The 57,671-nt window shown below is 53.2% G+C and carries 54 protein-coding genes (1 of these 54 running past the window's edge); 22 read left to right on the top strand and 32 right to left on the bottom strand.

Annotated elements, in window-relative coordinates:
* Window positions 1–15: 15 nt before the first annotated feature.
* From mlaD to mlaF, 3 genes are read right to left on the bottom strand one after another with little or no spacing between them, the layout of a single operon-like run.
* Complete coding sequence (gene mlaD / locus HV243_RS02500) at window positions 16–573, bottom strand: outer membrane lipid asymmetry maintenance protein MlaD (protein WP_016154682.1); 558 nt, start codon at window positions 571–573, stop codon at window positions 16–18.
* Window positions 574–577: 4 nt separating this feature from the next.
* Window positions 578–1,360, bottom strand: coding sequence for a lipid asymmetry maintenance ABC transporter permease subunit MlaE (gene mlaE / locus HV243_RS02495; RefSeq protein ID WP_003025053.1), 783 nt, complete (start codon window positions 1,358–1,360; stop codon window positions 578–580).
* Window positions 1,361–1,367: 7 nt separating this feature from the next.
* Entirely contained in the window at window positions 1,368–2,180 is an 813-nt protein-coding gene (gene mlaF, locus HV243_RS02490) for a phospholipid ABC transporter ATP-binding protein MlaF (RefSeq protein WP_016154683.1), read from the bottom strand.
* Window positions 2,181–2,394: 214 nt separating this feature from the next.
* Here mlaF and HV243_RS02485 point away from each other — a divergent pair, with 214 nt between their 5' ends.
* The 11 genes from HV243_RS02485 to npr all read left to right on the top strand — a co-directional run bounded on the left by HV243_RS02485 (window position 2,395) and on the right by npr (window position 10,314).
* Window positions 2,395–3,372 carry a calcium/sodium antiporter gene (locus tag HV243_RS02485; protein ID WP_016154684.1) on the top strand — a complete coding sequence of 326 codons (978 nt, stop codon included), beginning with the start codon at window positions 2,395–2,397 and terminating at the stop codon, window positions 3,370–3,372.
* Window positions 3,373–3,385: 13 nt separating this feature from the next.
* Window positions 3,386–4,372 (top strand): arabinose-5-phosphate isomerase KdsD, encoded by a 987-nt coding sequence (kdsD, locus tag HV243_RS02480; RefSeq protein ID WP_016154685.1) that lies wholly within the window; start codon window positions 3,386–3,388, stop codon window positions 4,370–4,372.
* A gap of 20 nt (window positions 4,373–4,392) precedes the next feature.
* Window positions 4,393–4,959, top strand: a complete 567-nt coding sequence (kdsC, locus tag HV243_RS02475) for a 3-deoxy-manno-octulosonate-8-phosphatase KdsC (protein ID WP_046276014.1) — start codon at window positions 4,393–4,395, stop codon at window positions 4,957–4,959.
* A complete protein-coding gene (lptC, locus tag HV243_RS02470) occupies window positions 4,956–5,531 on the top strand; it encodes an LPS export ABC transporter periplasmic protein LptC (RefSeq protein ID WP_047358522.1) in 576 nt (191 codons plus the stop codon). Before kdsC ends, lptC begins: the two co-directional genes overlap by 4 nt.
* The gene (gene lptA, locus HV243_RS02465) at window positions 5,500–6,048 is read left to right on the top strand and encodes a lipopolysaccharide ABC transporter substrate-binding protein LptA (protein ID WP_047358523.1); all 549 of its coding nucleotides are present in this window, start codon (window positions 5,500–5,502) and stop codon (window positions 6,046–6,048) included. Before lptC ends, lptA begins: the two co-directional genes overlap by 32 nt.
* A gap of 6 nt (window positions 6,049–6,054) precedes the next feature.
* Window positions 6,055–6,780, top strand: a complete 726-nt coding sequence (gene lptB, locus HV243_RS02460; protein WP_003025073.1) for an LPS export ABC transporter ATP-binding protein — start codon at window positions 6,055–6,057, stop codon at window positions 6,778–6,780.
* A 46-nt stretch (window positions 6,781–6,826) separates the two neighbouring features.
* Window positions 6,827–8,260 (top strand): RNA polymerase factor sigma-54, encoded by a 1,434-nt coding sequence (gene rpoN / locus HV243_RS02455; RefSeq protein WP_016154689.1) that lies wholly within the window; start codon window positions 6,827–6,829, stop codon window positions 8,258–8,260.
* A gap of 22 nt (window positions 8,261–8,282) precedes the next feature.
* Entirely contained in the window at window positions 8,283–8,570 is a 288-nt protein-coding gene (gene hpf / locus HV243_RS02450) for a ribosome hibernation promoting factor (RefSeq protein ID WP_003025078.1), read from the top strand.
* An 83-nt stretch (window positions 8,571–8,653) separates the two neighbouring features.
* Complete coding sequence (gene ptsN, locus HV243_RS02445) at window positions 8,654–9,145, top strand: PTS IIA-like nitrogen regulatory protein PtsN (RefSeq protein WP_016154690.1); 492 nt, start codon at window positions 8,654–8,656, stop codon at window positions 9,143–9,145.
* A gap of 45 nt (window positions 9,146–9,190) precedes the next feature.
* Window positions 9,191–10,045, top strand: a complete 855-nt coding sequence (gene rapZ, locus HV243_RS02440; protein WP_003025085.1) for an RNase adapter RapZ — start codon at window positions 9,191–9,193, stop codon at window positions 10,043–10,045.
* Window positions 10,042–10,314, top strand: a complete 273-nt coding sequence (gene npr / locus HV243_RS02435; RefSeq protein ID WP_181603927.1) for a PTS phosphocarrier protein NPr — start codon at window positions 10,042–10,044, stop codon at window positions 10,312–10,314. Before rapZ ends, npr begins: the two co-directional genes overlap by 4 nt.
* An 86-nt stretch (window positions 10,315–10,400) precedes the next feature.
* Here npr and mtgA read toward each other — a convergent pair whose 3' ends face one another.
* The 4 genes from mtgA to HV243_RS02415 form a co-directional block, all read right to left on the bottom strand.
* Entirely contained in the window at window positions 10,401–11,120 is a 720-nt protein-coding gene (mtgA, locus tag HV243_RS02430) for a monofunctional biosynthetic peptidoglycan transglycosylase (protein ID WP_016157575.1), read from the bottom strand.
* Entirely contained in the window at window positions 11,117–11,770 is a 654-nt protein-coding gene (gene elbB, locus HV243_RS02425; protein WP_047358524.1) for an isoprenoid biosynthesis glyoxalase ElbB, read from the bottom strand. Before elbB ends, mtgA begins: the two co-directional genes overlap by 4 nt.
* 229 nt (window positions 11,771–11,999) lie before the next feature.
* Entirely contained in the window at window positions 12,000–14,336 is a 2,337-nt protein-coding gene (gene arcB, locus HV243_RS02420) for an aerobic respiration two-component sensor histidine kinase ArcB (RefSeq protein ID WP_016154693.1), read from the bottom strand.
* A gap of 167 nt (window positions 14,337–14,503) precedes the next feature.
* Complete coding sequence (locus HV243_RS02415; RefSeq protein ID WP_049040958.1) at window positions 14,504–15,433, bottom strand: TIGR01212 family radical SAM protein; 930 nt, start codon at window positions 15,431–15,433, stop codon at window positions 14,504–14,506.
* 684 nt (window positions 15,434–16,117) lie between these two features.
* Here HV243_RS02415 and gltB point away from each other — a divergent pair.
* The 4 genes from gltB to HV243_RS02395 all read left to right on the top strand — a co-directional run bounded on the left by gltB (window position 16,118) and on the right by HV243_RS02395 (window position 24,714).
* The gene (gene gltB, locus HV243_RS02410; protein ID WP_131351537.1) at window positions 16,118–20,578 is read left to right on the top strand and encodes a glutamate synthase large subunit; all 4,461 of its coding nucleotides are present in this window, start codon (window positions 16,118–16,120) and stop codon (window positions 20,576–20,578) included.
* Window positions 20,579–20,590: 12 nt separating this feature from the next.
* Complete coding sequence (locus tag HV243_RS02405) at window positions 20,591–22,009, top strand: glutamate synthase small subunit (protein WP_016154696.1); 1,419 nt, start codon at window positions 20,591–20,593, stop codon at window positions 22,007–22,009.
* 184 nt (window positions 22,010–22,193) lie between these two features.
* A complete protein-coding gene (gene codB / locus HV243_RS02400) occupies window positions 22,194–23,444 on the top strand; it encodes a cytosine permease (protein WP_016154697.1) in 1,251 nt (416 codons plus the stop codon).
* Window positions 23,434–24,714, top strand: coding sequence for a cytosine deaminase (locus tag HV243_RS02395; RefSeq protein ID WP_053389266.1), 1,281 nt, complete (start codon window positions 23,434–23,436; stop codon window positions 24,712–24,714). Before codB ends, HV243_RS02395 begins: the two co-directional genes overlap by 11 nt.
* A gap of 60 nt (window positions 24,715–24,774) precedes the next feature.
* On the opposite strand, the gene nanQ is transcribed toward HV243_RS02395, so the two are convergent.
* The 6 genes from nanQ to nanR all read right to left on the bottom strand — a co-directional run bounded on the left by nanQ (window position 24,775) and on the right by nanR (window position 30,274).
* Window positions 24,775–25,242 (bottom strand): N-acetylneuraminate anomerase, encoded by a 468-nt coding sequence (gene nanQ / locus HV243_RS02390; RefSeq protein WP_053389265.1) that lies wholly within the window; start codon window positions 25,240–25,242, stop codon window positions 24,775–24,777.
* 2 nt (window positions 25,243–25,244) lie between these two features.
* Window positions 25,245–26,114 (bottom strand): N-acetylmannosamine kinase, encoded by an 870-nt coding sequence (gene nanK, locus HV243_RS02385; protein WP_053389264.1) that lies wholly within the window; start codon window positions 26,112–26,114, stop codon window positions 25,245–25,247.
* Window positions 26,111–26,800, bottom strand: coding sequence for an N-acetylmannosamine-6-phosphate 2-epimerase (locus HV243_RS02380; protein ID WP_019077794.1), 690 nt, complete (start codon window positions 26,798–26,800; stop codon window positions 26,111–26,113). The genes nanK and HV243_RS02380 overlap by 4 nt, the downstream gene beginning before the upstream one ends.
* Window positions 26,801–26,847: 47 nt before the next feature.
* Window positions 26,848–28,338 (bottom strand): sialic acid transporter NanT, encoded by a 1,491-nt coding sequence (gene nanT, locus HV243_RS02375; protein ID WP_016154702.1) that lies wholly within the window; start codon window positions 28,336–28,338, stop codon window positions 26,848–26,850.
* 116 nt (window positions 28,339–28,454) lie between these two features.
* Window positions 28,455–29,348: an N-acetylneuraminate lyase gene (nanA, locus tag HV243_RS02370; protein ID WP_016154703.1), complete on the bottom strand. Its 894-nt coding sequence runs from the start codon at window positions 29,346–29,348 to the stop codon at window positions 28,455–28,457.
* Between the two features lie 134 nt (window positions 29,349–29,482).
* Window positions 29,483–30,274 carry a transcriptional regulator NanR gene (gene nanR, locus HV243_RS02365; protein WP_016154704.1) on the bottom strand — a complete coding sequence of 264 codons (792 nt, stop codon included), beginning with the start codon at window positions 30,272–30,274 and terminating at the stop codon, window positions 29,483–29,485.
* 359 nt (window positions 30,275–30,633) lie between these two features.
* Here nanR and dcuC point away from each other — a divergent pair, with 359 nt between their 5' ends.
* On the top strand, window positions 30,634–32,001 hold the full coding sequence (gene dcuC / locus HV243_RS02360) for an anaerobic C4-dicarboxylate transporter DcuC (protein ID WP_016154705.1): 1,368 nt from the start codon (window positions 30,634–30,636) through the stop codon (window positions 31,999–32,001).
* A gap of 123 nt (window positions 32,002–32,124) precedes the next feature.
* Here dcuC and tnpA read toward each other — a convergent pair whose 3' ends face one another.
* From tnpA to zapE, 6 genes are all read right to left on the bottom strand, one after another.
* On the bottom strand, window positions 32,125–32,583 hold the full coding sequence (gene tnpA, locus HV243_RS02355; RefSeq protein WP_016155868.1) for an IS200/IS605 family transposase: 459 nt from the start codon (window positions 32,581–32,583) through the stop codon (window positions 32,125–32,127).
* 174 nt (window positions 32,584–32,757) lie between these two features.
* Entirely contained in the window at window positions 32,758–33,261 is a 504-nt protein-coding gene (gene sspB, locus HV243_RS02350; RefSeq protein ID WP_016154706.1) for a ClpXP protease specificity-enhancing factor, read from the bottom strand.
* 5 nt (window positions 33,262–33,266) lie between these two features.
* On the bottom strand, window positions 33,267–33,905 hold the full coding sequence (gene sspA / locus HV243_RS02345) for a stringent starvation protein SspA (RefSeq protein WP_003025132.1): 639 nt from the start codon (window positions 33,903–33,905) through the stop codon (window positions 33,267–33,269).
* A 316-nt stretch (window positions 33,906–34,221) separates the two neighbouring features.
* On the bottom strand, window positions 34,222–34,614 hold the full coding sequence (gene rpsI, locus HV243_RS02340) for a 30S ribosomal protein S9 (protein ID WP_003025138.1): 393 nt from the start codon (window positions 34,612–34,614) through the stop codon (window positions 34,222–34,224).
* Window positions 34,615–34,629: 15 nt separating this feature from the next.
* Window positions 34,630–35,058 (bottom strand): 50S ribosomal protein L13, encoded by a 429-nt coding sequence (gene rplM, locus HV243_RS02335; protein WP_003025141.1) that lies wholly within the window; start codon window positions 35,056–35,058, stop codon window positions 34,630–34,632.
* Window positions 35,059–35,276: 218 nt separating this feature from the next.
* A complete protein-coding gene (gene zapE, locus HV243_RS02330; protein WP_053390106.1) occupies window positions 35,277–36,404 on the bottom strand; it encodes a cell division protein ZapE in 1,128 nt (375 codons plus the stop codon).
* Window positions 36,405–36,596: 192 nt separating this feature from the next.
* Here zapE and zapG point away from each other — a divergent pair, with 192 nt between their 5' ends.
* From zapG to degS, 3 genes are all read left to right on the top strand, one after another.
* Complete coding sequence (gene zapG / locus HV243_RS02325) at window positions 36,597–36,995, top strand: Z-ring associated protein ZapG (RefSeq protein WP_003025147.1); 399 nt, start codon at window positions 36,597–36,599, stop codon at window positions 36,993–36,995.
* 168 nt (window positions 36,996–37,163) lie between these two features.
* The gene (degQ, locus tag HV243_RS02320) at window positions 37,164–38,531 is read left to right on the top strand and encodes a serine endoprotease DegQ (RefSeq protein WP_016154708.1); all 1,368 of its coding nucleotides are present in this window, start codon (window positions 37,164–37,166) and stop codon (window positions 38,529–38,531) included.
* Window positions 38,532–38,620: 89 nt separating this feature from the next.
* Window positions 38,621–39,688 carry an outer membrane-stress sensor serine endopeptidase DegS gene (gene degS, locus HV243_RS02315; protein WP_003025154.1) on the top strand — a complete coding sequence of 356 codons (1,068 nt, stop codon included), beginning with the start codon at window positions 38,621–38,623 and terminating at the stop codon, window positions 39,686–39,688.
* A 120-nt stretch (window positions 39,689–39,808) separates the two neighbouring features.
* Here degS and mdh read toward each other — a convergent pair whose 3' ends face one another.
* Window positions 39,809–40,744 (bottom strand): malate dehydrogenase, encoded by a 936-nt coding sequence (mdh, locus tag HV243_RS02310; protein ID WP_008785953.1) that lies wholly within the window; start codon window positions 40,742–40,744, stop codon window positions 39,809–39,811.
* Between the two features lie 436 nt (window positions 40,745–41,180).
* Between mdh and argR the strand changes: the two genes are divergently transcribed.
* Together argR and yhcN are read left to right on the top strand one after the other, a co-directional pair.
* The gene (gene argR, locus HV243_RS02305) at window positions 41,181–41,651 is read left to right on the top strand and encodes a transcriptional regulator ArgR (protein ID WP_003025162.1); all 471 of its coding nucleotides are present in this window, start codon (window positions 41,181–41,183) and stop codon (window positions 41,649–41,651) included.
* A gap of 375 nt (window positions 41,652–42,026) precedes the next feature.
* Window positions 42,027–42,293, top strand: coding sequence for a peroxide/acid stress response protein YhcN (yhcN, locus tag HV243_RS02300; RefSeq protein ID WP_003025165.1), 267 nt, complete (start codon window positions 42,027–42,029; stop codon window positions 42,291–42,293).
* A gap of 56 nt (window positions 42,294–42,349) precedes the next feature.
* Here the strand turns inward: yhcN and HV243_RS02295 are convergent, their stop codons facing one another.
* The 4 genes from HV243_RS02295 to aaeX all read right to left on the bottom strand — a co-directional run bounded on the left by HV243_RS02295 (window position 42,350) and on the right by aaeX (window position 45,864).
* Entirely contained in the window at window positions 42,350–42,628 is a 279-nt protein-coding gene (locus HV243_RS02295) for a barnase inhibitor (protein WP_016154709.1), read from the bottom strand.
* A 119-nt stretch (window positions 42,629–42,747) separates the two neighbouring features.
* The gene (gene aaeB, locus HV243_RS02290) at window positions 42,748–44,715 is read right to left on the bottom strand and encodes a p-hydroxybenzoic acid efflux pump subunit AaeB (protein WP_053390107.1); all 1,968 of its coding nucleotides are present in this window, start codon (window positions 44,713–44,715) and stop codon (window positions 42,748–42,750) included.
* A 5-nt stretch (window positions 44,716–44,720) separates the two neighbouring features.
* Window positions 44,721–45,653, bottom strand: a complete 933-nt coding sequence (gene aaeA, locus HV243_RS02285) for a p-hydroxybenzoic acid efflux pump subunit AaeA (RefSeq protein WP_016154711.1) — start codon at window positions 45,651–45,653, stop codon at window positions 44,721–44,723.
* 7 nt (window positions 45,654–45,660) lie between these two features.
* Window positions 45,661–45,864, bottom strand: a complete 204-nt coding sequence (gene aaeX / locus HV243_RS02280; RefSeq protein ID WP_003025177.1) for a p-hydroxybenzoic acid efflux pump operon protein AaeX — start codon at window positions 45,862–45,864, stop codon at window positions 45,661–45,663.
* A 184-nt stretch (window positions 45,865–46,048) separates the two neighbouring features.
* Here aaeX and aaeR point away from each other — a divergent pair, with 184 nt between their 5' ends.
* Window positions 46,049–46,978: an HTH-type transcriptional activator AaeR gene (gene aaeR / locus HV243_RS02275; protein WP_016157586.1), complete on the top strand. Its 930-nt coding sequence runs from the start codon at window positions 46,049–46,051 to the stop codon at window positions 46,976–46,978.
* A gap of 94 nt (window positions 46,979–47,072) precedes the next feature.
* Here the strand turns inward: aaeR and tldD are convergent, their stop codons facing one another.
* The 8 genes from tldD to csrD all read right to left on the bottom strand — a co-directional run.
* Window positions 47,073–48,518, bottom strand: coding sequence for a metalloprotease TldD (gene tldD / locus HV243_RS02270; RefSeq protein ID WP_016154713.1), 1,446 nt, complete (start codon window positions 48,516–48,518; stop codon window positions 47,073–47,075).
* A gap of 147 nt (window positions 48,519–48,665) precedes the next feature.
* Window positions 48,666–52,466, bottom strand: a complete 3,801-nt coding sequence (gene yhdP / locus HV243_RS02265) for an AsmA2 domain-containing protein YhdP (RefSeq protein WP_053389872.1) — start codon at window positions 52,464–52,466, stop codon at window positions 48,666–48,668.
* 114 nt (window positions 52,467–52,580) lie between these two features.
* A complete protein-coding gene (gene rng / locus HV243_RS02260; RefSeq protein ID WP_003828822.1) occupies window positions 52,581–54,050 on the bottom strand; it encodes a ribonuclease G in 1,470 nt (489 codons plus the stop codon).
* Window positions 54,040–54,633, bottom strand: coding sequence for a nucleoside triphosphate pyrophosphatase (locus HV243_RS02255; protein ID WP_047358540.1), 594 nt, complete (start codon window positions 54,631–54,633; stop codon window positions 54,040–54,042). Before HV243_RS02255 ends, rng begins: the two co-directional genes overlap by 11 nt.
* A 7-nt stretch (window positions 54,634–54,640) precedes the next feature.
* Entirely contained in the window at window positions 54,641–55,129 is a 489-nt protein-coding gene (gene mreD, locus HV243_RS02250; RefSeq protein ID WP_003025196.1) for a rod shape-determining protein MreD, read from the bottom strand.
* The gene (mreC, locus tag HV243_RS02245) at window positions 55,130–56,152 is read right to left on the bottom strand and encodes a rod shape-determining protein MreC (RefSeq protein WP_016154716.1); all 1,023 of its coding nucleotides are present in this window, start codon (window positions 56,150–56,152) and stop codon (window positions 55,130–55,132) included.
* A 64-nt stretch (window positions 56,153–56,216) separates the two neighbouring features.
* Window positions 56,217–57,260, bottom strand: a complete 1,044-nt coding sequence (gene mreB, locus HV243_RS02240; RefSeq protein WP_000913396.1) for a rod shape-determining protein MreB — start codon at window positions 57,258–57,260, stop codon at window positions 56,217–56,219.
* Window positions 57,261–57,566: 306 nt separating this feature from the next.
* On the bottom strand, window positions 57,567–57,671 hold the final stretch of the coding sequence (csrD, locus tag HV243_RS02235; protein ID WP_016154717.1) for an RNase E specificity factor CsrD. Its footprint extends 1,836 nt past the window's final position; the window shows 105 of its 1,941 coding nt (coding positions 1,837–1,941); its start codon lies beyond the right edge, outside the window; the stop codon is at window positions 57,567–57,569.

Raw genomic sequence — 57,671 nt, 5'->3', positions numbered from 1 at the left:
TCGATTCTCCTGAGATTATTTCGTTGCGCCCGCAGGCGTAGTGGCTTCATTATTGCCTTCAGTTGCGGCTGGCGCATCGCCAGAATTCTTATTGTCATCACCTTTACTGTTGCTGTTGTAAAGGAACTGACCAATCATATCTTCCAGCACCATCGCAGATTTCGTGTCCTGAATCGTACCGCCATCTTTGAGGATAGACGTTCCCAGCTCAGGATCTTCAAAACCTACGTTCAATGCCAGATACTGTTCGCCCAACAGACCGGAAGTACGGATGCTCAGAGAACTGGTGTCAGGAATATGGTTAAAACGCGATTCAATTTCCAGCGTCACGCGCGGCAGGTACGTTTTCTGATCTAACGATATGTCCGATACGCGTCCTACCACGACCCCGCCAATCCGCACCGGAGAGCGCTCTCTCAGACCGCCGATATTATCAAAGGTCGCATAAATCGTATAAGTCGGTTCAGTACGCATTGAGGTGACGTTCGCCGCCTTCAGGCAGACAAACAGCGCGGCCAGCAGCGCAACCAGCAGGAATAACCCGACCCAAATTTCATTTTTTTTCGTTTGCATGAACTCAATTCCCAAACATCAGTGCGGTCAGCACAAAATCCAGCCCCAGAACGGCAAGAGAGGCGTGCACTACGGTGCGTGTCGTTGCCCGGCTAATCCCGGCAGAGGTCGGGATAGCATCATAACCATTGAACAATGCAATCCAGGTGACCGTAATGGCAAACACCACGCTCTTAATCAGGCAGTTGACCAGATCCAGACGCCAGTCGACGGCATTTTGCATAGCCGACCAGAAAAAGCCTGCATCAATACCTTTCCAGCTTACGCCAACCAACGACCCACCCCAGATCCCTACCGCGACAAATATAATCGTCAGCAGCGGCAATGAAATGACACCGGCCCAAAAACGCGGGGAGATCACTCGGCGCAGTGGATCGACGGCCATCATTTCCAGGCTGGAAAGCTGCTCGGTCGCCCGCATCAGGCCAATCTCTGCGGTTAAGGCCGATCCGGCCCGCCCGGCAAACAACAGCGCCGCAACCACCGGCCCCAGCTCACGTAGCAATGACAGCGCCACCAGCATACCGAGGCTGGTTTCCGCACTGTAGGTCGTCAGCACCAGGTATCCCTGCAACCCCAGCACCATGCCGATGAACACGCCAGAAACAATAATGATCAGCATCGATAAGACACCGACATTATAGAGCTGGCGTATCAGCAGCGGCGCATGTTTGCGAAACTCCGGCTTGCCGACAACTGCATTGAACAACATTAATCCGGCTCGCCCGAACGTCCTGAGGGTTTTTATTCCCCGATGTCCGAGTGATGCCAGCGCATTTAACAACATGGGTGGCTTAACTCCCTGTTTTGAGTAAATCGATGTGGTAGTCGCCCGCCGGGTAACGGAACGGAACCGGTCCATCGGCAATGCCATCGAGGAACTGACGCACACGCGGATCGGCATTTTCTTGCAGCGCCTGAGCACTACCGTAGGCCACTATTTTTTTGTCCGCCATAATATAGGCGTAATCCGCAATACTCAGCACTTCTGGCACATCATGGGAAACCACCACGCAGGTGACGCCCAGTGCGCTGTTCAGTTCAGAAATCAGCTTCACCAGCACGCCCATGGTGATGGGATCCTGGCCGACGAACGGCTCATCAAACATAATAAGGTCTGGCTCCAGCGCGATAGCACGTGCTAACGCGGCACGACGCGCCATCCCACCGGATAATTCAGAAGGCATTAATTTTGCCGCGCCCCGCAGGCCAACGGCCTCGAGCTTCATCATTACCGTGCTTTTCAGCAGCGGCGCAGGCAGCGTTGTATGCTCGCGCAACGGGTATGCAACGTTGTCAAACACATTCATATCAGTAAACAGCGCACCAGACTGGAATAGCATGCTCATGCGCTTACGCACGGTAAATAAACGCGAACGGGACATGGCCGGGACATTTTCGCCGTCAAACAGGATCTCGCCCTTATCGGGGGAGATTTGTCCGCCGATCAGACGCAACAGCGTCGTTTTGCCGATGCCTGATGGCCCCATGATCGCCGTCACCTTACCACGCGGCACCGTCAGGGAAATATTATCAAAGATGCAGCGGTCGCCTCGGGAAAAGCTGACATCGCGCATATCGATTAGATTCGCCACAGACTGACCCATTGATTCATCCTTTACTATTGCCTCGTTGATCGAAGAGTTTGGCGCTCAATTTAGCCCTGAACCCAACATATTTACAGATTATTACCTGTCCTGGTTAGCGAAAGCTGGCATTTGTTTTACTTTTTAGCCGCATAAAGTCAAAATTAAGAATTCGTGACGGCTTCCAGAAATCCTTCAAGTGGACCGGCGAGTATACCTGAAGAAAGGACTTTAGATGCTTTTAGCGACGGCGCTGTTAATAATTGGTTTACTTCTGGTGGTCTACGGTGCCGACCGACTGGTATTTGCCGCATCCATTTTATGTCGAAACTTCGGTATTCCCCCCATTATCATCGGGATGACCGTGGTCAGCATTGGTACATCGTTACCCGAGATAATTGTCTCCGTTGCCGCATCGATGAACGGGCAGCTTGATTTAGCCGTCGGTACCGCCATCGGCTCTAACATTACCAACATTCTGCTTATTTTAGGCCTGTCGGCGCTGATTCATCCTTTTACCGTGCATTCTGATGTTCTGCGTCGTGAATTACCGCTAATGTTGCTGGTAAGCATCTTAGCCGCATCGGTCCTGTATGACGGGCAATTGAGTCGCAGCGATGGTTTCTTTCTTCTGCTTCTGGCCGTGCTATGGCTGTTATTCATTGTTAAAATCGCCCGTCTGGCTGAGCGACAAGGTAACGACAGCCTGACCCGCGAGCAAATCGCGGAACTGCCGCGCGAAGGCGGGTTACCGGTCGCGTTTTTGTGGTTGGGTATTGCGCTAATTATTATGCCAATGGCAACGCGTATGGTGGTAGATAACGCAACCGTACTGGCGAACTACTTCGCCATGAGCGAACTCACCATCGGGCTGACGGTTGTCGCCATTGGTACCAGCCTGCCGGAGCTGGCAACGGCAATTGCGGGTCTGCGTAAAGGTGAAAACGATATTGCCGTCGGCAACATCATCGGCGCGAACATTTTTAATATTGTTATCGTCCTCGGACTGCCGGCGCTGATTACGCCGGGGGAAGTCAATCCGATGGCCTTCACCCGTGACTATAGCGTCATGCTGCTGGTGAGCGTAATTTTTGCACTACTCTGCTGGCGACGTCCGCGCCAGATTGGTCGCGGCGCGGGTGCGCTGCTGACCGGCGGTTTTATCATATGGCTGGCGATGCTGTATTGGTTATCGCCACTTCTCGTTGGATAACTGGAAACGCATTATGTCGCACTTAGAGTTGCAACCGGGTTTTGACTTTCAGCAAGCAGGCAAGGAAGTCCTGGCAATTGAACGTGAAGGCCTGGCGGAGCTTGATCAGTACATCAACCAAAATTTTACTCTCGCCTGCGAGAAAATATTCAGCTGCCCGGGCAAAGTTGTAGTGATGGGGATGGGGAAATCTGGACATATCGGGCGGAAAATGGCAGCCACATTTGCCAGCACCGGCACCCCCTCATTTTTCGTGCATCCAGGCGAAGCCGCACATGGCGATCTGGGCATGGTCTCGCCGCAGGATGTAGTCATCGCCATCTCTAACTCCGGTGAATCCAATGAGATAGCGGCGTTAATCCCGGTGTTAAAACGTCTTCATGTACCGCTTATCTGCATGACCGGTCGTCCGGAAAGCAGCATGGCGCGTGCGGCAGATGTGCATCTGTGTGTTAAAGTGCCCAAGGAAGCTTGCCCGTTAGGTCTGGCGCCGACCAGCAGCACGACCGCAACGCTGGTGATGGGCGATGCGCTAGCCGTAGCATTATTAAAAGCGCGTGGCTTTACCGCGGAAGATTTTGCGTTATCTCATCCCGGTGGCGCACTAGGCCGTAAGCTTTTACTGCGCGTTAACGATATTATGCATACGGGCGATGAGATCCCGCATGTGACTAAAAGCGCCAGCCTGCGTGACGCCTTACTTGAGATCACGCGTAAAAATCTCGGCATGACCGTCATTTGCGATGATGACATGAAGATTGACGGTATTTTCACCGATGGCGATTTACGTCGCGTCTTCGATATGGGCGTTGATGTTCGCCAGTTAGGCATTGCCGATGTGATGACCCCTGGCGGCATTCGCGTGCGTCCGGGCATTCTTGCCGTCGATGCCCTGAACTTAATGCAGTCCCGCCATATCACCTCGGTTATGGTTGCTGATGGCGACCGGTTACTTGGTGTGTTACATATGCATGATCTGCTGCGTGCAGGTGTAGTGTAAGAAACTCAAGGATAAAGAAAATGAGTAAAGCAGGTGCGTCGCTTGCGACCTGTTATGGACCCGTCAGCACAGACGTTATCACCCGGGCAGAGAACATCCGTTTGCTGATCCTGGATGTGGATGGCGTACTGTCTGATGGTCTGATTTATATGGGCAACAACGGTGAAGAGCTGAAGGCTTTTAACGTCCGCGATGGTTACGGAATTCGCTGTGCGCTCACTTCCGGTATCGAGGTTGCCATTATTACCGGACGAAAGGCTAAACTTGTAGAAGATCGCTGTGCCACATTGGGGATCACGCATTTGTATCAGGGGCAGTCAGACAAACTGGTCGCCTTTAACGATCTCCTTAGCAAACTGGCGATCGCTCCTGAAAATGTTGCGTACGTTGGCGATGATCTGATCGACTGGCCGGTGATGGCACAAGTGGGATTAAGCGTGGCGGTGGCGGATGCTCATCCTTTGCTGATCCCCCGGGCCGATTATGTCACCCGCATCGATGGGGGACGCGGCGCGGTACGTGAAGTCTGCGATTTATTACTCCTGGCGCAGGGCAAACTGGACGAGGCCAAAGGGCAATCGATATGAGCAAAACCAGACGTTGGGTTATCATTCTACTGTCGCTGGCTGTCCTTGTGATGATTGGTATTAATCTGGCAGACAAAGACGACACCGCTGAGGTCGTCGTAAATAACAACGAGCCAACCTATAAGAGCGAACATACTGATACCGTTGTGTATAGTCCCGAAGGCGCACTGAGCTATCACTTGATCGCGCAAAACGTTGAATATTATTCGGAACAAGCGGTTTCGTGGTTTACTCAACCGGTATTAACCACATTTGATAAGGATAAAGTACCGACCTGGACGATCAAGGCTGATAAAGCCAAATTGACCAACGATCGGATGCTATATCTGTACGGCCATGTTGAGGTCAACGCCCTGGTGCCCGACTCTCAACTACGCAGAATGACGACCGATAACGCACAGATTAACCTGGTGACACAAGACGTCACTTCCGATGATCTCGTCACGTTATATGGCACAACATTTAACTCCAGCGGACTGAAGATGCGCGGCAACTTACGCAGCAAGAACGCCGAGCTGATTGAAAAGGTTAGAACCTCATATGAAATCCAAAACAAACAAACTCAGCCTTAATCTTGTGCTTGCCAGCTCACTTCTGGCCGCCAGCATCCCGGCATTCGCCGTCACCGGCGATACCGAGCAGCCGATTCACATTGAGTCGGACCAGCAGTCTCTTGATATGCAAGGCAACGTGGTGACCTTTACTGGCAATGTGATTGTGACTCAGGGCACCATCAAAATTAACGCCGATAAAGTCGTCGTAACCCGCCCTGGCGGTGAAGACGGTAAAGAAGTCATTGATGGCTACGGTAATCCTGCAACCTTTTACCAGATGCAGGACAACGGTAAACCAGTTAAAGGCCACGCCTCACACATGCATTATGAACTGGCGAAAGACTTCGTCGTTCTCACCGGTAAGGCTTACCTGGAACAGCTCGATAGCAACATCACAGGCGATAAGATCACCTATCTGGTGAAAGAGCAGAAAATGCAGGCCTTCAGCGATAAAGGCAAACGCGTCACCACCGTTCTGGTACCGTCGCAGTTGCAGGACAAAAACAAGGCTCCGGCAGAGAAAAAAGGTAACTGATTCGTTATGGCAACATTAACTGCAAAGAACCTTGCAAAAGCCTATAAGGGCCGCCGTGTGGTGGAAGATGTCAGTCTGACCGTCAACTCCGGGGAGATCGTCGGTCTGCTCGGTCCTAACGGTGCGGGCAAGACAACGACCTTTTACATGGTGGTCGGCATTGTCCCACGTGATGCGGGCAACATTATCATTGATGACGAAGACATCAGCCTACTGCCTCTGCATGCGCGCGCGCGTCGCGGCATCGGCTACTTGCCGCAGGAAGCGTCTATTTTCCGTCGCCTGAGCGTGTTTGATAACCTGATGGCGGTGCTGCAAATTCGTGACGATCTTACCAGCGAGCAGCGGGAAGATCGCGCCAACGAGCTGATGGAAGAGTTCCACATCGAACACCTGCGTGACAGCATGGGGCAGTCGCTCTCCGGTGGTGAACGACGCCGCGTGGAGATCGCCCGCGCACTGGCCGCGAATCCGAAATTTATCCTGCTGGATGAACCGTTTGCCGGTGTTGACCCGATTTCCGTTATTGATATCAAACGGATCATCGAACACCTGCGCGACAGCGGGCTTGGGGTGCTGATTACCGACCATAACGTTCGCGAAACGCTGGCAGTGTGTGAGCGCGCCTACATCGTGAGTCAGGGCCACCTGATCGCGCATGGCACGCCAACAGAAATACTGCAGGATGAGCACGTTAAACGCGTATACCTTGGGGAAGACTTCAGACTCTGATAGGGTAGAAGACTTCACGTCACCGCAGGAGAGAACAACTCTGAACATGAAGCAAGGTTTGCAACTCAGGCTTAGCCAACAACTGGCGATGACGCCTCAGCTACAACAGGCTATCCGTCTGTTGCAGCTGTCCACGCTGGAACTTCAGCAAGAACTTCAGCAAGCGCTGGAAAGTAACCCACTGCTCGAGCAAACCGATCTTCACGACGAAATTGATACCCAGGAAAAACAGGACAGCGAATCCCTCGACACCGCAGATGCTCTCGAACAAAAAGAGATGCCAGAGGAGCTGCCGCTTGACGCCAGTTGGGATGAAATTTACACCGCCGGTACACCTTCTGGCACCAGCGGGGATTACATCGACGACGAACTGCCTGTGTATCAGGGGGAGACCACGCAATCACTGCAGGATTACCTGATGTGGCAAGTGGAGCTGACCCCGTTCTCGGATACCGATCGCGCAATTGCGACATCCATTGTTGATGCGGTAGACGAAACCGGTTATCTCACCGTAACCCTGGACGATATTCTCGAAAGCATGGGCGATGACGACGTCGGCATGGACGAAATCGAAGCCGTGCTTAAACGCATTCAGCGTTTTGATCCCGTGGGCGTGGCGGCCAAAGATCTCCGCGACTGCTTATTGATCCAACTTTCCCAGTTTGATAAAGCCACGCCGTGGCTGGAAGAAGCGCGCCTGATCATCAGCGATCACCTCGATCTGTTAGCCAACCATGACTTCCGCACGCTGATGCGCGTAACCCGGCTGAAAGAAGATGTGCTGAAAGAAGCCGTCAATCTTATTCAGTCCCTGGACCCCAGACCTGGGCAGTCTATCCAGACCGGGGAGCCAGAATACGTTATTCCGGATGTACTGGTGCGTAAGCATAACGATCGCTGGGTGGTCGAACTCAACGGCGACAGCATTCCACGGTTGCAGATTAACCAGCACTACGCCGCCATGTGCAACAGCGCGCGCAACGACGCTGACAGCCAGTTTATTCGTAGCAATCTGCAGGATGCAAAGTGGCTGATTAAAAGCCTGGAAAGTCGCAATGATACGCTGCTGCGCGTCAGTCGCTGTATCGTTGAACAGCAGCAAGCCTTCTTTGATCAAGGCGAAGAGTTTATGAAACCGATGGTGCTGGCGGATATCGCCCAGGCCGTCGAGATGCACGAATCGACCATTTCCCGAGTGACCACGCAAAAGTATCTGCACAGTCCGCGCGGCATTTTTGAATTGAAGTATTTCTTTTCCAGTCACGTTAACACTGAAGGCGGAGGCGAAGCCTCATCCACAGCTATACGTGCACTGGTGAAGAAATTAATTGCTGCGGAAAACCCCGCGAAACCGCTGAGTGACAGCAAGTTAACCTCTATGCTGTCAGAACAGGGTATCATGGTGGCACGCCGCACTGTTGCGAAGTACCGAGAGTCTTTATCCATTCCGCCGTCGAACCAGCGCAAACAGCTGGTCTGACCCAACCGATAAGGAAGACACTATGCAGCTCAACATCACTGGAAACAACGTCGAAATCACTGAAGCCTTACGCGATTTTGTTAATACAAAATTCGCCAAGCTAGAACAATATTTCGACCGGATTAATCAGGTCTATATTGTGTTGAAAGTGGAGAAGGTGACACATATCTCGGATGCAACACTGCATGTGAACGGTGGCGAAATTCATGCCAGCGCGGAAGGTCAGGATATGTACGCCGCCATTGACGGTTTAATTGATAAACTGGCTCGGCAGTTAACAAAACATAAAGATAAACTGAAACAGCACTAACTTGTCCGGGCAGTTAGCGGGTGCAGGACGGCCTGTTGTGTAGCACAACGGGCCATTTGTACAGTTAGCGCTTAGGTGAAATTATGACAAATAACGATACGACTCTACAACTGAGCAATGTTCTTAACCAGGAATGTACACGCGCTGGCGTTCACTGCCAAAGCAAGAAACGCGCGCTGGAAATCATCAGCGAACTGGCGGCAAAACAGCTCAGCTTGCCCTCTCAGGTGGTATTTGAAGCCATTCTGACGCGTGAAAAAATGGGCAGTACCGGCATCGGTAATGGAATTGCTATCCCGCACGGAAAGCTGGAAGAAGACACGATGCGCGCAGTTGGCGTGTTTGTGCAACTTGAAACGCCTATTGCTTTCGACGCCATTGATAATCAACCCGTCGATCTGCTTTTCGCCCTGCTGGTTCCGGCAGACCAAACCAAGACGCATTTGCATACGTTGTCGCTGGTCGCCAAACGTCTGGCCGATAAAACCATCTGCCGCCGCCTGCGCGCAGCACAGAGTGACCAGGAGTTGTATCAAATCATCACGGACACCGAAGGTGGACTGGATGAAGCATAACAACCCAATGGCATCCTTTTTTGTCGTTGTGAGGAGAAACAGTACATGGTACTGATGATCGTCAGCGGTCGTTCGGGGTCAGGAAAATCTGTCGCCCTGCGAGCGCTGGAAGATATGGGTTTTTACTGCGTGGATAACCTTCCCGTAGTGCTGTTGCCCGATCTGGCTCGTACTCTGGCCGATCGCCAGATTTCTGCGGCCGTCAGCATTGATGTGCGCAACATGCCTGAGTCCCCAGAGATTTTCGAGCAGGCAATGAACAATCTGCCTGAAGGCTTCTCACCACAGTTGCTGTTCCTTGACGCCGATCGTAACACCCTGATTCGCCGCTACAGCGACACGCGTCGCCTGCATCCTCTTTCCAGCAAGAACTTATCTCTGGAGAGCGCTATCGATAAGGAAAGCGATTTGCTGGAGCCTCTGCGCTCTCGTGCTGACCTAATCGTGGATACCTCCGAAATGTCCGTGCACGAACTGGCGGAAATGTTGCGTACTCGCCTGCTAGGCAAGCGCGAACGCGAGTTGACGATGGTATTCGAATCCTTTGGTTTCAAACACGGTATCCCAATTGACGCGGATTACGTCTTTGACGTGCGCTTCCTGCCTAACCCGCACTGGGATCCGAAGCTGCGCCCGATGACCGGTCTTGACCGCCCCGTTGCCGCCTTCCTTGACAGGCACACAGAAGTACACAATTTTATCTACCAGACTCGCAGCTATCTTGAGCTATGGTTACCCATGCTGGAGACCAACAACCGCAGCTACCTCACCGTAGCTATCGGCTGTACCGGCGGGAAACACCGTTCGGTGTATATTGCAGAGCAGCTGGCAGACTACTTCCGCTCACGCGGTAAAAACGTACAGTCACGCCATCGTACGCTGGAAAAACGTAAATCATGACCGTGAAGCAAACCGTTGAAATCACGAATAAGCTGGGTATGCATGCTCGCCCAGCCATGAAACTGTTTGAATTGATGCAGGGTTTTGAAACAGAAGTTTTGCTGCGTAATGATGAAGGAACGGAAGCCGAGGCAAACAGTGTTATCGCTCTGCTGATGCTTGATTCTGCCAAAGGGCGTCAGATAGAAGTTGAAGCCACGGGTCCACAGGAAGTGGAAGCCCTGGCAGCGGTGATTGCCCTGTTTAATTCAGGGTTTGATGAAGATTAGCCGAGTACCTGAAGCGCTGCGCTCATCAGGCCTACACGGCAACGTCACTCTCCCGTAGGCCGGATCCGTATCCGGCAATAAACCCATTAATACAGCTTATTTTCCCGCATAAACGACTCACCGCCTAGCTGGCGCATTTGGCGCATAATCCACGCCTGACGGCTACGTACATAACCAGAAGGCGCATTCGCTTTAAAACGCAAAGGATTGGGTAATACCGCAGCCAGCAAGGCCGCTTCAGACAGACTCAGCCGACTGGCTGGCTTATGGAAATAGCGCTGCGCCGCTGCCTCCACGCCGAAAACCCCATCACCAAACTCAGCAATATTCAGGTAAACGGTCAGAATACGCTTCTTGCTCCAGACGGTTTCCATACCCAGCGTTAGCCCGGCTTCGAGACCTTTACGCACCCAGCTACGTCCATCCCACAGAAAGAGGTTTTTTGCCGTCTGTTGCGATAACGTCGACGCCCCGCGAATACGGTTTTCATTACGTTCGTTGTGCGCCAGCGCTTTCTCTATGGCGGAAACATCGAATCCCCAGTGCTCGGGAAACTTCTGGTCCTCCGCGGCGATCACCGCCAGTCCCATCCACGGTGAGATCTCATCCATGCTCACCCAGTCTGAGTGCGCCACATAACCGAAATCACCGGACAGCCATGCGCTCAGTTGCCGCTCGACCATCACGGCAGAGAAAGGGACTGGCATCACGCTGAAAAGTGCGATGCCCCCGCCCCAGAATACGGCGAGGACAACGACCGCCCGCAGAAAGATACGTCGCAGAAAGGCGGTAACTCCTTTTCTCATTCAGCCAGCACCAGCACACGTGATACCAGTTTATCGATACCACTCGCGGCCTGAGCGATGTCCTGCGCCAGCATATAGGCGGGAGTAGTGACGATTTTGTTGTCTTCATCAACGACAATGTCATCAACCGGACAAGGCACATGCTCAGCGCCCATCACTTCCAGCACCTCTGCCGTATCAATATCAGTACCGATGGTCAGACGCAGCGGAAAGTCAAAAATTTTAGGTAACATGGCAGGCGCAATGCACATAAATCCCAGCGGCTTACCCGCCTGATGCATAGCCACCGCCAGCGCAGCTAAGTCGCTATCAACCCGGCACTCACTGCCCTGGCTGGCAAAATTGCTCAGATTTTTGGCCGCGCCAAACCCGCCTGGCACGATCAACGCATCCAGTTCCGTTGAGACTGCCTGAGCAAGTGGGCGAATATCACCGCGTGTTATACGGGCGGCTTCAATCAGCACATTACGCGTTTCCTGCATCGGCTCGCCGGTCAGATGATTAATCACATCCGCTTGTTGTTTATCCGGTGCGAAACAGACGGCCTGAGCACCGTTGCGGGCAATCGCCAGAAGCGTGAGAACAGTTTCATGGATCTCTGCGCCGTCATACACGCCGCATCCGCTGAGCACTACACCCACTTTTTTCATCGTGATACTCCTTTCTCAACTGGCTGAAACATATTAGTTATTATGATTTAAATGCTACGCTTCACACATTTAACTGATTCATGTAACAAATTATTTAAGATTTGCTATCTTAACTGCGTGCGGCCTGAAAATTAGGGCTGCGCCCTTGTAAACAATGATAATAATTTACGGCGCAGCCACGATTTCCCTGGTGTTGGCGCAGTATTCGCGCACCCCGGTCAAGCCGGGGTCATTTTTTTTCCACGCTCGCCACCCAGGCCTTCAATACCGCCACGTCGTGCTGCCACTCCTGCTTCATCTCTTCAATCCATTCAGCAACATTATCTTCCCAGGCTGGAAGGTCTGGCGACTGGATTTGCTGACCTAACTGTTGCAGGTGGCGCAGCCCCACGGAACCTGCCGCGCCTTTAATTTTATGGCCTTCCTCAACAACGCCTTTTTTATCCCGTGCGGTCAGATTGGACTCCAGCACGCTCAAATATCCCGGCATCATCTTCTCAAACACCGCCAGCCCGTCGGTTATTAACTTCGGTCCCACCAGCTCGAGGTATTGTTCCAACATAGGAATATCTAACAGCGCTTGCGATTTACTGCTCTCTTCAGATGTCACAGTGCTCTCCTCTTTGTTTCGGGTATCCCAGTATTTTTTGATCATGGCGGTTAACGCCGGAACCGACAGCGGCTTACTCAGCACATCGTCCATTCCCGCGTCCAGATACTCTTTTTTATCTTTCAGAACGTTGGCGGTAAGCGCAACCAGCGGCGGCAGGTCCTCACGGGCGTATTTTTGCGTCAGCTCGCGCGAGATATCCAGACCGGTCATATCCGGTAGCTGAATATCCAGCAGCACCAGGTCATATTCGCCCGGCGTGAACATTTCCAGCGCGGCTTTCCCGGTCATGGCGACATCCACGCTGTTGCCCAGTTTTTCCAGCACTGAACGCGCGACAATAACGTTCAGTTCGATATCTTCCACCAGCAGCACATTCAGGGCTGGCAGCGGCATGTCGTCGTCTTCAAAGGCGTCCTCAATCTCTTCCGCTACCGCAGGCGCATGCACGGTCAGCGTAAAGATGGAGCCTTTGCCAGCCTGGCTGGAGACCGTAATATCACCGCCCATATTTTTCGCCAGACGCTTCGATACGGCCAGTCCAATCCCGGTTCCCGTTGCCGGTTTGCCGCCATTGCTGTCCTTCACCTGATAATACATGGCGAAGATTTTATCTTGCTCATCCTGCGGAATACCGATCCCGGAATCTTCAACCTCGAAATGCAGTATATTCCCCTGGTCATAGCGCGCCCGCACGGTTACCTGCCCCTGCTGGGTAAACTTCACGGCGTTGCTGATCAGATTCCACAGAATCTGGCGCAAACGCGTGCCGTCGGTAATGACCTTATGCGGTAGTGGTAACGTCGGCTCAAGCACAAAACGCAGCCCTTTTTGCTGCGCCTGCAGGCCAGAGAGGTTTTCCAGATCCGCCATAAAGCTGGTGAAATCGATCGGCTGGTTATCGAGCTGAACTTTACGTCGCTCCATCTTATCCATGTCGATAATATCGTTGAAAATATTCCCCAGCGTCACGGCAGAGACGTGGATTGTTTTCAGGTATTTTTCCTGCTCAGCGGTCAGATCCGTATCCAGCAGGATCCGGCTTAAGCCGACAATGCCGTTAAGCGGAGTGCGCAGTTCGTGGCTGATGGTAGAAATGAAGGTGGTCTTATCGCGGCTGGCACGCTCTAACGCGTCCTGATAACGCTTACGCTCGGTAATATCGCGCCCAAAACCCATCAGACCATGCCGCTTACCTACGCGGTCATAGTAAGGCACTTTGCGAATTTCAAAGCAGGCTTTGCGCCCGTCCGGATAGTCCAGCCACTGTTCGTAGGTGAGCGAGACGTTATGACGGAACACCTTCTCGTCGGTTTCAATGACCTTTTCTGCCGCCTCAGGGGAGTAAACATCAGCCGGTTTTAAATTCACCAACTGCTTTTCGCTCTTGCCGGTCAGCAGTTCCATGGCACGGTTACAGCCGGAAAATTCTTTATCTTCATTACGATAAAAAACCAGATCCGGCGAGGCATCAAGGAAAGAGCGTAAAAAGGAAGACTGCTGCTCAAGCTGAATCTGCGCTTCTTCGCGCTCTTTGATTTCAACCTTCAACTGCTCGAACGTATCCTGGCGCTCCGCTTCGGCTTTTTCGCGCTCAACAATTTCCTGATTAAGCTGGGCAATATTATCTTTTAACTGCACATTGAGCTTGAGATCGCGCTCGCGCATCTCTTCCAGCTTTTGTACCAGTCGTGACAAGCGTTGCCGGGACTCTTCCAGTTGCTCCACCACCACTGACAGAAAATAGACGGCCCAGGGGGTAATTAACAGACCAAAAAAGATAGAGCGGATAACATCAATGCTTTCTACCTGGCCATGCAGCACCATGGTGACAGCCATCTGCACCACAATCGCCAACACGACCAGCGCCAGCGCCAATAACAGCGAAAAGCGCACCAGACCCAATTTCATCATCAGGTCGACGTAATATTGCGCCAGCATACGGATTTGCTTCATAGAGGGTTCCTTCACGACAACTTGGCACAATAATACTCAATTCTCAGCGTGACGTTGAAGATTGTGCAAGAAATGCGGAGGTTATCGGTGAAATGACCGAGGAGAGATTCAACGTGGGCCTGATAAGCGTAGCGTCATCAGGCAAGCAGGCGCAGATTGCCGGATAGTTAGCTCCCAGGCTGAATCCACGGAGTGCCAAGCGCAGAGCCTTGAACACCATGAGCATTGAGATAGCGATCCAGTTCGACCATCCCGGTCCAGCGGTTTTCACACCATAGCGGAGCCAACAGCATTGGGCGACGCGCGCTGGCAGAGATTCGATGATAAATCACCTCTGGCGGCGTATGGCGGATCATCTCCCCGGCGGTAACCGTGTAGTCGTCCAGTTCAATTCCGTTCAGCCGTCCGGCTTCCCAGGCCTTTGCCATCGTACTGCCTTTCACAATATGCAGCGGATGCAGCTTAATACCGTCAACGCCCGTCTCCACCACTCGTTCCATGGTTTGCAGACAGTCTGCCTGTCCTTCTCCCGGCAGACCAACAATCAGGTGTGAGCACACTTTCAGCCCGCGCTCGCGCGCCAGCCGCGTGGTGTTCTGATAGCAGGCAAAATCATGGCCGCGGTTAATCCGGTGCAGAGTTTTGTCATGCGCAGTTTGCAGACCGAGCTCCAGCCATACCTCATAGCCGAGGTCTTTATACTCACAAAGCAGATCGAGTACCGCATCCGGCACGCAGTCGGGGCGCGTCCCAACGCATAACCCAACGATGTTGGCCTGGCTGACCGCCTGTTGATACATCGAACGCAGCACCTGTACTTCCGCGAAGGTGCTGGTATAAGCCTGGAAATAGGCCAGATAGCGTCTGGCGCGATTGACCAACTGCGCCTGATGCTCAAGCTGCTCGGCAATTGAATGGTGCTGCTGTGCTTCATCGGCAAACGAGGCGACATTACAGAAAGTACATCCGCCGCGTCCGATGGTGCCATCACGGTTTGGACAGCTAAATCCGCCGTGCAGCGTGAGTTTATGAACCTTTTGCCCATAACGGCGAGAAAGATCCCCACCAAACATATTGACTAATTTCTGTAACTGCATAATCTGGTAGACCGCGCCTTGAAAAGAGGCCAAAGCCTGCCATTTTTTGCCCCAGTCGGCGATGACCTGGATCAATCGCCCTGGCGAGCCTTTATTTATTGCATAACAAATCAAAATAATCGAAATTTCATTCACTCAAAATATAATTACTTTTCCTTATATCCAGCTGTTTTTTTTATCTTCTTATACTCTCAGCGTAAAAACAGTATCTTTAAGACGCCAAAACTCTAAAAACCAGCATAAAATGCCAAGTATATCGATAAACAAAGGGAGGACGAGAGATATCCGGCCTCTCTTACAGTGAGACAGATCACACTTCCCAGGGCATCCTCCTCAGGTTATATCAATGTATAAAACCCTTTTATTTCAATATTTTCATAAAGTTAATTGCCCAATAGCACATTTTTGCATAAATAAGATTGCCATTTGACCTGTGTGTGGATTCCCGATAACTTGGAAATCCGCTGGAAGCTTTCTGGATGAGCAGTCTGCTCATCATATTTATGCAGTAATTGAGATTCCCTCTGAAGCAAGTCCTCAAACTTGTTTGACCTGTGCGAAAAGGATAAAGAGGGCGAATGCGAGGTAAGCGTATGACACGCAAACCCCGTCGCCATGCTCTTGGTGTGCCCGTGCGCAACGGTCCAGATGGGAATCCCGCAGAGCCTGGGGAGGTTCACTGATATGTTGTACGATAAATCCCTTGAGAGGGATAACTGTGGTTTCGGCCTGATCGCCCACATAGAAGGCGAACCTAGCCACAAGGTAGTGCGTACCGCCATACACGCACTGGCCCGCATGCAGCACCGTGGCGCAATTCTTGCCGATGGAAAAACCGGCGATGGTTGCGGCCTGCTGTTACAAAAACCTGACCGCTTTTTCCGCATCGTAGCGCAAGAGCGCGGCTGGCGTTTAGCCAAAAACTACGCCGTCGGCATGATCTTTTTAAATAAAGACGCTGAGCTGGCAGCGGCTTCTCGTCGCATTGTAGAAGAAGAATTACAGCAGGAGACCCTGTCGATTGTCGGCTGGCGCGACGTGCCGACTAACGAAGGTGTTCTCGGTGAAATTGCGCTCTCCTCCCTGCCTCGTATCGAGCAAATTTTTGTTAATGCCCCTGCGGGCTGGCGTCCGCGTGATATGGAGCGTCGCCTGTTCATCGCGCGCCGTCGTATCGAAAAACGCCTCCAGGAAGATAAAGACTTCTACGTCTGTAGCTTGTCGAACCTGGTCAATATCTATAAAGGTCTGTGTATGCCGGCGGATCTGCCGCGCTTTTACCTGGACCTGGCGGACCTGCGTCTGGAATCGGCCATCTGCCTGTTCCACCAGCGCTTCTCCACCAACACCGTACCACGCTGGCCGCTGGCGCAACCGTTTCGCTACCTGGCGCACAATGGTGAAATCAACACCATCACCGGCAACCGCCAGTGGGCGCGCGCTCGTACCTATAAATTCCAGACGCCGCTGATCCCTGATCTGCACGACGCCGCACCGTTCGTTAACGAAACCGGCTCCGACTCCAGCTCAATGGATAACATGCTGGAACTGCTGCTGGCTGGTGGGATGGATATCATCCGCGCCATGCGTCTACTGGTGCCGCCGGCCTGGCAGAATAACCCGGATATGGACCCGGAGCTGCGCGCGTTCTTCGACTTTAACTCCATGCACATGGAGCCGTGGGATGGTCCGGCGGGTATCGTTATGTCCGACGGTCGCTTTGCCGCCTGTAACCTTGACCGCAACGGCCTGCGTCCGGCGCGCTACGTCATCACCAAAGACAAGCTGATTACCTGCGCTTCTGAAGTCGGGATCTGGGATTATCAGCCGGATGAAGTGGTTGAGAAAGGTCGCGTCGGCCCTGGGGAGTTGATGGTTATCGATACCCGTAGCGGGCGCATTCTGCATTCAGCTGAAACCGATGACGATCTGAAAAGCCGCCACCCCTACAAAGAGTGGATGGAGAAGAACGTCCGCCGTCTGGTGCCTTTCGAAGACCTGGCTGACGATCAGGTCGGCAGCCGTGAACTGGACGATGACACCCTCGCCAGCTACCAGAAACAGTTTAACTACAGCGCTGAAGAGCTGGATTCCGTTATCCGCGTGCTCGGTGAAAATGGTCAGGAAGCGGTCGGTTCAATGGGTGATGATACCCCGTTTGCCGTGCTCTCCAGCCAGCCGCGCATCATTTATGACTACTTCCGCCAGCAGTTTGCCCAGGTCACCAACCCGCCGATCGACCCGCTGCGTGAAGCGCACGTCATGTCGCTGGCCACCAGCATCGGTCGTGAGATGAACGTCTTCTGCGAAGCCGAAGGTCAGGCGCACCGTCTGAGCTTTAAGTCGCCGATCCTGCTGTACTCCGATTTCACCCAGCTCACCACCATGAAAGAGGAGCATTATCGCGCTGACCGACTGGATATCACCTTCGACGTGACCGAAACCACGCTCGAAGAGACCGTCAAAGCATTGTGCGATAAGGCTGAACAGATGGTGCGTAACGGCACGGTGCTGCTGGTGCTCTCTGACCGTAATATCGCAAAAAACCGCTTGCCGGTTCCGGCACCGATGGCCGTTGGCGCAGTACAAACACGTCTGGTAGAACAAAGCCTGCGTTGCGATGCCAACATCATCGTTGAAACCGCCAGCGCCCGTGACCCGCACCATTTTGCCGTTCTGCTCGGTTTTGGCGCGACAGCCATTTATCCGTATCTGGCGTATGAAACGCTGGGACGTCTGATCGACACTCAAGCGATTGCCAAAGATTACCGGACCGTGATGCTGAACTACCGTAACGGCATCAACAAGGGTCTGTACAAAATCATGTCCAAAATGGGCATCTCGACCATCGCCTCTTACCGCTGCTCGAAGCTTTTTGAAGCCGTTGGTCTGCACGATGATGTTGTGGCTTTATGCTTCCAGGGCGTGGTCAGTCGCATCAGCGGCGCGGGTTTTACCGACTTCCAGCAGGATCTGCTGAACCTCTCCAAACATGCCTGGCTGGCGCGTAAGCCCATCAGCCAGGGCGGTTTGCTGAAGTACGTTCACGGCGGCGAATACCACGCCTACAACCCGGACGTGGTGCGCACGCTGCAACAGGCAGTACAAAGCGGCGAGTACAGCGACTATCAGGAATATGCAAAGCTGGTCAATGAGCGTCCGGCGGCCACGCTGCGCGATCTGCTGGCGATTACACCTGGCGATGAAGCCGTAAGCATTAGCGAAGTAGAACCCGCAACCGAACTGTTTAAACGCTTTGATACCGCAGCGATGTCTATCGGGGCATTAAGCCCGGAAGCACACGAGGCGCTGGCCGAAGCCATGAACAGCATCGGCGGTAACTCGAACTCCGGTGAAGGCGGCGAAGATCCGGCACGCTACGGCACTAACAAGGTGTCGCGCATTAAGCAGGTGGCTTCCGGTCGCTTTGGCGTAACCCCAGCGTACCTGGTCAATGCTGATGTCATTCAGATTAAAGTCGCTCAAGGCGCGAAGCCGGGCGAAGGCGGTCAGTTACCGGGTGATAAAGTCACCCCGTACATCGCCAAACTGCGTTATTCGGTGCCGGGCGTGACGCTGATCTCCCCGCCGCCGCACCACGATATCTACTCTATCGAGGACTTAGCGCAGCTGATTTTCGACCTGAAACAGGTTAACCCGAAAGCGATGATCTCGGTGAAGCTGGTTTCCGAACCGGGCGTCGGCACTATTGCGACCGGCGTGGCGAAAGCCTATGCGGATCTGATTACCATTGCCGGCTACGATGGCGGTACCGGTGCAAGTCCGCTCTCATCCGTGAAGTATGCGGGCTGCCCGTGGGAACTCGGTCTGGTGGAAACCCAGCAGGCGCTGGTGGCTAACGGTCTGCGTCACAAGATCCGTCTGCAGGTCGATGGCGGTCTGAAAACCGGCGTCGATATCATTAAAGCGGCAATTTTGGGTGCAGAAAGCTTCGGTTTCGGCACCGGCCCCATGGTCGCGCTGGGCTGTAAATACCTGCGTATTTGCCATCTGAACAACTGCGCAACCGGCGTGGCAACTCAGGATGACAAACTGCGTAAGAACCACTATCACGGCCTGCCGTTCAAAGTGACTAACTACTTTGAATTTATCGCCCGCGAAACCCGCGAGCTGATGGCGCAACTGGGCGTGAAACGTCTGGTGGATCTGATTGGTCGTACCGACCTGCTCAAAGAGCTGGAAGGGTTTACCGCCAAGCAGCAGAAACTGGAGCTGTCTCGTCTGCTGGAAACCGCTGAACCGCATCCAGGTAAAGCGCTGCATTGCACTGAAAACAATCCGCCGTTTGATAACGGCGTGCTGAACGCCCAGCTGTTACAGCAGGCGAAACCGTTTGTCGACGAGCGCCAGAGCAAAACCTTCTGGTTCGATATCCGCAACACCGACCGTTCCGTCGGCGCATCGCTGTCGGGCTATATCGCTCAGACGCATGGCGATCAGGGGCTGGCATCTGACCCGATTAAAGCACACTTCAGCGGTACCGCAGGCCAGAGCTTCGGCGTGTGGAACGCGGGCGGCGTGGAGCTGTATCTGACCGGCGATGCCAACGACTATGTCGGTAAAGGCATGGCGGGCGGCCTGCTGGCAGTGCGTCCTCCGGTTGGCTCTGCTTTCCGTAGCCATGAGGCGAGCATCATTGGTAACACCTGCCTGTATGGTGCTACCGGTGGCCGCCTGTTTGCTGCGGGTCGTGCGGGTGAGCGTTTTGCGGTGCGTAACTCCGGCGCTATTACCGTGGTTGAAGGTATTGGCGACAACGGCTGTGAATATATGACCGGCGGCATCGTGTGTATTCTCGGCAAAACCGGCGTCAACTTCGGTGCGGGCATGACCGGCGGATTCGCCTACGTGCTCGACGAAGACGGTGAATTCCGCAAACGCGTGAACCCGGAACTGGTAGAAGTACTGAGCGTGGACTCGCTGGCTATTCATGAGGAACACCTGCGCGGCCTGATTACCGAGCACGTACAACATACCGGTTCTTCACTCGGCGAAGAGATCCTGGCGAACTGGCCAGCATTCTCGGCGAAATTCGCGCTGGTAAAACCGAAATCCAGTGATGTGAAAGCACTGTTGGGTCACCGTAGTCGTAGCGCAGCAGAGCTGCGTGTGCAGGCGCAGTAAGGGGTAGCAGCAATGAGTCAGAACGTATACCAATTTATCGACCTGCAGCGCGTTGATCCACCGAAGAAACCGCTGAAGATCCGTAAGATCGAATTTATCGAGATCTACGAGCCGTTTTCCGAAGGCCAGGCCAAAGCACAGGCAGATCGCTGTCTTTCCTGCGGCAACCCGTACTGCGAGTGGAAGTGCCCGGTACATAACTACATCCCGAACTGGCTTAAGCTGGCGAATGAGGGACGTATTTTTGAAGCGGCAGAACTGTCGCACCAGACTAACACTCTGCCGGAAGTCTGTGGCCGAGTGTGCCCGCAGGATCGTCTTTGTGAAGGATCCTGCACGCTAAACGATGAGTTCGGTGCGGTGACTATCGGCAACATCGAGCGCTATATCAACGATAAAGCGTTCGAGATGGGCTGGCGTCCGGATATGACTGGCGTTCGCCAGACGGACAAGCGCGTGGCGATCATCGGTGCAGGTCCGGCGGGCCTGGCCTGTGCTGATGTGCTGACCCGCAACGGCGTGAAGGCGGTGGTATTTGACCGCCACCCGGAAATCGGCGGTCTGCTGACCTTCGGGATCCCGGCGTTCAAGCTGGAGAAAGAGGTCATGACCCGTCGCCGTGAAATCTTCACCGGTATGGGCATTGAGTTCAAACTAAACGTGGAAGTGGGCCGCGACGTGCAGCTCAACGATCTGCTGAAGGATTACGATGCCGTGTTCCTTGGCGTAGGTACCTATCAGTCGATGCGCGGTGGGCTGGAAAACGAAGACGCTTCCGGCGTATTTGATGCCCTGCCGTTCCTGATCGCCAATACCAAACAGTTGATGGGATTTGGCGAAAGCAGTGACGAGCCGTACATCAGCATGGAAGGCAAACGCGTCGTTGTTCTCGGCGGTGGCGATACCGCGATGGACTGCGTGCGGACCTCGGTTCGCCAGAACGCGGCACACGTAATCTGCGCCTATCGCCGCGACGAAGAGAACATGCCGGGTTCCAAACGCGAGGTGAAAAACGCGCGTGAAGAAGGCGTCGAGTTCCAGTTCAACGTCCAGCCTTTAGGCGTGGAAGTGAATGCCAACGGTAAAGTGTGCGGCGTGAAAATGGCGCGCACCGAAATGGGCGAACCGGATGCGAAGGGTCGACGCCGCGCGGAGATCGTCGCTGGTTCCGAGCACGTTGTTCCAGCTGATGCGGTGGTACTGGCGTTTGGATTCCGCCCGCACAGTATGGAGTGGCTGAAAGAGCACAGCGTCGAGCTGGATTCTCAGGGCCGTATTATTGCTCCGGAACGCAGCGATAACGCCTTCCAGACCAGCAACCCAAAAATCTTCGCAGGTGGCGATATCGTGCGTGGTTCGGATCTTGTAGTCACCGCGATTGCCGAAGGTCGTAAAGCGGCAGACGGTATCCTGAACTACCTGGAAGTGTAAGTAAGCATCTTCTGGCATCTCATCTTCAAACGCTGATGAGATGCCAGATTCCTCGCAACCCCCCTGCCCCTCCCCTCTATCAACACCGTGAAAGAGAACTAAAAAAACATACGGAAACGTTTGCTTTATTCTGAGAACTGTATATTATGCGGCGGATTTTTTGGGCAAAATTCATGGAGGCGTTGTGTCGCAGGACAACAATTATAGCCAGGGCCCCGTCCCTCTGGCGGCGCGGAAGGGCGTGATTCCACTAACGTTTGTCATGTTGGGACTCACATTTTTTTCCGCCAGTATGTGGACCGGTGGCACACTCGGTACCGGTCTTTCCTATAATGATTTCTTCCTGGCAGTTCTCTTCGGTAATCTTCTCCTCGGTATTTACACTGCATTTCTCGGTTTTATCGGCGCAAAAACAGGGCTCTCAACCCACCTTCTGGCACGTTACTCATTTGGTTTGAAAGGTTCATGGCTTCCCTCACTGCTCTTAGGCGGTACACAGGTAGGCTGGTTTGGCGTTGGTGTGGCCATGTTTGCTATCCCGGTTGGCAAAGCGACGGGGATTGACGTCAATGTTCTGATTGCGGTTTCCGGTCTGTTGATGACCCTGACTATCTTTTTTGGCATCTCGGCGCTGACCGTTTTATCTATCATCGCCGTACCTGCCATCGTCGTTCTTGGCAGCTACTCCGTCTGGCTGGCGGTGAGCGATGTTGGCGGTTTAGACCATTTAAAAGCGATAGTGCCGCAGACACCGCTGAATTTCTCAACCGCACTGGCGCTGGTGGTCGGCTCATTTATCAGCGCAGGCACGTTAACCGCCGACTTTGTCCGCTTTGGCCGCAACGCCAAAGGTGCGGTACTGATTGCCATGGTGGCATTTTTCCTTGGCAACTCGTTGATGTTTATCTTCGGCGCTGCGGGTGCCGCCGCTGTTGGACAGGCGGACATCTCTGACGTAATGATTGCTCAGGGCCTGCTGCTGCCCGCAATTGTGGTTCTCGGCCTGAATATCTGGACCACCAACGACAATGCGCTCTACGCTTCAGGTTTGGGATTTGCCAATATTACCGGCCTTTCCAGCCGTTCGCTGTCGGTGGCTAACGGTATTATCGGCACACTGTGCGCACTGTGGCTTTACAATAACTTTGTCGGTTGGCTGACATTTTTGTCGGCAGCGATTCCTCCAATTGGTGGAGTGATTATCGCCGACTATCTGCTGAACCATCGCCGATATGCCGACTTCAGCAAAGCACAATTTATTTCCGTAAACTGGATAGCTATCCTGTCCGTTGCACTGGGCATTGCCGCCGGTCACTATATTCCCGGTATCGTGCCCGTCAACGCCGTACTCGGCGGCGTATTCAGCTATATCCTGCTGAACCCACTTTTCAATCGCAGCCTTGCTAAATCACCAGAGGTCAGCCATGCAGAATAATAACATCATCATTCGTCAGGCGCGTTTACAGGGACGCGAAGGATTGTGGCAGCTCACGGTTGAAAACGGGCGCTTCAGCCGAATTGAGGCTCAGGACGCAGCTACGTTGCCGCAGGGGGAAGTGCTTGATGCCGAAGGTGGCCTGGCAATCCCACCGTTCGTAGAGCCACATATCCACCTGGATACCACGCAAACCGCGGGGGAGCCGAGCTGGAACCAGTCTGGTACGTTATTTGAAGGCATTGAGCGCTGGGCCGAACGTAAGGCAATGCTCACTCACGATGACGTCAAAGCGCGCGCCATGCAGACTCTTAAGTGGCAGATGGCCAACGGCATCCAGTATGTCCGCACTCACGTTGACGTTTCCGACCCTACGCTGACGGCGCTGAAAGCCATGCTGGAGGTGAAGCAAGAAGTCGCTCCGTGGGTAGAGCTGCAGATTGTCGCGTTCCCGCAAGAGGGCATTCTTTCTTATCCCAACGGTGAAGCGTTATTAGAGGAAGCCGTGCGTTTGGGTGCCGACGTCATTGGCGCTATCCCCCACTTTGAATTTACGCGTGAATATGGCGTGGAGTCGTTGCACAAAATTTTCGCCCTCGCGCAAAAATACGACAGACTTATCGACGTGCACTGTGACGAAATTGACGATGAGCAATCACGCTTTGTTGAAACCGTCGCGGCGCTGGCCCATCGCGACAATATGGGCGAGCGCGTGACCGCCAGCCATACTACGGCAATGCACTCCTATAACGGCGCGTATGCTTCCCGTCTTTTCCGCCTGTTGAAAATGTCCGGCATTAACTTTGTCGCGAATCCACTGGTGAATATTCACCTGCAAGGGCGCTTTGACACGTATCCTAAACGCCGCGGCGTTACACGCGTCAAAGAGATGCTGGAGGCAGAGATCAACGTCTGCTTCGGCCATGATGACGTCTTCGATCCGTGGTATCCGCTGGGCACCGCGAATATGCTGCAGGTACTGCACATGGGGTTACATGTGTGTCAGCTGATGGGATACGGACAAATTAACGATGGCCTGAATCTGATCACCACCCACAGCGCGAAAACCCTGCACCTGCAGGACTACGGTCTGAGCGTAGGGAATTCCGCGAACCTGGTGATTTTACCGGCAGAGAATGGGTTTGACGCGGTTCGTCGCCAGACGCCTGCACGTTATTCCATTCGTCACGGGCGAATCATTGCCGAGACTGTGCCGAGCCAAACGACGCTGCATCTGACGCAGCCGGAAGCGGTGACGTTTAAGCGCTAGGTTGTAATATCCGGTGTCGGATGGCGCAAGCCTTGCCATCCGACACCGTCGCTCTCATCGTCAGTTGTGTAATAAACTGGCGCGCACCTTGATCACCACCTTTTTGATGTCCATCGGAGCCTGTACCACGCAGCCCGGCTTATGCGGCTCGCCCGGCATAAAAATCACAAATCTTCCCGGCTTCAGTACCATCGCCTGCTCATCGGCAATCTGGCTACACAGCTGATAATCATCCTCAACGTGCATCTCTTCGCACTGACGAGCAGAATCAGTCATCCCGAACAGAATGCGTTCTTCACCGGATAACAGCACCTGAATATCAATGTATTCCCTGTGCAGTTCCGCTTTCTTTTGCTCCGGGCTCTGCGTTGCAAATTGCATAACATTCATAAAAATATTATCGCCCTGCAACTCGTAGCGCCCTGGCGTTTTCTCCTGCAGATTCGCCGCAACAGCCAGCGTTAACGCCTGCTGCAAAACCGGATGTAATCCGGCAGAAGGCAATGAACGCAACTCATCTGACATCATAATCAATCTCCCTGGGCCAACAGCGCGGCCCCCAGTAATCCAGCGTCATGACGGTAATGCGCCGCCCGTAATTCTACGTGGTAAGCCGAAGGCTCTTGTGCCAGATAGTTTTCCACCAGCGCCAGATACCCTTCTGCCAGCCCCACGCTGCCGCCAATCACCACAATCTGGCAATCGATCGTGGCCTTCACATCGGCGACAAGCCTTGCCAAAGTACGTGCCGAACGATGGATCAACCGACTGGCCTGCTCATCACCCTGCCCGGCGCGGCTAAAAATGGTTTTGGCGTCGCATCCAGCAAGCGCGCCTTCGGCAGCCGCCGCGATCCCACGACCGGAAGCGATCGCCTCGACACAACCCACACGCCCGCAACCGCACACCGGCCCATGCGGATCAGCCAGCGTATGTCCCAGATGCCCGGCCAGACCGCCAATCCCGGTCAGCAGCTTCCCATCATTTACCACCCCGCCGCCTACACCGGTGGAGACGGTGATAAACACCATATCGCGGTACTCGCCGCCAAGCGCATGATACTCAGCCCACGCCGCGGCCTGCGCGTCATTGACTGCCAGCGTCGGCAAAGCGGTGAGATCTTTTAGCGTTTGCACCAGAGGAAAATGCAGCAGCCCGCCGAGGTTGTGCGGGTTCAGCGCCAGTAGAGAACCGTCGCGGATAATCCCCGTTGAGGCGATCGCCACCCGCGTTGCCTGCCCCTGTAGCAGCGCAACCAGTGCTTGTAACGCGGCACGCAGAGCATCCGGTGTTTTGCTGGCGGGCGTCGGCAATTCATGACGCTCTTGAATTTGCAGGCTGCTGTCTACCAGTGCGACAGCCAGTTTGGTGCCGCCAATATCAATCGACAGCGTGGTCATAGCACCGCCTTTTTAAGCGCTGTGTTGTACCACTGGCAAATGTGCTCCAGCCGGGTAATGGCTGAGCCGACTGTCACCGCCCATGCGCCATGACGCATCGCCTCAGCGGCCTGCGCTGGCGTGTTGTAACGTCCTTCAGCAATCACCCGACAACCCGCGTCGCTTAAAGACTTCACCAGAGCCAGATCCGGCTCTTCGGGCGTTTCTGGCGTAGTATAACCAGAAAGGGTAGTGCCAATGATTTCGGCACCGAGTTTCTGGCAGGCCATGCCATCCGCCATGGACGAACAGTCAGCCATCGCAAGGCGTTGGTGATGATGAATACGTGCCAGTAAGGTTTCTACAGGTACCGGACGTACGCGATCGGTACCGTCGATGGCGATGATGTCAGCGCCTGCCTGCGCTAACGCATCAACATCCTCGAGATATGCGGTGATGCGAACCGGAGAGTCATCAAGGTCACGTTTGAGAATGCCGATAATCGGCACCGAAACTACCGCCCTGGTCGCTTTCAGGTTTTCCACCCCTTCAATGCGTAACGCCACCGCGCCAGCCTGTTCTGCGGCCAGCGCCATCGCCGCAACAATTTCCGGTTTATCTAACGGGCTGTCAGGAACAGGCTGGCAGGAGACAATCAGCCCGCCGTTCGCGGCAATCTTGATATCCAGTTGTTCAAGTAACGACATGCTTATTCCCTTATGACTATTGCCCGGCGCAGGACCGGGCAAACGGATTAACTTTTGGATTTCACCATGGTGCTTTTGTCGCCGCCGAACGGCACGGCCCCGCTAAACGGTTTGCCATCAATGGCATCATGCGTACGCAATGCTTCAGGCCGCAGCCAGCGCTGTACGCGAGACGGCATATCGAGACCAATCAGCAGGATCACCACAAATGTCAGGCCGAAAGAGAGCGATCCCAACGCGGTGCCCAGATCCAGTCGTTGGGCAATCAGCGCACCGATGATCGGTGCCAACGCCCCGCCCAGTGCACCCACGTTGTAGGTGAAGCCCAGACCCGCCGCACGCTGGTCGGTATCGAAATAGCCGCCAATCAGTTTTGGTAAGATCCCGGAGATCCCCTGACCGAGCATTTGCTGGAAAAACAGCAGTAAACCCAGTACCCAGACGTTTGAGCCGCCAATCGCAAACACTGGAATAATCAGCAACTGCGAAGCCAGCAGACTGCAGACATAGGCCTTACGCGTGCCCAGCCAGTCGCCAAGAAAACCACCGACGCAACAACCGACCGCCGCGCCAAAGCCGCTAAAGAAGAGCACCCTGGCGACAGTGGAAGGGTCATACAGCAGTTCAGTTTTCAGATAGGTTGGCAGCAGCGCCTGAATCGGCCACGAGTAAAGGAAGGCAAACAGCACAACCACCATCAGCATGACACCCGTCGGCCAGCGTTTCCCGCTGCTTTGCACCATAAAACTAATGAAGATAAACGCGCATATCAGGCCAAGGACCGCCACAATAGCCGCATTTTGCAGGTTGCCTGCAAAGCAGAACCACAGCGCGGTTGCGGCGGCGAGAGTCATCACAATATTGATAACCCGATGTTCGCCCCGGTAGAGAATGTCCACCATCGTGCGTACCGGCGCTTTGCCTTCGTGTTTCTCTTTCCAGTCTTCCGCTTCCGGAATATTTTTACGCAGCCAGAGGGCGAAGATAATCGGCAAAATGCCGATGAAGAACAGCGCGCGCCACCCCCAGACCGGGACCACCAGGCTGTAGACCTGGGCGGCGATCACTGCGCCTACAGAGAAGCCGGAAATCAGGAAGCCGCTGGCTTTGTTTCGCAGGTGCCTGGGCCAGCTTTCAATAACATAAGTTGCGCTGGAGCCGTACTCACCAGCCATCCCCATACCGATAACCAGGCGGGCGATAAACATGGTGGTGTAGCCCGGCGCGAAGCCGCAGGCCAGCGTCCCCACAGAGAACAGAATGATACTGGTGACCATCGCCAGACGGCGTCCATAACGGTCGCCCATCGCGCCCAGCATTAACCCACCAAACCAGCGGGAGATAAAAGCGGCCGAGATCAGACTGGCCGCCTGCACCGTCGTCAGTCCGAATTCGCCTTGTACTTCCGTCAGCACAAGGGCGATTAATACAAAATCAAAACCATCAAGCAAATATCCCAGCCAGGCGGCGGAAAATGCCCGCCATTGCGCCCGATTGAGATGGCGATACCACGGGATGCTCTGGGTAGAAGTACTCATTTTACTCTCCCGACGATCTTTATTTTCGTTGTGGTGCCGGATGGCGGATTCGCCTTATCCGGCCTACGAGTCTTGTTTTTGCAGGCCGGATAAGCATTGTGCTATCCGGCGTCCGATCAGTCGCGTTCCAGCATTAATTGCTGGGCCAGCGCTTTCAGTTCCGGCAGATATTGTTCATCTACCGGGGCAAATGGTTTACGGCACAGCGGAACAGAAACCACGTCCATATAGTGCAATACAGTCTTCAGGCCGCGGAACACGCCAACCTTAATGAGCAGATCGATAACCTTATTGCACTCGGTTTGCAGCTTTTGCGCCGTACGGATGTCGCCTTCTTTGAGCGCTTTCACAATTCCCTGATAACGCCATCCCATAATGTTGTAAGTGCTACCGATACCGCCATCTGCGCCCGCCAACAGACCAGAAGCGAAGATCTCGTCATAGCCGTTATAAAGCACCAGATCGGGGTGAGCGCGGCGGATCTGTTCCATCTGATAGAGATCGCCTGAGGTTTGCTTCAGCGCACCAACGCCCGGCAACGTCACCAGCGTGTTGATCTGATCCAGCGTCAGTTTTACGCCGCTCAGCGCCGGGATGTTATAGACCACCATCGGCAAGCCATCAGCGGAATCAATAATTGCGCGGTAGTGATCGCAGTGCTCTTCAAAGCTGAACGGATAGTAAAACGGTGTGACGGCTGAAACCGCATCAAAGCCGTAGCGATGCGCGGCACTCGCCAGCTGTTGGCTCTCTTCGGTACTCACTGTGCCAACGTGAGCGATCAGCGTCACCTTGCCTTTCGCTTCTTCGGCAACAATTTCCAGTACCTGCTCTCTCTCAGCGCGGTTTTGGACAAATGCCTCACCCGTAGACCCACCGACATAGAGCCCGTCGATCCCTTGCCCAATGTTGAAACGCACCAGGCGGCGCAGGCTCTCAATGTCCAGTCGCTGTTGGCTATCGAATGGGGTTAACAACGCTGGCATTACGCCTTTTAAATCTCTTGCCATAGCTACCTCTGATGATGATTAGTATTATCTGACTGCATACCTTTATACCTGTTATACCAGATCAAATAAGCAGCAATACAATACAGAACGCTTATAGTGCGATCTGCCTCACTAAACGATCGTCAGGATCGCGATTACTTACGCAATTTTTTACTTTTGCTGAAGGCGTGCCAGGTAGCGGAAACGCTGTTGAGATGTTCTTGCAGTGCGCGGTCAGCTTCCTCAGGGTCGCGCTGACGAATCGCGTCGACAATAGCGATATGCTGCTGATAACTCACGTTATTGTGCTCATATAACTCTTGGTCAGCCACGGTCGGACGGGCGGCAATCAGCCAGTCTAACAGCGCAACATGGATAGCCATAAAGATGGGATTGCCCGGGATCTCCGCCAGTATGCGGTGAAAATCAACGTCCGAGCGAATGAACAGCGTATTGTCATCGAGCGACTGGCTGTTGATCTCCAGTGCTTTCGCCAGTCTGTCGATTTGCTCATCCGTCGCATGTTCTGCGGCGTATCGTACCAGGCTGGATTCAAAGAACAGTCGCAGCTGTTCGAAGTGGGCAATACCGCCGGGATGCGCGAGGAAATCTTTCGCCATACCGGACAGCTCGCTGATAATGGTATCAGCTGAAGGACGCGAAACGCGGGCGCGCTCGCCATTGTTGATTTGCACCAGACCTTTGCGTTTTAACGCTGCCAGAGCTTCTCGTACAGAAGGACGGCCCACGTTAAAGAAGGCCATCAGCTCCCGCTCAGACGGCAACTGTTCGCCCTCGCCAAATTCCCGACGACGAATCATCTGCTCCAGTTCTTCTTCAACCATTTCAGACAGCTTTTTACGCGCCAGCGGACGGTTGCGTAAGCTACGGCCAATGGTGGATGGAGAGTCTTCAGCTTGCGAATCAAATGCGTTCATAGGGCCCATTCAGCTAAGTCGTGGTGACAAATAACAGCGGGTTTATCCTAACACAGGATCGAAAGCAGGGTGAAATGATGGTCAATCAGACTGTCGGGCTTATTGGCGGTCTAACCCATCCGGATATTTTGTTACGCTAAAACATTCAGCTAATCTTTAATTGAAAACAATCATATTCGCTTCGTGAAATTTATGAATATGAACGTGATAAATTATCATAACCATCTATTTTATAACGATAAATAATTTAAACATCGAATTAAAAATAAGATATTCACTCCATAAAAATCGCCCGAAAAAATATAACATCCGTTTGGACAACAGCGTTATTACCGGATTTATCTTCTTCTCTGGCATGGAGTGAAACAATGTTCGGCATCATTATCTCTGTCATCGTTTTATTAACGATGGGTTACCTGATCCTCAAAAACTACAAACCGCAGGTAGTGCTGGCAGCCGCGGGGATCTTCCTGATGATCTGCGGCGTCTGGCTAGGCTACGGCGCGCTGGTCGCTAACGACAAGAGCAGCGGCTATCTACTGGTCGATATTTACAACGAAATTCTGCGTATGCTTTCCAATCGGGCGGCCGGACTAGGGTTATCAATCATGGCGGTAGGTGGTTATGCCCGTTATATGGACAGGATGGGGGCCAGCAGAGCGATGGTTAGCCTGTTAAGCCGCCCGCTTAAGCTAATCCGCTCACCCTATGTTGTTCTTGCCGCCACCTATGTGATTGGTCAGATCATGGCGCAGTTCATCACCAGCGCTTCCGGGTTAGGCATGCTGCTGATGGTGACGCTGTTCCCGACGCTGGTCAGTCTTGGCGTGAGCCGTTTATCCGCGGTGGCGGTCATTGCCACTTCAATGTCAATTGAATGGGGCATTCTGGAAACCAACTCTATTTTTGCCGCGCAGGTGGCGGGCATGAAAATCGCTACCTACTTCTTTCACTATCAGTTACCCGTCGCATCGTGCGTTATCGTCGCCGTCGCTATTGCACATTTTTTCGTTCAGCGGCAGTTTGATAAAAAAGCATTCCCGGAAAGCAACGGATTCGCTGAACAAAAGACGCTGGAAAACGTGCCACCTCTCTATTACGCCATTCTACCCGTCATGCCGTTGCTTCTGATGTTGGGCTCGCTTGCCCTGGCACATATGGGGTTAATGAAAACAGAGCTGAATCTGGTGGTGGTCATGCTGATGAGCATGACGCTGACGATGTTTGTCGAGTTCCTGCATAAACATAATCTGCGCGAAACGATGGATGACGTGCAGGCCTTCTTTGACGGCATGGGAACCCAGTTTGCCAACGTTGTCACGCTGGTGGTCGCCGGTGAGATCTTTGCGAAAGGGTTGACGACTATCGGGACTGTCGACGCTGTAATAAAAGGTGCAGAGCATTCCGGCCTTGGCGGTATCGGCGTGATGATCATCATGGCCGTGGTCATTGCCGCCTGTGCGATTGTCATGGGGTCAGGTAACGCGCCGTTTATGTCTTTTGCCAGCCTGATTCCAGATATTGCCGCCGGACTACATATTCCTGCGGTAGTGATGATTATGCCGATGCATTTTGCTACTACGCTGGCCCGGGCGGTATCCCCCATTACAGCGGTCATTGTGGTGACATCAGGTATTGCGGGCGTATCGCCCTTTGAGGTGGTAAAACGTACGGCCATCCCGATGGCGGTGGGATTTGTGGTCAATATGATAGTCACCATCACGCTGTTTTACTGATCCCGAAGGCAGAAAATAAATATCCTCCGGCATAGCCGGAGGTTTTTCGGATGCGCCTATAAGGCTCTGTTACCAGCCGCGCCCTAACAGGCGCATACGATCTGACATTTGCATCAGACTTCGTTACTTACGGCCCGTAAACGGGCTACCCGCATAAGGGATCGATAACTGCTCACCCATTTTATCTTCTGCAAGCTGGTGCTTTATGTATTCCTGTATCTTCACCGTGTTCTTACCCACCGTATCTACGTAGTATCCCCGGCACCAGAACTCTCTATTCCTGTACTTGAATTTCATATCCCCAAACTGTTCATACAGCATCAGACTGCTTTTCCCTTTCAGATACCCCATAAAGCCGGATACGCTCATTTTGGGTGGGATTTCCACAAGCATATGAATATGATCTACACAGCATTCCGCTTCCAGGATCCGCACGTTTTTCCACTCACACAGCTTTCTTAAGATGCTGCCTATCGCCCTGCGTTTCTCACCGTAGAATGCTTGTCTTCGGTATTTGGGCGCAAAAACTATGTGATATTTACAGTTCCATCGGGTGTGCGCTAAGCTCTTTTCGTCCCCCATTGGGACCCCCTTTTGATTTCTTGTTAAACATTTGCAGTTGCCAGACCGCAATGTGTTTTAACAAATCAAAAGGGGTTTTAATAACTGGCCCAAAGCTGAAAGCTTTCCGGAACCCCCAGCCTAGCTGGGGGTTTTCTGTGCACAAACAGAACAGGCCCCAAAGGGCCTGTTTTTTTATTTCACTACGCGTAGCGCTGGACGCCCACCGCGAGGCGGCGGCGGAGTGTCATCCGGATCGTTGTCGTCGCCATTGTCAGGCTTATCGCCATCAATGACCGACATGACTGTTTCACTCTCAAAACCAGGTGCGTCGTTGTCGTCATCATTTAAGCTGGCGACATCTTCGTCGTAGGCGGCCTCCGGCTCGAACATAGTACCGGCGCCATTTTCACGAGCATAAATTGCCAGAACTGCCGCCAGCGGTACAGAAACCTGACGCGGCACACCACCGAAGCGCGCGTTAAAGCGCACTTCATCGTTAGCCAGTTCCAGGTTACCCACCGCACGCGGTGCGATATTCAGAACAATTTGCCCATCACGCGCATATTCCATAGGAACCTGCACGTCCTGAAGCGTCACATCCACCACCAGGTGCGGCGTAAGCTGGTTGTCTAACAACCACTCATAGAATGCGCGCAGCAGATACGGACGGCGTGGTGTTAGCTGTGGCAAATCCATACAGGTTAACCCCGGCCCAGACGCATTTCACGTTCAGGCTCAGTCAGAGAAGCCAGGAAAGAATCACGTTCAAAGACGCGAGTCATGTACCCTTTCAGTTCTTTCGAACCTGCACCGTTGAATTCAATGCCCAGCTGCGGTAAACGCCACAGCAGCGGCGCCAGGTAGCAGTCTACCAGGCTGAACTCATCGCTCAGGAAGTAAGGTTTCTGGCCAAATACTGGTGCAATTGCCAGCAATTCTTCGCGCAGACGCTTACGCGCGACTTCGGCTTCAGAAGCAGAACCGTTCACGATGACGTTCATCAGCGTGTACCAGTCTTTTTCAATACGCTGCATGTACAGGCGGCTTTCACCACGCGCAACCGGGTAAACCGGCATCAGCGGCGGATGCGGGAAGCGCTCATCCAGGTATTCCATAATGATGCGAGATTCCCACAGGGTCAGCTCACGATCCACCAGTGTCGGTACGCTCTGATTCGGGTTGAGGTCGATCAGATCCTGCGGTGGATTGTCCTTCTCCACATGCTCAATCTCGAAACTAACACCTTTCTCAGCCAGCACAATGCGGACCTGATGGCTATAGATGTCAGTAGGACCAGAAAACAGCGTCATTACCGAACGTTTGTTGGCAGCGACAGCCATGAAAACCTCCAGGTATATTCAGAATTTTTACTGCTACCAGCCACTAAGTGGCCAGCCAGAAGTGATGTCACCCATATTCGGGAAAGCCATTACTGTTCAAAATACAAACAAAAAATGAACGATACCGGACATTTGGGCAGAAAATTGGATGATAGTTTACCAGATTTTGTGACCTTTGTGGTGAGTCGATTCTTGAAATGGGGAAAAAGAGGTGGCAATCAGCGGATTACCGTGGTTATACGGAGAGCAGTAACGATAAAAAAACCCGCCGAAGCGGGTTTTTTCGCAAATTGTTGTCTGCCGAAGCAGAGTACAATTAACGTTTGGAGAACTGAGGACGACGACGTGCTTTACGCAGACCGACTTTCTTACGTTCAACCTGACGAGCATCACGGGTAACGAAGCCAGCTTTACGCAGTTCGCCACGCAGGGATTCGTCGTACTCCATCAGAGCGCGGGTGATACCGTGACGGATCGCACCAGCCTGACCAGAGATACCACCACCTTTAACAGTGATGTACAGATCCAGTTTCTCAACCATGTCGACCAGTTCCAGCGGCTGACGAACTACCATGCGGGCAGTTTCACGACCGAAGTACTGTTCCAGAGAACGTTGGTTGATTACGATTTTACCACTGCCCGGTTTGATGAAAACGCGAGCTGCGGAACTTTTGCGGCGACCAGTGCCGTAGTATTGATTTTCAGCCATTGCCTATAATCCCGATTAGATGTCAAGAACTTGCGGTTGCTGTGCCGCGTGGTTGTGCTCGTTGCCAGCGTAAACTTTCAGTTTACGGAACATAGCACGACCCAGCGGGCCTTTTGGCAGCATGCCTTTAACCGCGATTTCAAGCACACGCTCAGGACGGCGAGCAATCATCTCTTCAAAGGTCGCTTGTTTGATACCGCCGATGTGACCGGTGTGGTGATAGTACACTTTGTCAGTACGCTTGTTGCCAGTTACAGCAACTTTGTCAGCGTTCAGAACGATGATGTAATCACCGGTATCTACGTGCGGAGTATATTCCGCTTTGTGCTTACCGCGCAGGCGCAGAGCCAGTTCGGAAGCCAGACGGCCCAGAGTTTTACCGGTCGCGTCAACAACATACCAGTCGCGTTTTACGGTTTCTGGTTTAGCTGTAAAAGTTTTCATTAAAAGCTTACCCAAATAAATAAGTTACACGTTGGTGAACACCCAAACGTTTTGTCAGTTGAGGTTCACACGACATTGTCCAGCAAACCTACCCCTTCGAATAGCCTATGCCGGCGCATAGAAAGTTTTGGGAAAAAAACTCTCTCGTAACGTGGGGTCGCAAGATTATAGAGAAGTCAGGGTCAAAGATCGACCCCTTTATGTGATTTGCAGCAGGTTTAACCGGCTAAATGTTCCCGCTTCAGATACTCTTCGCTTTGCATCTCCTGCAAACGCGACAAACAACGCTGAAATTCAAACTTCAGACGCTCGCCCTGATAAATTTCATAAAGTGGTGAGGCCGCACTGACCACCAGCTTAACGTGGCGTTCGTAGAACTCATCCACCAGTGCGATAAAACGCCGCGCTTCGCTCTCCATCAGCGTCGTCATGACCGGCACATCAGACAACAGCACCGTATGAAAAAGACGCGATAGCGCAATGTAGTCATGCTGACTACGCGCATCGACACAGAGCGTGGTGAACGACACCGCCAGCGTTTGGTTTTCGACGGCCAGCGTCTGCATCGGACGATGATTGATCTCCAGCGTCGGAGCGTGTTCACCTTTCGTTCCCGCTAATGCCAGCCAGAGCTTGTCCATCTGCTGGCGGGTTTCCTCATTCAGTGGCGACAACCACAAATGCGCCTGCGTTAAGGTGCGCAGACGATAATCGACGCCAGCATCGACATTCATGATGTCACAATGCTGTTTGATGGCATCAATGGCAGGAAGAAAACGCGTGCGTTGCAAACCGTTGCGATACAGCTCATCAGGCGGAATATTGGAGGTTGCCACCAGCGTAATACCACGGGCAAACAGCGCCTTCATCAGACCGCCGAGCAGCATGGCGTCGGTGATGTCAGAAACAAAAAATTCGTCAAAGCACAGCACGTCCGTTTCAGCCTTAAAGCGGTCGGCAATGATTTCCAGCGGATCACTCTGCCCCTGCAGGGCCGTAAGCTCTTCATGGACACGCAGCATAAAACGGTGAAAGTGCAAACGCTGTTTACGCCCGCCCGGCAGGCTATGGAAGAACAGATCCATCAGCCACGTTTTTCCGCGCCCGACTCCGCCCCACATATACAGACCACGCACTGGCGCGTTGGTCGGTGACTCACGCTTTCCCAGCAATTTGCCAAAACGCGCCATCAGTCCGCTCTCCTGCGGCGCAGGACGTGCTGGCGTCGAAAGCGCCTGGAAAATTGTTTCCAGTCGATTCACTGCTTCTTGTTGTACGTTGTCGGGCTGATGACTGCCGTCTTTGAGGGCTTGCTGGTAACGCGATGTCGGGGAAAGGCTTTGCATGATGTTATTGTTATTCCTTGAGAATCGATGTGCCGTCGCTCACGGTTGACGAAAAAAAGGCCGTTCTACATTACGTGATATAAACACGGGATTCCACTTCTACGGGATTAGCGGTTATAGTGGCATAATCAGGCGCAGGCATGGAGCCTAAAGCCAACACCCTACGGAAACACAAGACAACGGGAGATGTTCATGACCTGGGAATATGCGCTAATTGGGTTAGTCGTCGGTATCATTATTGGTGCTGTAGCCATGCGTTTTGGTAATCGTAAATTACGCCAACAGCAGGCATTGCAGTACGAACTGGAAAAAAATAAAGCTGAGCTGGAAGAGTACCGCGAAGAGCTGGTGAGCCACTTTGCCCGCAGCGCTGAACTGCTGGATAACATGGCGGACGATTATCGTCAGATCTACCAGCATATGGCGAAAAGCTCCAGCAACCTGCTGCCGGGTATGTCACCGGAAAATAATCCGTTCCGTAATCGTCTGGCAGAGTCCGAAGCGGGTAACGATCAGGCGCCGGTTCAGATGCCGCGTGACTATTCTGAAGGCGCATCTGGCCTGCTGCGTAGTGGCGCAAAGCGCGACTAACTGCACATCGTTAAGAAATTTATTGGGCGCAGCAATTGCGCCCTCCGCTTCTCTTCCTGTCCCAGCTATTATTTAGTCGTTAGCCTCATTGTGACCAAACCGAAAATTCAATAACATCAAACTGTTTTGAATCATCTTCCGTTTACTCAAGGTACGAGAGCAGGATCCATGAAAAAACACACCCAGCTGTTGAGTGCATTAGCGTTAAGTGTCGGGTTAACTCTCTCGGCGCCATTCCCAGCCGCAGCGTCGATTCCCGGCCAGGTTCCCGGTCAGGCTGCGCTCCCCAGCCTCGCCCCGATGCTGGAGAAAGTGTTACCTGCCGTGGTGAGCGTAAGGGTCGAAGGCACCGCCGCTCAGGGGCAGAAAGTCCCGGAAGAGTTCAAAAAGTTTTTTGGTGATGAACTTCCCGATCAACCTGCACAACCTTTTGAAGGGCTGGGTTCCGGGGTCATCATTGATGCCGCCAAAGGCTACGTCCTGACCAATAATCACGTCATCAATCAGGCGCAAAAAATCAGCGTCCAGCTTAACGATGGCCGTGAGTTCGACGCTAAGCTTATCGGCAGCGACGACCAGAGCGATATCGCTCTGCTGCAAATTCAACACCCCAGCAACCTGACGCAAATTGCCATTGCCGACTCCGACAAACTCCGCGTCGGTGATTTCGCGGTGGCCGTGGGTAACCCGTTTGGTTTGGGGCAAACGGCCACCTCCGGCATCGTATCGGCTTTGGGTCGCAGCGGGTTGAACCTGGAAGGTCTGGAAAACTTTATTCAGACCGATGCCTCCATCAACCGGGGTAACTCCGGCGGCGCGTTGCTAAACCTCAATGGTGAGCTGATTGGCATTAACACCGCGATTCTGGCCCCCGGCGGCGGTAGCATCGGTATTGGTTTTGCGATCCCGAGCAATATGGCACGCACGCTGGCGCAGCAACTGATGCAGTTTGGTGAAATCAAACGTGGTCTGCTGGGAATTAAAGGCACCGAAATGACTGCCGATATCGCCAAAGCGTTCAAACTGGACGTGCAGCGCGGCGCGTTTGTCAGCGAGGTTCTGCCTAACTCTGGCTCCGCAAAAGCAGGTGTGAAGTCTGGTGATGTCATTACCAGCCTCAACGGCAAACCGCTCAACAGCTTCGCCGAACTGCGTTCACGCATCGCGACAACCGAACCAGGGACCAAAGTCAAACTGGGCCTGCTGCGTAACGGTAAACCGCTGGAGGTTGAAGTAACCCTGGATACCAGTACATCATCGTCCGCCAGCGCGGAGATGATTGCTCCTGCGTTGCAAGGGGCTACGCTCAGTGACGGTCAGCTTAAAGACGGCACCAAAGGCATCAAAATTGATAACGTTGAAAAAAGTAGCCCAGCCGCGCAGGCCGGTCTGCATAAAGATGACGTTATCATTGGCGTTAACCGCGATCGTGTAAACTCGATCGCCGAAATGCGTAAAGTGCTGGAAACGAAACCGTCGATCATTGCTCTGCAGGTAGTGCGTGGTAACGAGAGTATTTACCTGCTCCTGCGTTAACGCATGCAACCGGACATCAGCCCCCCGTGTGATGTCCGGTAAACTCGTGATATGCTGCTGCCGTTCCCTTTATTAATGACGCCGCCATCATGTTTGTGAAGCTTTTACGTTCGGTCGCGATTGGTTTAATCGTCGGCGCTATTCTGCTGGCCGCGATGCCCTCTCTGCGAAAAATAAATACGCTTACCGCGCCACAGTTCGACAGTGCAGATGAAACGCCCGCCAGCTATAACCCGGCGGTTCGCCGTGCAGCGCCTGCCGTCGTTAACGTTTATAACCGTAGTATGAACAGCACAGCACATAACCAGCTTGAGATCCGCACACTCGGCTCAGGCGTTATCATGGATCAGCGCGGCTATATCATTACCAATAAGCACGTCATTAATGATGCCGACCAAATCATCGTCGCGTTGCAGGATGGGCGTGTATTCGAAGCGCTGCTAGTGGGTTCTGATACGTTAACCGATCTTGCGGTGCTGAAAATCAACGCGACTGGCGGACTGCCGACAATTCCAATTAATAACAAACGCGTGCCGCACATCGGCGATGTCGTCCTCGCCATTGGTAACCCGTACAACCTTGGGCAAACCATCACTCAGGGGATTATCAGCGCCACCGGTCGTATTGGCCTGAACCCGACTGGACGGCAAAACTTCCTGCAAACGGATGCCTCCATCAACCACGGCAACTCCGGCGGCGCGTTGGTCAACTCGCTGGGCGAGTTAATGGGTATTAACACGCTGTCATTTGATAAGAGCAACGATGGCGAAACCCCGGAAGGGATCGGCTTTGCTATTCCGTTTCAGTTGGCAACCAAAATCATGGATAAGCTGATTCGTGACGGGCGCGTGATTCGTGGCTACATCGGCATCAGCGGTCGCGAAATTGCGCCACTGCACGCCCAGGGCGGCGGGATGGATCAAATTCAGGGGATTGTAGTTAACGAAGTAGCCCCAGACGGTCCGGCAGCACAGGCTGGAATTCAGGTTAACGATCTGATTATTTCGGTCAATAACAAACCGGCGGTATCTGCGCTGGAGACCATGGACCAGGTGGCAGAGATTCGCCCTGGTTCGGTTATCTCTGTTGTCGTGATGCGTGATGACAAGCAGTTGACGCTGCAGGTAACGATTCAGGAATACCCGGCTACAAACTAAATCACAAACGAAATGATGTAAAAAAACCGGAGATAGCTCCGGTTTTTTTATGCGTCAAATTCGCGATATTTGTAGGACGGATAAAGCGTTAAACACCGCCATCCGGCCTACATAAAGGCGTTATTTAACGAACTCTTCACCCAGGGTGATATCTTTCTTCAGCGTATCCAGCATACCTTCCAGCGAGCTCTGCTCAAATGCGCTCAGCTTGCCGATAGACTGGCGTTCTTCTACGCCGTTTTTACCCAACAGCAGCGGCTGAGAGAAGAAGCGAGCATACTGGCCGTCGCCTTCAACGTAAGCACATTCAACCACGCCTTTTTCGCCGCTCAGCGCGCGAACCAGTGACAGGCCGAAACGTGCTGCGGCCTGACCCATAGACAGAGTTGCAGATCCGCCACCGGCTTTAGCTTCCACAACTTCTGTACCCGCATTCTGGATACGTTTGGTCAGGTCAGCCGCTTCTTGCTCAGTGAAGCTCACGCCAGGGATTTGTGACAGCAGCGGGAGAATGGTCACGCCAGAGTGGCCGCCAATAACCGGGACTTCAACGTCACCAGGCTGCTTGCCTTTCAGTTCCGCAACAAAGGTGTTGGAGCGGATGATGTCCAGCGTGGTCACGCCAAACAGTTTGTTCTTATCGTATACGCCTGCTTTTTTCAGCACTTCTGCAGCGATAGCAACGGTCGTGTTCACCGGGTTGGTGATGATACCGATACATGCTTTCGGGCAGGTTTTAGCAACCTGCTGCACCAGGTTCTTCACGATACCGGCGTTAACGTTGAACAGGTCGGAACGATCCATACCCGGTTTACGTGCAACACCCGCAGAGATCAGTACCACATCAGCACCTTCCAGTGCAGGAGTAGCGTCTTCGCCGCTGAAGCCTTTGATTTTCACAGCAGTAGGGATATGGCTCAAATCAACGGCCACGCCAGGCGTTACTGGAGCGATGTCGTACAGGGAGAGTTCTGAACCTGAAGGCAGTTGGGTTTTTAACAGTAATGCTAGCGCCTGACCGATACCACCAGCAGCGCCGAGGACTGCAACTTTCATCCTAAACTCCTTATTATATTGATAAGCAAAGTGTCTATTGCTCCGCGGCGGCGACCTTAATTCACAAATCCAACGAATACAACAACCACGCGTCAAGAATGCGTAGTCACGCAAATTTGGCTTTTATGCATTTAACTTACGTAAAATAAAACCTAAGTTACGTAATTCAAAACCACCCGCACAGTAGAGCAACTTTCCAACAGGTGCTGACAATATACCCTACCCACCTCTCAAAACAACATCAATTTGATAACATTTAATTTACTTTTAACCTTATTTGCGAGCCGTGACACAGGCATGTTTCTTGATAACGAAATTTGATAAAATTCCGCTCTTTCATAACATTATTTCAGCCTTGAACAAGGCAGACTGTTTGCATAAAAATTCATCTGTATGCACAATAATGTTGTTTCTACCGCCATATTACGGGTGACTTATGCGAAGCTCGGCAAAACAAGAAGAATTAGTAAAGGCGTTTAAAGCGCTGCTTAAAGAAGAAAAGTTCAGCTCTCAGGGCGAAATCGTCCTCGCGTTGCAGGATCAGGGCTTTGATAATATCAATCAGTCCAAGGTTTCTCGCATGCTGACCAAGTTCGGCGCCGTGCGTACCCGCAATGCGAAAATGGAAATGGTGTACTGCCTGCCGGCAGAGTTAGGGGTACCTACAACATCCAGTCCACTGAAAAATCTGGTATTGGATATCGATTACAACGATGCAGTTGTGGTTATTCATACCAGCCCTGGCGCTGCTCAGTTGATTGCACGTCTGCTGGACTCATTAGGTAAAGCGGAAGGTATTCTGGGTACAATTGCCGGTGACGATACCATCTTCACCACCCCAGCTAAGGGTTTTACGGTAAAAGATTTGTACGAAGCCATTCTGGAACTGTTTGAACAAGAGCTGTAATACTTCCTCCCCGTCGCCTCGCGGCGGGGAAAAACCTCTGTATCCACCCTCCTACCTCTATTATCCACTGCCATTGATTTAACAAATGGTGCGTTTAACCGTCAAAAGTCATTCACATAGCGAATATGAAGAGTTAAAAACGCACATTTTGCAAAAATTCATATCTCAATGATTTAATTGAATTTATTATAAAATTGATGCTTAAAACCCTATTTTTAATTCCGTTTTGTTATAAAAAATATTTTTCTTAATACTTAACCCGTACGGAAACAATTAGCGTGGTATTAATTTATCGAGTGATTAGTGTATACTTGATTTTGTGATGAGGGTCACGAAACGCAGACCCCAATAAAAGAATTCGACGAGGTAAATATCATGAAAATCAAAACAACTATTGCAACCTTAAGCCTTCTTTCTGTTCTCTCTTTCGGTGCAAGCGCCGCAGTGACTCAGGTGAACTCACAAGAAGCACAGAACCTGCAATCCATGGGCAGCATCTCCGTATCTCAGATCGGTAGCTCACCAATGGACATGCGTCAGGCTATCGCCGCTAAAGCTGAAAAAGCGGGTGCCAGCAGCTATCGCGTCACCGAACTCCGTGAAGGCGCTCACTGGCACGCGACTGCAGAACTCTACAAATAAACCCTCGTCGTCTAGTCCGACGACTTGCCCCCGCCTGCCGGGGGCTTTTTTATGCCTTACATTGAGTGACGAACGTTAAAGCGCAGCTGTCCTTCCAGCTCTTCTTCCGCTTCATCGAACAGTAAAATCAGCGCGCCGTATCGCCTGCGTAGCTTGTCCGGCAAATGAACAAATTCAATCTCCAGCGGCAGCGGTAAAACGTCCCCGATAACCACCTCCCACAGAGAATCTAAATCAACCACCTTTTCCCGGGCGAGACCGAACGCGCGCGTAAACTCACGGTAGAAATCCCCCTGGTCTTCTATCTCGTCAAAATCAAATGTATAGATGTTCATCTATAGCCACCATCCCGACGCCAGTCACTCTACAGACCATCAATATGCAGGAACCTCCTGCATTTTCAGGTAAGTATAGCCATAAAAAAACCGACGCTTTTAGCGTCGGTTTCCAACTCTTAATTACTGGTCAGCGCATGCTGGTATTTGTGCAGCATCCCGCTAAGTCGTTTTACCGGCTCGGTCACCTGCGGTGGCGCTTGCCAGATGATTAATTTCTCCTGATAGATCTCAAGCTCTTCCAGCAGCTGGCTAAAGTAGCGTCGGCGCTTGTCGTCGTTTCCTGCGGAAATCACGTGATCCGCAGTGCGACGAAGCTGGCGATGGAACGCGGATAGATCCTCGTTTACCGGTATCGGCGCATCGCGCAGGCGCTGATGTGCAATGATCATCGTCAGCGCCAGGCGAAACTTCGCCAGGTCGCCGGGAAATTTGTTCATCAGCAAAAACAGCTGCTGATAAAGCGCCGGGAGATGGTTTTCTTTACGACGTACCACGTTGGTGGTCATCGCTGAAACCGCCGCCGAGACAAACTGGTTGAGCAACACGCGACCCGTTCTGTCACGAGAGTTATCGCGCACCAACAAAATGACGATAAATGCCAGCACGCAGCCAACAATTTGCCCCAGCGCACTATCAAGGAACTGGCTAAAGTGGAAGGTCATCGGGTTATCCAGCACGATGATATTAATAGTGCTGGCCAGCGCCCCCATTGATCCCAGCCGTCGTTTCTGTACCTCTATACCCAGAAAGAACCCCAGCACCGCCAGGCTCAGGCACAGTAACAACATGCTTTGTTGCGTATTGGGGATAATCACCAGGAAATAGAGCGCCCCGAGCGGTAACGCCGCCAACGTACCGTAAATAAAGTCAATCGCCACCATGCGCGGGTTGGGCAAACGCATTGCCAGCGAAGTGACAACCGCAATCATCACCATTGCGCCGCTGCCGGAGGTCCATCCGGTCCACAGCCAGAATAAAGTTCCCAAGACACAAGAAAGCGTGGTGCGCCAGAAGTTGACCATCGCATGATGGCGCTCGGCAGACTCCACCTTCACTACTGGCTCACCTTGCAGGATCTCTTCTTCCGTGGAGCTAATTTTGGTATTACTCAGTACACCGCGTTTGAGCAACAGGTAGCGCGTCGCGGCGCCTGCCCAACTATATATCGTGATCGGCGTTTCGCGTTCGCCGGTCCAGGCAATCACCCGCCGCATCCGCTTCAACTGTTTATGAACATCCTGCACCGTTTCAACCGGCATATTGAACAACTCGCGGAAGGTATCAGTGATCAGTTCGGGCCGAGTGTTCTGAATAAGATAGGTTTCGCAGGACTGCGTGATGAGCGTGAGTGACAGCGTGTTCAATGCTTTGAGTCTGCGGTTAGCCCGCCCCCAGCGTGAGGACTCCATATTCAGGTTACTTCGCATGCCTTCCAGTGCCGCCGTACGTCGGACTAAATCGCCCCAGGCTTTGTCCACTTCTTCACTGTCACCATGCTTAATGCACAGCTGCATAAGCTGATACTGCGCCACCAGCAGGCTGTCCAGTTCGACATCAATCTCCTGTTTCACCGAACGGGGCGAAAAGAGCAGATCGGCCACAATAGCACAGACAATCCCCATCACTATTTCACTACAGCGTTCGAGCGCAAATTGCGGCGTCAGCAGCGGTTCAGCCTGGATGGTAATGACGATGATCAGCGCCGTATAGCCCGAAAGTCCCCAGGCATAGGAGTTTTCGATCTTCACAAGCGACGAGATCCAGGTACAAAAACCGGCCCAGATACAACACACCAGGATCATCAATAACGGGGCGCGGATCATGCTGATGATAATGATCAGTGCAGCAATACAGCCAATAAATGTCCCGACAATACGCAGCATGCCGCGATAGCGTATAGCACCAGAATAGGGCTCTCCGCCAGCGGCAAAGGCCGGGCCAGCCGCCACAATGGCGGCGGTCAGCACCGCCCAGCGCGGGGTCTCAAGTTGGAAGTGAAAGCCAACGAACAGCGCCAGTACAATCGCGCACGCCAGTTTCACCGCAAAGCGGATATGCTGGTTGGCAATAGAGAAAATGCCCATCACGATTAGCCAAACTCGCGCAGGCGGTGCGCCATTTTACGGAAGAAGGATTCCCGGCTTGCATCGCGATCCTGCTTGCCGGTAATGACGACGGTAGCCGTAGTCCCCGCAGGCCACAGGGTGCCCTGCTGCTCATCAAGACGAATTCGCACCGGTACACGCTGCGCCAGGCGCACCCATTCAAGATTGGAATCAATGGTCGCCATACCCTTTGCGTCCCGAGTGCTGCTGGCATTCGTTACGCCAGCCGCCACGCTATCAACGGTGCCCTTCAGCACATGATTACTGCCCAGCGGGGTGATCTCTGCGCGATACCCAGGGCGGACGCCTTCCAGCTTGGTTTCTTCCATATAGGCCAGCACATAAAAAGAATGCTGTTTGACCAACGCCACCGCCGTAGAGCCGCGAGTAATAAATTCGCCGCTGTAGACGTTCAGGTTAGTCACCCAGCCATCTGCTGGCGCGCGAATGACGGTACGTTCCAGATCTAATTTCGCCAGGTCGCGGGTCGCCTGCGCCTTCGCAAGCTGGTGTAATACGGTTTGCAAGACATTGTTTGACTGGTCGATCTCTTCACGAGACATAGCCTGCACGCCCAGCCGATTACGACGGCTGGCCTCCTGGCGTTTTTCCTGTGATAACACCTGATAGTAGGCGACGTCTGCTTCCGCTTCTTCGAGCGCTTTTTTATAGCGCGGCTGATCGATGGTAAACAGAACCTGGTCTTTCTTCACCAGTTGATTATCATGAACGTTGACGTTAGTGATAAGCCCGGCGACATCCGGGGCTATTGCCACAACGTCGGCGCTGAAGCGCGCATCTCGCGTCCACGGCGACTCGGTGTAGAACACCCATGCGCGGAAAATGGCGATGAAGGCCAGAATGACCAGTACGAGAGTCGTGGCCGTACGGGAGAGTTTTCTTGTTAGTGTTTTCACTTCAACCTCAAACGAACAGGCGCGTTATTAAATAGAACAGGCAGCAATACAGCGCGGTGTTAAACAGAGCCGGGTGCCAGACAAAATCATAGATGCCAGTTGGAACCAGTACCCGGCGCACCAGCCAGAAAATCGCCAGTGACAAAAGTAATTCGAAAAAAATCGGTGGGAAGGACAGACCAAACACCACGATAACGGGAAACAGACTCATGTTGACCTTGGTAGCTTAAGAGAGTGCAGGTGATAGATTTTCTAGCGTATGTCACCGCAGAGAAGGGCAAGGATGAGCCAGGCGAGAGCGACATAGCTGTTATTTGAATAATAATATATTAACGTAACTGTTATGCTGTTATCTATATTATGTGATCTAAATCACTTTTAAGTCAGAGTGAACAATGGAACGATTAAAACGTATGTCGGTGTTTGCCAAAGTTGTCGAACTGGGCTCCTTCACCGCCGCCGCAAGACAGCTACAAATGAGCGTTTCATCGATAAGCCAGACGGTCTCTAAACTGGAAGATGAGCTACAGGTCAAGCTGCTAAACCGCAGCACACGCAGCATTGGGCTAACCGAAGCCGGTAAAATTTATTATCAGGGCTGCCGCCGGATGCTGCACGAAGCACAGGATGTTCACGAGCAGCTTTATGCCTTTAACAACACGCCCATCGGCACCTTGCGCATTGGCTGTTCTTCAACCATGGCACAAAATGTCCTCGCTGGGTTGACCGCAACGATGCTGAAAGAGTATCCAGGATTGACGGTAAATCTGGTAACAGGCATCCCGGCACCGGATTTAATCGCCGACGGTCTGGACGTGGTTATTCGCGTCGGCGCGTTGCAGGACTCCAGCCTGTTTTCACGTCGCCTGGGAACCATGCCGATGGTGGTCTGCGCCGCTAAAAGCTATCTCGCGCAGTTTGGCGTGCCGGAAAAACCCGCCGATCTCAGTAACCACTCGTGGCTGGAATACAGCGTGCGCCCGGATAATGAATTCGAACTTATCGCTCCGGAGGGGATCTCTACCCGCCTGATCCCAGAAGGGCGCTTCGTGACTAACGATCCGATGACGCTGGTGCGCTGGCTGGCCGCAGGCGCGGGTATTGCCTATGTGCCGCTGATGTGGGTGATCAATGAGATCAATCGTGGCGAAGTGGAGATCCTGTTGCCCCGCTACCAGTCGGATCCACGTCCGGTCTATGCACTGTATACCGAAAAAGACAAACTACCGCTCAAGGTCCAGGTGGTGATTAACTATCTGACGGATTATTTTGTCGATGTGGCGCAGCTGTTTCAGGGGATGTACGGCCGGGGCAAAGAGAAATAAAAAAGCCCGGTAGCGCTTTGCTTACCGGGCCTACATTCAGTGCCAACGCACATTCCAGGCCGGATACGCTGAGCGCTATCCGGCGACCGGGTCGTTACGCGGTGCCACCTACGGTCAAGTTATCCACCTTCAGCGTCGGCTGGCCCACGCCCACCGGCAAGCTCTGTCCTTCTTTACCGCAAACGCCAACCCCGTTATCCAGTTTCAGGTCGTTACCCACCATCGAAATCTGCTGCATCGCTTCGATACCGGAGCCAATCAGCGTTGCGCCTTTCACCGGTTTGGTCACTTTACCGTTTTCAATCAGGTACGCTTCGGACGTCGAGAATACAAATTTCCCGGAGGTGATATCTACCTGACCGCCGCCAAAGTTAGGCGCATAAATACCGTATTCAACGGATTCGATGATTTCCTGCGGCGTGGATTTTCCCGGCAGCATATAGGTGTTGGTCATACGCGGCATCGGCAGGTGCGCGTAAGATTCACGGCGACCGTTACCCGTTGGCGCTACGCCCATCAGACGCGCATTCAGTTTGTCCTGCATGTAGCCTTTCAGAATGCCGTTTTCGATCAGCACGTTGTACTGACCCGGTGTCCCTTCGTCATCGATAGCCACAGAACCACGACGGTCCGCCATTGTGCCATCATCCACAACGGTACACAGTTCTGATGCCACCAGTTCACCCATGTGACCACTGAATACCGAGGTGCCACGGCGGTTAAAATCACCTTCCAGACCATGACCGACCGCTTCATGCAGCAGAACGCCAGGCCAACCAGCGCCGAGTACCACCGGCAGCGTACCAGCAGGCGCTGCTACCGCGGACAGATTGACTAACGCCATGCGTACGGCCTCTTTCGCCCACGCGTCGGCACGGACTTCACCATCGAGGTCGCCAAGGAAATAGTCATAGCCAAAACGACCGCCGCCACCGCTGGCGCCGCGCTCACGCTTACCGTCCTCTTCGACCTGTACGCTTACGGACAAACGTACCAGCGGGCGGACGTCAGCGGCCAGCGTACCATCAGTCGCGGCCACCAGGATCAGTTCATAAACACCGGTCAGGCTGGCGGTCACTTCCTGGACGCGTTTGTCGGCGGCACGGGCCACGTTGTCTACGCGGCGCAGGATATCGAGTTTTTCTTCGCGGCTCATGCTCTGCAACGGATCAACCGAGGTGTAAAGCGCCTGATGCTCCACGGCCCCCAGCGTTTTTACTTTGCCGTCACCGTTGTCACGCACGATAGTACGCGCGGCATGAGCGCTTTGTTCCAGCGCCAACAGGCTAATCTGGTCTGCATAGGCAAACCCTGTTTTCTCGCCGCTGATGGCGCGCACGCCAACGCCCTGATCGATATTGTAAGAACCATCTTTAATGATGCGGTCTTCTAAAACCCAGGATTCGTGATAGCTCGACTGAAAATAGAGATCGCCGTAATCAAGACGGCGTTCGGCCAGTTGGCCCAGGATGGCAAACAGATCCTGATGTTTCAGGCCATTTGCCGCTAGCAATTGTTCACTTACCAGGTTCAGACTCATCGTTTTGATTACTCATTTAATTCTGCCGGATAGCGGAAAAAACGCCTTATCCGGCCTACGTTGTTAGGCTGCTGTAGGCCGGATAAGCGCTGCGCCATCCGGCAATACTATGTACTGAGATTGGGGCAATTACTCGCCCCCGTCAAATCATTGCTGGCTTTCTTTGCGCGGCTGACGCAGAACTTCGTTAATTTGCGGCTTATCGACCGGACCGGTGATGCGATAGCGCAGAATCGAGACTTTGCTCCACAGCGGCCCCAGCACCTTACTGGCGGCAAACACCGCCGCACCAACAATCGGGTTGACGGCAAACGCGGCGGCAACGCCTACGGTGGCAGATATTTCTGGTGCAACGATGGCTTCCATGTCCAGATCCCGGCGTACCAGGTTCACTGAACCTTTCATCGCAATATCGGCTTCCAGACCGTCCACCAGCGTGTCGTCGGTATGCATCACACCATCTTTGATCCACGCAGTGCTGCGAATCGAGTCGAAATAGAAGCCTTCGCTGAAGGTGTCGCTAAAATCAAAGCGCAGTTTACGCAGTAACGCATCGAAGCTTAGCAGACGTAACAGTTGCCCAGCATGTCCGGTACTGAGTTCGGTAAGTTCGCCTTTGCCCAGCCGGGTACGCAAAATACCATTCAGCGAAGCTACATCAGGATCCCACGGCGGATTACGCCAATGCAGATCATACTCCACGTTGAATGAAGAATTGCGAATCGGCGTTGATACGCCAAAGAAACCGGCTGCGGAGTCAATTTTGTTGCCGCTCAGTTTACCCTTCAGCGACGTTCGCTCCTTGCCCGGCGCATTCACCCACACGCCGTCGGTGGTCAGTCTGGCAAAACCCGTATCCAACAGACCGTTACTCAAGGTGAGCGTGTCGCCTTTAATCGCTACATCGGCGTCAATGCGCCCGTATTTCTGTCCCCACATCCAGCACTCGGCACAGCGCAGCTGAAGGTCCGGCCAGCCACGGAAGCTGACGTTGTCGATGGCTGAGAACGGCGAGGCTGGCGTACTATTTTGTGACGGTTTTGCCGCGCTAGGGTTGTAATAAAGATACTTAATATTGGCCAGCCACGGCGCATTATTGCGCATAGCCAGCGTGGCGTTAATTTCACGGCCCTGCGCCTGCACGGTGGAGCCATTGCTCGCAGGCTCAGAAACGATACTCAAATTATTCCACTGTTGACCGCCCAGGGATAACGATGGCGTACGCACCGTGATGCGCTGCGGGAAGTTAGCGTTGCTGCCCACGTTATCCACAGCGCCTTTCTGGAATAACGCCAGCCATTGCGCGCCATCCATAGGGGGAAGATTAAGCTCTATGCCTTGTTGATCGGGTAACGCTGGCACGGTGCGGCTTTCCGACGCCCAGATTGCGCGGTCAAGCGTCAGTTTCTGATTCAGCAGCCAGCGGCTATTAAAATGATTCTTGCTGCCAGCGTTGCCGGTCAGATCAAAGCTGCGCAGATTGCCGTTGGCCTTAACGTTCACCGGCAACGCCTCACCGGCCGCCTTATTCAGCGGAGAAGGTAAGTGACTACTTACATTCTTGAGGTCGCCCTTTAACTCAACGTTGTAGGTCGGCCCGGCATGATACGGAAGATCGATTCCTACCTTGCCATTCCACGCTATGCTGCCATTCAACGCGTCGTTGACCTGCGTCGGTAAAATCCCCATGCGGCTTGGCTGCCAGTCACCTTGCAGATTCACGGCTACCTGATAGGCTTTCGCCCCTTCGGTCGTGGAAAAGTCGACGTTCAGCGGCTGATTAAACCAGTTCGCGGTCATCGGCTCGCTCTTCAGATCGCCGTTGATAAAGCTGAATTTACCATTCAAATTCTTCAGCGTGCTGTCGAGCGGTTTAATAAACAGGCTGTTATTATGCAGGTTGACGTCACCTTTGGCGGTAACCAGCGAGCCGTCTAGCGGAATATCAAGATGTAAGCGAGCATTCACATCGCCGTCAATCTGCAACTGCTCAAGCGTAGCGCCGAGTGAATCCTTCAATGGCGTCTCATCAAAATAAGGTCCAACCGCCTTGCCCGGCCCGTTGATGTCGGCATCAATCAGCAGTTTTTCTTTGGCATAGTCGGGGATGTTAGCCGTCAGATTACTGGCCTTCACACCGCCCAGATTAACGCTATCGGTCTTCATCCACAGACCGTCGTTAATGAAGTTCAGTTCAATATTAAGGTCAGTCAGCGCGGGCCAGTCGGGCTGGAAAGCAAACTTCGCATTGCGAAGCGGCACCAGTACCTGGAACTGCCCTTCATTGTGTAGATACGGGAACAGATGCGGGTCGCCGCCATACACCAACGTGGCGTTATCCGCTTCGCCGCCCTGAATAGCGCCGCTGAGGTAATCAACCAGCTCTTTGCCCATCAGGTTTTCCGGGAAGTAACGCCAGGCCTGAGAGCCATCGTCGGTGCTGATACCTGCCAGAATGCCCAACCATGGCTCATCATTGGCGGGCTGCAGATAGCGAAAACCACCACGTGCGCGTACCGCTTTCGCTTTAACATCAATGTTGCGCCCATCTAACTGGAAACCTTTATCGTTCTTCAGCCAGCTTAGCGTCGCTACGCCATCCTCTATTTCCAGCGGTGCGCGAAAGACGGTTTCATACGGCATTTTAGCTTGCTTCATGGAAGCAGTGAGCGCCCCGTTTTCAACGCTGCCCGCGAGCGTACCGGAGAAATGTTCTGCCCCTGGCAGCAGCTTCCACTGTTTCCAGGCCAGATTGGTCCACGAGGACTGGAAGCGAGTTTTTTCTGTTGCCTGTAACGGGATATCCAGCGCCAGCACATCTATTTTGCCGCTCGGCTGCGTGGCCCGCCAGATATCACCCAGCGCAGGCGATAACTTGGCCGCCATCGGACGCAGCCCTTCTAACCCGGCCAGCTCCAGATTGCTGGCGCGGATGCGTAGCTCGTCGCTGCGTTTGTTATTCTCGCCGCCGACTTCCTGTTCAGGGATCCAGGCCAGCGTTAACGCCCCGCTTGGCCAGGGTTTATCATCCATCGTGATACGGGTATCGGGAATGGAGAATTGCCAGCCCGACTGCTCGCGGCTGATGTGCGCCGTCAAGTTATCGACGGAGAGCGTGTGCGTACGATTCTCTCCCAGCCAACTTGCCCCACCTTTTTTCAGCCAGACATCGCCGCCGGAAACGACGCCTTTTCTGATCGTCATCCATGCTTCCAGGCTAAAACGCGCGGTTTGCAACGCGACATTATCCTGCATCCATTTACCCAGCCACGGCTTGACGTCGATATCGTCGGCCTGCAGCCAGACCCGACCGTTATTCAACAGCCCGTTGTCATCACGCAGATCCATTCGAACCTGCATAACACCGTGCTGCCCGGTCAGACTGGAGAGACTGACCTGCCCTTCAGCGCGATGTCGGTTTTTACCGTTAAGCCAGGTAAGCTGCGGGATCGCCAGTTCTGCACGCTGGCCTGAGAGGGTTAAAAAGCTAATCTGGCTGTCGCGTAGATCGAAATGATCAAACTGACGCAGGAAGAGATCGCTCAGGTGGCCGGCTTCAATTCCATCACCGCTTTCGCTGCGCTGGATGGGGGTATTGGTACGCAGCTGCAACTGCCAGAAGGTGAGATCGCGAAACTGCCAGCGCATGTGCAGCAAGCTTTGCCAGACATCCAGCGCTAATGTAACGCGCTTTACCGAAAATTCACCGCCATCTTTAAGCTGCGCGTGGATATCGCGCGCTTCAAGAGTAGGCCCGAAATTTTGCCAGCTAGCGGAAAGTTGGCTGGCGGAGACGGGCAGACCGGTGGCGGATTCAATCTTGCCAAGGATGGCCGGACGCCAGCTATCAAGATGAGGCAGCGCAAGGCGCAGCCCACTGACCAGCAGCGCTGCGATGACAACGAATGCGGCTCCAGTGAGCAGTAATATCCCCGGCAATCGCCTCACGCGCCTCTCCTTGTCTACCAAAAAATGTGACTCACAAAACCGTCTTGCCGGATGGCGGCGTGAACGCCTTCTCCGGCCTGCAAGGTATCGCCATTGGGCGTTTACCAGGCCAGATTACATCATGACAACGTCGAACTGCTCCTGGTTATACAGCGGTTCGACTTGTACTTTAACCTGTTTGCCGACAAAGATTTCCACTTCCGCCAACGCATGTGACTCTTCACCCTTCAGGGTTTCAGCCACTGCCGGAGATGCATAAACCAGGAAACGATCGGAGTCATATGCATGGTGTACCCGCACGATTTCGCGCATGATTTCATAGCATACAGTTTCCACGGTTTTCACCGTACCGCGCCCATGACAGGTCGGACACTCGTTGCACAACACATGCTCCACGCTTTCACGCGTGCGTTTGCGCGTCATCTCCACCAGGCCCAGCTGTGAAAAACCGTTGATGCTGGTTTTTACGCGATCCTTGCTCAGCGCCTGTTCCAGAGAGTGCAGCACCCGTCGACGGTGATCTTCATTATTCATGTCGATAAAATCGATAATGATAATGCCGCCGAGGTTACGCAGACGCAGCTGACGAGCAATGGCCTGCGTTGCTTCAATATTAGTATTAAAGATAGTGTCGTCGAGATTACGATGCCCAACAAACGCTCCGGTATTGATATCGACGGTGGTCATTGCTTCAGTTTGATCGATGATCAGATAGCCGCCGGATTTCAGTTCAACCTTGCGTTCCAGCGCGCGCTGGATTTCATTCTCAACGTCAAAGAGATCAAAAATGGGCTGGCGCCCGCTGTAATGTTCCAGCTTGCTGGTCATCTCGGGGATATATTCCGCTGTGAACTCCAGCAACGCTTCATAAGTAAGACGAGAGTCAACGCGGATCCGGTCAAGCTGGGCATCAGCAAAATCACGCAACACGCGCTGCGCCAGCGCCAGTTCGCCGTACATCTGGTAGCGCGTTTGCGGGCGCTTTTTACGCTCCATGACTTTAGTCCAGACGCGCTTCAGGTAGGCAGCATCTGAGGCTAGATCCTCCTCGCAGACGCCTTCCGCCGCTGTGCGAATGATGAATCCGCCCTGTTCATCGCAGTAATCCGCCACCACTTTTTTCAGGCGTTCGCGTTCGGTTTCGCTTTCGATACGTTGGGAAACGCCAACGTGCGAAGCACCTGGCATAAAGACGAGGTAACGGGAAGGAAGCGTGATGTCCGTCGTCAGGCGTGCGCCCTTAGTACCCAACGGATCTTTTACCACCTGCACCATCAGATCCTGGCCCTGGCGCACCAGTTCAGAAATGTCGCGCACGGTGAACTGTTTTTGTTCTTCACCCGCCACGCATTCGGTGTGCGGCATGATGTCTGAAGCGTGAAGAAATGCGGCTTTATCCAGTCCAATATCTACAAAAGCCGCCTGCATACCCGGAAGTACACGACTTACACGACCTTTGTAGATATTGCCTACGATTCCGCGTCGCGCCTCACGTTCAATATGAATTTCCTGCAGAATACCGCCATCAATGTAAGCCACCCGAGTTTCCGATGGCGTTACGTTTACCAACAATTCAGCCGTCATGTTTATCCCTTTTCTCACGCAGTGCGTTAAAATTGGTCAGCAACTCATACGTTTCTACCAGCGGTAAGCCGACTACGGCGTGATAGCTGCCATTGATCTTCCTGACAAAACAGCCACCCAACCCTTGAATACCGTATGCACCTGCTTTATCCATTGGTTCACCGCTGGCAATATAGCCCGCGATGTCCTCATCGGTTAGTGCTCTGAACGTCACTTCCGTCACCACCAGACAGTCCAGACTGTGCCGGCGGTCGGCCAATGCCACGGCGGTCATGACCTGATGCGTTTTGCCCGACAGTTTGCGCAGCATTACTGCGGCATGGGCGGCGTCGTGTGGTTTTTCCAGCACTTCGCCATTAAGGATAACAATGGTATCCGCACCCAATACCGGCAAATCGCGCTGCGCCAGCGCCACGCCAGCCTGCGCTTTTTCGCGTGCCAGACGCGAAACATACTGCTGCGCGCTCTCCTGCGGGTGTCGCTGTTCTTCAATCCCAGGCACCAGCCGTTCAAACCTAACACCAAGCTGAGCGAGCAGCTCCTGACGACGTGGAGAACCTGAAGCAAGATACAGAGTATTCATATCAACCTTATTGCACCGCAAACTGCTGACGGACTTTACGCATCAGTAAGAATAGCCATGGCCAAAGCACACCATTCACTACACTACTCCAGAACACTTCGGGTCTGAAAGAGACATTGATCACTAAAAACTCGGCCCAGAAAACAATAATATCCACGACCAGTGATAACAACATGACCACCAGCGCCTGTTGCCAGAGCGCGAGGTTACGGAATAGCTGGAATTTCAGCGCGACCAGATAAGCAATGATACTCATCGACAATGCGCGCACGCCAAGCGTGGAGCCGCTGATGAGATCCAGTATGGCACCCACCACAAACCCCGTGCCCACATTTACGCGATGCGGCAGCGCCAGGATCCAGTACAACAAGATGAGCAGTACCCAGTTTGGCCGGAAAACCAGAATATCGTCCGGCCAGGGCATGACTTGCAGCAACAGTGCAATAAGGAACGAGAGCCAAATCACCCAACGTCCCTGGCTACGATAGCTTGCCACTTACTGTCCTCCCGGCTTACGCGGAGCAGGTTGTGGCGGCGTGGTACCCGCAGGCGCTGGAGTCACGCCTGTTGCGGGAGCTGGCACTGGCGCAGGCGGCCCCATGGCATCTGGTGCAGGCAGAACTTGCGGCATCATTTGCATCAGACGTTCATTGGCAACGCGGTGCACTTCTTCTGGCGTCATCGGATTTGCGCCGTTACGATCGGCGCCCCACAACAGCAGCAGATAACGCAGACGCTGCAGACCTGCGGTCGGGCGTGCCTGAATCACGGTATAAGCGCGCTGAGTGTCCAGCTTAACGGAAGAAACAACACCAACCGGATAGCCTTCAGGGAAACGTCCCCCCAGACCCGAGGTAACCAGCACATCGCCAACGCGAATGTCGGTGTTGGCCGGCAGGTGTTCGAGCTGAAGATCGTCGGTGCAGCCGTTACCGGCAGCGATCACGCGGATATCGTTACGCAGTACCTGAATGGGCAGAGCATGCGTCGCATCGCAAATCAGCAGCACGCGGCTGGTCAGTTTAGCCACCGCTACGACCTGACCCACAACGCCTTTGTCGCTAATAACCGGCTGACCTTCGTAGACCCCGTTAACGCTCCCTTTGTCGATCACCACCTGATCGCTGTAAGGGTCATTAACCGTCGAGATGACCTGCGTCACCATCTTTTGTTCGTCCTGACGCAGCGGCGATCCCAGCAGCTCACGCAAACGCGCGTTCTCCTGTTTATATTGCCCCAGCATCAGCAGCTCGCTGTTTTTCAGCAGCAGTTCCTGACGCAACGCCCGATTTTCAAGTTCGAGTTGGTCACGCGAAGCCAGCGTTTGCGAAACGCCGTCGAGTAATTCACGAGGACCATTTGAGATAAAGTAGAAAGGACTGACGGCGGTATCCATGTACGTTCGGATTTGACTAAACGTACCCAGGCGGCTGTCGGCAATAATAACGCCGAGCGCCACCAGCACCGCCAGAATAAGGCGAATCTGTAGCGACGGGCCACGGCTAAAAATTGGCTTCATAGTCTATGCGTATTCTCGTATCAGAGCGGAAGGGCAACCCGCGGGCTACCCTACCTGCATCCGATTACTCTTCGCTGAACAGGTCGCCGCCGTGCATATCGATCATTTCCAGCGCCTTGCCGCCACCGCGCGCCACGCAGGTCAGCGGATCTTCAGCAACAACAACTGGAATACCGGTTTCTTCCATTAACAGACGGTCAAGGTTACGCAGCAGAGCACCGCCACCGGTCAGTACCATGCCGCGTTCGGAGATGTCAGACGCCAGTTCTGGCGGACACTGTTCCAGTGCAACCATCACCGCGCTCACGATACCGGTCAGCGGTTCCTGCAGGGCTTCCAGAATCTCGTTGGAGTTCAGGGTAAAGCCGCGTGGAACACCCTCTGCCAGGTTACGGCCGCGAACTTCGATCTCGCGTACTTCGTCGCCCGGATAAGCGGAACCGATTTCGTGTTTAATACGTTCTGCGGTGGCTTCACCGATCAGAGAACCGTAGTTACGACGAACATAATTAATGATGGCTTCGTCGAAGCGGTCACCGCCAATACGTACAGAAGAGGAGTAAACCACGCCGTTCAGGGAGATAACGGCAACTTCAGTTGTACCACCACCGATATCCACAACCATAGAACCGGTTGCTTCAGAAACTGGCAGACCCGCCCCGATCGCAGCCGCCATCGGCTCTTCGATCAGGAATACTTCACGGGCACCTGCGCCCTGAGCGGATTCACGGATCGCGCGGCGTTCAACCTGAGTTGCTCCAACCGGTACACATACCAGTACGCGCGGGCTTGGGCGCATGAAGCTATTGCTGTGCACTTGTTTGATAAAGTGCTGGAGCATTTTTTCAGTCACGAAGAAGTCAGCGATAACGCCGTCTTTCATTGGGCGAATGGCAGCGATATTGCCCGGTGTACGACCCAGCATCTGCTTCGCGTCATGGCCCACTGCGGCTACGCTTTTTGGCGAGCCGGCACGATCCTGACGAATGGCCACAACAGAAGGCTCATTCAATACGATGCCTTGTCCTTTTACATAAATAAGGGTATTCGCGGTACCCAGGTCAATGGACAGGTCATTGGAAAACATGCCACGAAATTTTTTCAACATACTAAGGGATAATCCTGAAAGCTGGGGCGGAAAACAAAATCCGCTTACTTTACCAACCACACGCAGCAGCGACAAGGCGCAAAAATCATCTGCTACGGTGAAAATTAGTGCAGTTCGTTTCCTTTGTTACAAAATCGGCCTGAGTCCATCAGGGCTGAATAAATCAGCAGCACTCCTCGCTTTTGTTTGCAACCTGTCAAAGGTCATTCACCTGCATGTTTGCTGTTACAACCTGGCGAGCAGACAAGCACACCCCCAGAAGGCACAGCGCGCGTTATTCTACGTGAAAACGAATTAAACGGCAGGTTAAACCGAGTATCTTTGCGAATATTTTTTCACGTTAGTGTCAAGTGGCTGTGATGCGGCAAAAAAATCCCCTTGCCCACCCGCAACTCCGCGTTCCGTCAGCGT

The sequence above is a fragment of the Citrobacter sp. RHBSTW-00599 genome (assembly GCF_013784065.1).
Classification (GTDB): domain Bacteria; phylum Pseudomonadota; class Gammaproteobacteria; order Enterobacterales; family Enterobacteriaceae; genus Citrobacter; species Citrobacter braakii.
Note: the sequence above shows the minus strand (reverse complement) of the source record. Positions and strands in the feature narration are given on the sequence as shown.

Bases quoted from the DNA above. Each gene is read 5' to 3' on its own strand.
- mlaD (WP_016154682.1), bottom strand. From the start codon at position 573: ATGCAAACGAAAAAAAATGAAATTTGGGTCGGGTTATTCCTGCTGGTT.
- mlaE (WP_003025053.1), bottom strand. From the start codon at position 1,360: ATGTTGTTAAATGCGCTGGCATCACTCGGACATCGGGGAATAAAAACC.
- mlaF (WP_016154683.1), bottom strand. From the start codon at position 2,180: ATGGGTCAGTCTGTGGCGAATCTAATCGATATGCGCGATGTCAGCTTT.
- HV243_RS02485 (WP_016154684.1), top strand. From the start codon at position 2,395: ATGCTTTTAGCGACGGCGCTGTTAATAATTGGTTTACTTCTGGTGGTC.
- kdsD (WP_016154685.1), top strand. From the start codon at position 3,386: ATGTCGCACTTAGAGTTGCAACCGGGTTTTGACTTTCAGCAAGCAGGC.
- kdsC (WP_046276014.1), top strand. From the start codon at position 4,393: ATGAGTAAAGCAGGTGCGTCGCTTGCGACCTGTTATGGACCCGTCAGC.
- lptC (WP_047358522.1), top strand. From the start codon at position 4,956: ATGAGCAAAACCAGACGTTGGGTTATCATTCTACTGTCGCTGGCTGTC.
- lptA (WP_047358523.1), top strand. From the start codon at position 5,500: ATGAAATCCAAAACAAACAAACTCAGCCTTAATCTTGTGCTTGCCAGC.
- lptB (WP_003025073.1), top strand. From the start codon at position 6,055: ATGGCAACATTAACTGCAAAGAACCTTGCAAAAGCCTATAAGGGCCGC.
- rpoN (WP_016154689.1), top strand. From the start codon at position 6,827: ATGAAGCAAGGTTTGCAACTCAGGCTTAGCCAACAACTGGCGATGACG.
- hpf (WP_003025078.1), top strand. From the start codon at position 8,283: ATGCAGCTCAACATCACTGGAAACAACGTCGAAATCACTGAAGCCTTA.
- ptsN (WP_016154690.1), top strand. From the start codon at position 8,654: ATGACAAATAACGATACGACTCTACAACTGAGCAATGTTCTTAACCAG.
- rapZ (WP_003025085.1), top strand. From the start codon at position 9,191: ATGGTACTGATGATCGTCAGCGGTCGTTCGGGGTCAGGAAAATCTGTC.
- npr (WP_181603927.1), top strand. From the start codon at position 10,042: ATGACCGTGAAGCAAACCGTTGAAATCACGAATAAGCTGGGTATGCAT.
- mtgA (WP_016157575.1), bottom strand. From the start codon at position 11,120: ATGAGAAAAGGAGTTACCGCCTTTCTGCGACGTATCTTTCTGCGGGCG.
- elbB (WP_047358524.1), bottom strand. From the start codon at position 11,770: ATGAAAAAAGTGGGTGTAGTGCTCAGCGGATGCGGCGTGTATGACGGC.
- arcB (WP_016154693.1), bottom strand. From the start codon at position 14,336: ATGAAGCAAATCCGTATGCTGGCGCAATATTACGTCGACCTGATGATG.
- HV243_RS02415 (WP_049040958.1), bottom strand. From the start codon at position 15,433: ATGCAGTTACAGAAATTAGTCAATATGTTTGGTGGGGATCTTTCTCGC.
- gltB (WP_131351537.1), top strand. From the start codon at position 16,118: ATGTTGTACGATAAATCCCTTGAGAGGGATAACTGTGGTTTCGGCCTG.
- HV243_RS02405 (WP_016154696.1), top strand. From the start codon at position 20,591: ATGAGTCAGAACGTATACCAATTTATCGACCTGCAGCGCGTTGATCCA.
- HV243_RS02395 (WP_053389266.1), top strand. From the start codon at position 23,434: ATGCAGAATAATAACATCATCATTCGTCAGGCGCGTTTACAGGGACGC.
- nanQ (WP_053389265.1), bottom strand. From the start codon at position 25,242: ATGATGTCAGATGAGTTGCGTTCATTGCCTTCTGCCGGATTACATCCG.
- nanK (WP_053389264.1), bottom strand. From the start codon at position 26,114: ATGACCACGCTGTCGATTGATATTGGCGGCACCAAACTGGCTGTCGCA.
- HV243_RS02380 (WP_019077794.1), bottom strand. From the start codon at position 26,800: ATGTCGTTACTTGAACAACTGGATATCAAGATTGCCGCGAACGGCGGG.
- nanT (WP_016154702.1), bottom strand. From the start codon at position 28,338: ATGAGTACTTCTACCCAGAGCATCCCGTGGTATCGCCATCTCAATCGG.
- nanA (WP_016154703.1), bottom strand. From the start codon at position 29,348: ATGGCAAGAGATTTAAAAGGCGTAATGCCAGCGTTGTTAACCCCATTC.
- nanR (WP_016154704.1), bottom strand. From the start codon at position 30,274: ATGGGCCCTATGAACGCATTTGATTCGCAAGCTGAAGACTCTCCATCC.
- dcuC (WP_016154705.1), top strand. From the start codon at position 30,634: ATGTTCGGCATCATTATCTCTGTCATCGTTTTATTAACGATGGGTTAC.
- tnpA (WP_016155868.1), bottom strand. From the start codon at position 32,583: ATGGGGGACGAAAAGAGCTTAGCGCACACCCGATGGAACTGTAAATAT.
- sspB (WP_016154706.1), bottom strand. From the start codon at position 33,261: ATGGATTTGCCACAGCTAACACCACGCCGTCCGTATCTGCTGCGCGCA.
- sspA (WP_003025132.1), bottom strand. From the start codon at position 33,905: ATGGCTGTCGCTGCCAACAAACGTTCGGTAATGACGCTGTTTTCTGGT.
- rpsI (WP_003025138.1), bottom strand. From the start codon at position 34,614: ATGGCTGAAAATCAATACTACGGCACTGGTCGCCGCAAAAGTTCCGCA.
- rplM (WP_003025141.1), bottom strand. From the start codon at position 35,058: ATGAAAACTTTTACAGCTAAACCAGAAACCGTAAAACGCGACTGGTAT.
- zapE (WP_053390106.1), bottom strand. From the start codon at position 36,404: ATGCAAAGCCTTTCCCCGACATCGCGTTACCAGCAAGCCCTCAAAGAC.
- zapG (WP_003025147.1), top strand. From the start codon at position 36,597: ATGACCTGGGAATATGCGCTAATTGGGTTAGTCGTCGGTATCATTATT.
- degQ (WP_016154708.1), top strand. From the start codon at position 37,164: ATGAAAAAACACACCCAGCTGTTGAGTGCATTAGCGTTAAGTGTCGGG.
- degS (WP_003025154.1), top strand. From the start codon at position 38,621: ATGTTTGTGAAGCTTTTACGTTCGGTCGCGATTGGTTTAATCGTCGGC.
- mdh (WP_008785953.1), bottom strand. From the start codon at position 40,744: ATGAAAGTTGCAGTCCTCGGCGCTGCTGGTGGTATCGGTCAGGCGCTA.
- argR (WP_003025162.1), top strand. From the start codon at position 41,181: ATGCGAAGCTCGGCAAAACAAGAAGAATTAGTAAAGGCGTTTAAAGCG.
- yhcN (WP_003025165.1), top strand. From the start codon at position 42,027: ATGAAAATCAAAACAACTATTGCAACCTTAAGCCTTCTTTCTGTTCTC.
- HV243_RS02295 (WP_016154709.1), bottom strand. From the start codon at position 42,628: ATGAACATCTATACATTTGATTTTGACGAGATAGAAGACCAGGGGGAT.
- aaeB (WP_053390107.1), bottom strand. From the start codon at position 44,715: ATGGGCATTTTCTCTATTGCCAACCAGCATATCCGCTTTGCGGTGAAA.
- aaeX (WP_003025177.1), bottom strand. From the start codon at position 45,864: ATGAGTCTGTTTCCCGTTATCGTGGTGTTTGGTCTGTCCTTCCCACCG.
- aaeR (WP_016157586.1), top strand. From the start codon at position 46,049: ATGGAACGATTAAAACGTATGTCGGTGTTTGCCAAAGTTGTCGAACTG.
- tldD (WP_016154713.1), bottom strand. From the start codon at position 48,518: ATGAGTCTGAACCTGGTAAGTGAACAATTGCTAGCGGCAAATGGCCTG.
- rng (WP_003828822.1), bottom strand. From the start codon at position 54,050: ATGACGGCTGAATTGTTGGTAAACGTAACGCCATCGGAAACTCGGGTG.
- HV243_RS02255 (WP_047358540.1), bottom strand. From the start codon at position 54,633: ATGAATACTCTGTATCTTGCTTCAGGTTCTCCACGTCGTCAGGAGCTG.
- mreC (WP_016154716.1), bottom strand. From the start codon at position 56,152: ATGAAGCCAATTTTTAGCCGTGGCCCGTCGCTACAGATTCGCCTTATT.
- mreB (WP_000913396.1), bottom strand. From the start codon at position 57,260: ATGTTGAAAAAATTTCGTGGCATGTTTTCCAATGACCTGTCCATTGAC.